A 55,647-nucleotide genomic window follows, 5' to 3' on the forward strand; every position below is an offset into this window, starting at 1 on the left:
TGGCGGCCGGCGATCTGGTGCATCTCGTTGAAGCTGGTGCCCAGTTCCTGCACGGCCTCGGCGATCAGCCCGCGCTGGCGGCCGATCTCCGCCTCCAGCTGGTCCAGCTCGAAGCGCATCGCCTGGTCCAGCGCGTCTGACAGCTCGCCGCCGCCGGTGGGCTGGTTCGTCGTCGCGGTCTCGCCGGATGCGGCCGGAGGGGTCGGCCCGCGCAGGTGCGTGCCCGCGGCGAGCAGGGCAGCCACACCGGCCAGGGCTGCGGCCCCCAGGGCGACCCAGCCGGCCCCATCCAATGTGGCCAGGACTGCCCCGACCAAGAGCAGGGCGGTAAGGACGAGCGCCAGCGCCTTCTGGGTGGTGTCACGGGTCAGCCATTGCATACGGTGGTCCATTCCGGTGCTCCTATTCGCTGGCTGCGGCGGGGTTGCGGTGGTCCTGGATCAGCGCGGAAGCGATGCCTGCCAGCGGCAGGACTTGCACGGCCGCTCCCCTCTTGACAGCTGCACCGGGCATGCCCCAGACAAGGCTGGTTTTCTCGTCCTGGGCGATGGTGTGCGCCCCGGCATCGCGCAGGGCCCGCAGGCCGCGGGCGCCGTCGTCGCCCATGCCGGTCAGCAGGGCGGCCACGACATTCGCGCCCGCCTGTTCCGCGGCGGAGTTGAACAGTACGTCGACGCTCGGACGGTGGCGGTTCACCGGGGCGTTCTGGTCGAGACGGCAGACGTAGCGCGCACCGTCACGCGCCAGGCGCAGGTGGTAGTCGGTGCCCGGGGCGATGTAGGCATGCCCGGGCACCACGATATCGCCGTCCTCGGCCTCTTTTACGGTGAGCGCGGTGCTGCGGTCCATGCGTTCGGCAAAGGCCCGGCTGAAGCCGGCGGGGATGTGTTGCGTGATCAGGATTCCCGGAGCATCCGGCGGCAGCGCGACAAGCACCTCGCGAAGGGCTTCGGTGCCGCCGGTCGAGGCTCCGAGGGTGATCACGCGATCAGTTGTCTTCAGACGTTTGCTGACTGGTGCCAGGCGCTGCGGATCGACCGTGGCACGGGCGCTGCGTGTCTGAAGGCGTACACCGGCGGCGGTTCGCACCTTGCGGGCAAGCTCGTCGGCGTAGCCTTGGAAGGCATGCGAGACATCGACCTTCGGCTTGGTGACGAAATCCACTGCGCCGACCTCCAGTGCCTCCAGGGTGACCTCGGCTCCGGCCTCGGTCAGGGACGAGACCATCACCACCGGCATCGGACGCAGGCGCATCAGGTTGCGCAGGAAGGTGATGCCGTCCATCTTCGGCATCTCGACATCAAGGGTCAGCACATCAGGCGCGAGCTGCTTGATCTTCTCGCGCGCGTCGTAGGGGTCTGTGGCCGTCCCGACTACCTCGATGCCGGGCGCCTGCGACAGGATCTCGCCTAGCAGCTTGCGGATCAGGGCCGAGTCGTCGACCACCAGCACGCGGACGGTACGGTCTTCGGGCATTCAGAAAAGCTCCACGTCGCCGCCGACCGGCTCGTTCTCCAGGCGGCGCCGGTAGTCCTGCTCGCGGTCGAGCAGGGTGTTGTTGTGCAGGGCCACGAGCTTCTTTACCCGGGCGCGACCGCTTGAGGGGAAAAACACGACCTTGCGCGGCCATGTCCCGCCGACATCTTCGGCCACCAGCCGCAGCCCCTCGTCGCGCATGAACTGGCGCAGGAACTGGATGTTGCGCATTCCCACATCGCTCATGCCCGCCATCACACGACCACCTCCGAACATCTTGACGTGCAGATCCTCGCGGCGTGCCCCCAGTTTCAGCAGTTCATTGACCAGAAACTCCATCGCGTAGGTCCCATAGCGGGTGGCACTCGAGGCAGCCGGCCCCCAGCCGCGGTCGCGATCTCCGTCCGGCAGCATAAAATGGTTCATGCCACCGACACCCGCTTGGGATGACCATACGCAGGCCGATACACAGGACCCGAGTACCGTGGTGATCAACTCGGACTCCGAGACCGAGACGTAGCATTCCCCCGGCAGCAGTTTCGCGGCGGGGCAGGCGTGCATCCGGTCCCAATAGCGGTTGATGTGCGCGAAGGCGTTGTCGTGCAAGTTCGGTAATCCTGCCATCAGGTGGCCTTCCGGTATAGCGTCTGGTTCAGCAGGCGGAAGTTCTCGGTTACCCGGAATAATGACTCCGAGTGCCCGATGAACAGGTACCCTTCAGGGCGTAGCAGCTGGGCGAAGCGGTCCACGAGCTTCTTCTGGGTTGGCTTGTCAAAATAAATCAACGTATTGCGGCAAAAAATCGCGTCCAATGGCCCCTGAATCGGCCAGGTGTCGAACAGGTTCATCTGCCGGAAGCGCACCATTGACCGCAATTCGTCGCGAATCTTCACCTTGCCCTCGTTGGCTCCGCGGCCGCGCAATAGCCAGCGCTTCTGGCGCCCCCCGGGGATTCCGGTAACCCGGGCGGCGTCATATACCCCCGCATCGGCATGCGCGACCACCCGTGAGTCGATATCCGTGGCCAGGATGCGAGCGCCTTCTGTCGATCCCAGGGCCTCGGCCAGGGTCATCGCGATGGAATAGGGCTCCTCGCCGGTTGAACAACCGGCCGACCAGACCTTCAGCGGTCCGGACGGATTGCGCTTGCGCATCTCTTCGAGCACGGGGCCGCCCAGCATCTCGAAGTGGTGTGCCTCGCGGAAGAACGCAGTCAGGTTGGTGGTCAGGGCGTTGACGAATTCCTCCAGCTCCTGGTCGTCGCCACCTTCGACCCGGTCCAGATAGGTATCGAAGGCATCGAGCCCGAGTACGCGCAACCGTCGTGAGAGCCTACTGAATACGAGCTCCTTCTTGCTCTCGTTGAGCATGATCCCGGTGCGTTCCTGCGTCAGGCGGGCAACACGCCGGAAGTCGCGCTCGCTCAGGCGATCGGAGGCGGCCATCTAACATCCATCCTCCGTGCTCAAAACTCTTCCCATTCTTCGGAGGCGTTCTGGCGCGAGGGTCCCGCCGCCGGGCGGCTGGGGGCGGCCCCGGCAGTCCCGCCCGCCGAGGTCGGTCGCTTCAGCCCGGTCGCACCCCCGGCTGTCTTGCTGGTGGCTGTGACTGGCCGGGTAGCGGGCTGCTGCATTGCCTGGCCGGCCGCCGATGCCTGGACGCCCTTGAAGAAGCTCATCATTTCGAGGAGTTCGCGTGACTGGTCATCCAGCGACTCGCTAGCGGCGGCGGCCTCTTCGACCAGCGCGGCGTTTTGCTGAGTTACTTCGTCAAGCTGGGTGATGGCCTTGTTGATCTCCTCGAGTCCGGTGGACTGCTCCTCGCTGGCCGCGGCGATCTCGGCGATGATGTCGGAGACCTTCTTCACCGAGTCGACAATGTCCTCCAGCGACTTCCCGGAGTTGTCGACCAGCTTGCTGCCCTCGCCGATGCGCTCGACCGAGTCGTTGATCAGGGTCTTGATCTCCTTGGCGGCCTGGGCGCTGCGCTGCGCCAGGTTGCGGACCTCGGTCGCGACCACCGCGAACCCACGACCCTGCTCCCCGGCGCGGGCCGCTTCCACGGCCGCGTTCAGTGCCAGCAGGTTGGTCTGGAACGCGATCTCGTCGATCACGCCGATGATGTCGGCGATCTTCTTGGACGACTGGTTGATCTCGCCCATTGCGGCGACCGTTTTCTCGACAACCTCGCCGCCTTCCTGTGCCTTTTCGCGCGCAGCGGCGGCCAGTTGATTCGCCTGCCGGGCGTTGTCGGCGTTGGACTTGACGGTGGAGGTCATTTCCTCCATCGACGAGGCGGTCTCCTCCAGCGAGGAGGCCTGTTCCTCGGTGCGCTGGGACAGGTCGGTATTGCCCTGGGCAATCTCGGCAGAGGCCGATCGCACGTTGCCGGCCCCTTCGAGGATCTGTCCGACCAGGTTGTCGAGGTTTTCCAGCGAGGTGTGGATCGCATCGCGGAACTCGGCGAACTCGCCCTGGAACTCGCCCTCCAGACGTCCGGTCAGGTCGCCCTCTGCCATTGCCTGCATCACCCGCGAGCCTTCGCGCAGCGGCATGACGACCGCATCCAGCAACTCGTTGACGCCCTCGGCGATGTTGCGTGCGAAGCCCTGATAGTCCTCTGGGCTCAGCCGTTCGCCGAGGTTGCCGGCCGCCGCATCCTTGATCAGGGCGTCGATCGCGTCCTCGGCGCGGCGCATCTCGGTGGTGTCACGCCACTCGACCATGTTCCCGGCGTAGTTGCCATCGGCATCGATGATCGCGGTGGCGTTCAGGTTGAAGTAAAGGTCGGCGACCTGGATGTTGGCTTCAAAGGGCAGTCGGGCGGGGTTCTGGAGGATCGCCCGCTGATGCGTCGGATCCTTGTGGAACTGGTCGATGGACTGCCCGATCAGGTTGTCCGGGTCGAAGTTGGGGAACTCCCGGCGCAGCACGTCGCTGCGGCTGCGCAGCAGACTCACCACGGACGGGTTGGCATAGACAATGTTCATGTCCGGGTCGCACATCATCAATGCGGTCTGCGAACCCTCGACCGCCGCCCGCATGCGTGCGCGCTCCTGCTCTACGCGCTCCTGCTCGGTGCTGTCCTGCCACTCGACCATGTTGCCCAGGTAGTTGCCGGCATCATCCAGTACCGCCGTCGCATTCAGGCGGAACTTGAGATCGGCAACCGTGATCCGGGCCTCGTAGGGCAGATTGGCGGGGTTCTGCAGGATCGCGCGCTGGTGTGTCGGGTCCTTGTGGAACTGGTCGATGGACTGCCCCACCAGGTTGTCCGGATCGAAGTTCGGAAACTCCCGTCGCAGGACATCGCGCCGATTGCGCAGAAGCTCGATAACGGCCGGGTTGGCGTAGACGATGTTCATGTCGCTGTCGCACATCATCAGGGCAGTCTGGGCTCCCTGAACGGCGGCCCGCATGAACAGGGCGTTGTGGTCACTGCCGGTATCGGTTTTTGGATTGGCGGCCATGGTGGTGTCCTCACTTCGGTTGTTCGTCTGTCGCGGAGCCGGTTTCCGGCGCCGCGGGGATTGGTTTGGCGTTTCTGCCGGGGGCTTTTCGGGCGCGGAGGGGCGCTCGGTCACAGTCTTGTCATCAGTCGGGTCGGTGGCCTCATCGGGTGAGCCGATCCAGCCCAGCGGATCATTGCCCAGCTTGTTGCGTTTGCGTGTCGTCATGGCCCGTTCTCCCTGGCTCTTGGCTCAGGCATGCGCCGCCGACGGGCGGGTTGTCGCTTGTGCCCCGGCCGCGACCAGGTCGGCGGCCAGCTGTTGAAAATCCGTGGCCGCGCGATGGCGCGGCTGGTACTCGAAGATCGTCTGCCCGAAGCTCGGGCTCTCGGCCAGCACCACCGACTCGCGGATGGTGGTGGGCAGCAGGGCATCGGCGAAGTGTTCGCGGATGCGCTCGCGCACCTCGCGGGCGTGGCGGCGCTGTTCGACAAAGCGCGACAGCACGATCCACTTGCGACGGCTCGTACCCAGGCGCGCCTCGATGCCCTGCAGGATGCGCATCAATCGCGACAGCCCGTTCAGGGCCAGGAAGTCTCCGGCGACCGGGATCAGCATCTCGTCGGCGGCGATAATGGCGTTCATGCCCAGCAGGCCGGCCGACGGCGGGCAGTCGATCAGCACGAAATCGAAGGGCTGTTCCAGTCTGTCCAGCGCCTTCTGCAAGCGCCAGCCACGCGCGGCTCCACCCTCGTTCAGGTTCTCGACCTCCTGCAGCTGTTCTCCGGCGGCGACGATCTGCAGCCCGTTTCCGGCTTCGCTGAAGGCGTCCTCCAGGCGCGCGCCACCCTGCAGGACCTGATCCAGGCCGGCCGGGTCCTCCAGCCCGAAGGCCATGGAGAGATGCCCCTGCGGGTCGGCGTCGATCGCCAGCACCCGATGCCCGGCCAGGGCCAGGGCATGCGCCAGGTTCAGGGTCACGGTCGTCTTGCCGACGCCGCCCTTCTGGTTGATCACCGCGATGGTCCGCATGGTTCCCCGGCAGCCCCCGGCTACGCCGTGGCCTCCGCTTCGATGGCGTCGGTGCTGGCAATCAGGCCCGGGCCGAGCAGGGTGTCGATGTCCAGCATCAGGATCATCTTGTCGTCGACCGTCGCCAGGCCGCGTACGAAGTCGATCCCGATGCGGGTGTTGAAGTCGGGGGCCGGCTGCATGTCGTCCGCGCCCACGCTGTAGACCTCGGACACGGCATCGACGACGATCCCCATCACGCGCTCGCGGTCCTCGTTGATCACGCGCAGCATGATCACCACGGTGGTCGGGCCGTATTCCATCGGTTCCATGCCGAAGCGCAGGCGCATGTCGATGATCGGCACGATCATCCCGCGCACGTTGATCACCCCGCGGATGTAGTCCGGGGCATTGGGCAGCGGGGTGGGCCGCTCCCAGCCCTTGATCTCCTGCACCCGCAGGATGTCCACGCCGTATTCCTCCTCCGCGAGGATGAAGGTGAGGTACTGGTCCTCGCCGGCGGTGGCGGGGTCGTGGATGGACTGGGTTGCGTCGTTCGCCATTGCGTTGGGCTCCTTGATTTTTACGCCGCGCGGGTGTCGCGCCCGGAGGCCATCCGCGCGATCCCCGCGACATCCAGGATCAGGGCCACCTGGCCGTCTCCGAGGATGGTTGCGCCGGCGGTGCCGGGGACCTTGCGGAAATTGGTTTCCAGCGTCTTGATCACGACCTGCTGCTGACCCAGGAGGTCGTCCACGCGCAGGGCGACGCGCTGGTCGTCGGCCTCGGCCACCACCAGCAGGGCGCGCTCCGGCAGCGGGCTGGGCTCGGCCCGGCCGAACAGCGCGGCCAGATCGACGATGGGGATGTATTCGTCCCGCAGCCGGTACAGTGGCAGCTTGCCGAAGGCCTGCTTGACGCTCTCCGGCAGGGTCTGCAGCGATTCGACGATCGCGATCAGCGGGATCACGAAGGTCTCGTCGCCGATCTTCAGCAGTTGACCGTCCATGATCGACAGCGTCAGCGGCAGGCGGATGGTCAGGCGCGAACCCTTGCCGGGCTCGGATTCCAGTTCGACGTTGCCGCCCAGGCCACGGATATTCTTCTTCACCACGTCCATGCCGACGCCGCGGCCGGACAGATCGCTGACCTGGTCCGCGGTGGACAGCCCCGGCTCGAAGATCAGCTGCAGGATCTCGTGGCGGTCCAGTTGCTGGTTCGGCCCGACGATCCCGGCGTCGCGGGCCTTGGCCAGGATGCGGTCGGCATCCATGCCCTTGCCATCGTCGCGGATCTCGATGACCACGTTGCCGCCGCGGTGGTAGGCCTCCAGGCTGACCTGGCCGGTCTTGGGTTTGCCCGCCGCCGCGCGCGCATCGGGCATCTCGATGCCGTGATCCACCGCATTGCGCACCAGGTGCACCAGCGGGTCGCCCAGGTGCTCCATGACCGTCTTGTCGATCTCGGTGTATTCGCCCTTCAGGGTCAGCTCGATCTGCTTGCCGAGCTGCCCGGAGATGTCGTGTACCAGGCGCGGGAAACGGTTGAAGACCTGGGCGATCGGCACCATGCGGATGCCCATCACGCTTTCCTGCAGCTCGCGGGTATTTCGCTCCAGCTCCGCCAGGCCGGTGCGCAAGCGCTCGATCTGCGCCTCAATCTGCGAGGGGTCCTCCTCCAGCTGTTCGCTGATATCGGTCAGCATCGACTGGGTGATGACCAGCTCGCCGACCATGTCGATCAGCGCATCGATCTTGCCGGTGTTCACCCTCATGGAGCTGGATTCCGCGCTGCGTTTATTGCCGGCGCGCGCAGCGGGCGGCTCGGCGGGGGTCTCCGTGGCAGGGGAATCCGGGGGCGTAACCGGTTGCTCTGCCACTGTGTCCGGGGCCGTCTCGGGGACGGCAAGGGGTTCGATCTCCAGGTCGCATTCGTCCTCAACCCATTCGAAGACCTCTTCGATCTGGTCGCGGGTCGCGTCCCCTTCCAGTTCCAGGGTCCAGGCGAGATAGCAGTCTTCCGGGTCGAAGGCCTCCGCGCTGTCCGGCAGGCGGTCGGTCTCGCAGTGCACGGTCAGTCGGCCCAGCTCCTCCAGCACCTCGAACATTCGCAAAGGGTCGTTGCCGGTGCGCATCAGGTCTGCAAAGGGCCGGAACCGGATGCGCCAGCCTTGCGGGCTGTCGCCGCCGGTGGGACCGGCCGCTTCGCCCGCCCCTTCAGACGTTGGGGCGGCCGGCGCGGGTTCGCCCAGATGGGCCTCGATCAGGGTGCGTACCTCGGCCACCTCGGCGGCATCGGCCTCGCCGCCGTCGCGGGCGGCATGCAGCTGGGCGCGCAGGATGTCCACCGCGCGCAGCAGCAGGTTCACCGTCTCCGGCGACGCCTCCTGTTCACCCTTGCGCATCCGGTCCAGCAGGGTCTCGACGCCGTGGGTGAACTCGGAGATCGCGCCGAATCCGAAGGTCCCGGCCCCACCCTTGATCGAATGGGCGCAGCGGAAGATGGTATTCAGGGTCTCCGGATCGCCGCCGTCCAGCGCCAGGAGTTCGGTCTCCATGCGCTCCAGCCCCTCGAAGCTCTCCTCGAGAAAGGCATCGACGAACTGGGCCATGTCGATCGACATGACTAGCGCAGCACCCGGTTCACGGTGTTCATCAGCTGGTCCGGGTCGAACGGCTTGACCAGCCAGCCGGTCGCACCCGCCGCCTTGCCTTCCTGTTTCTTCTCCGGGCCGGCCTCGGTGGTCAGCACCAGGATCGGGGTGAACTTGTAATCGCCCAGCTTGCGCAGTTCGCGGGTCAGTTGCAGCCCGTCCATGCCCGGCATGTTCACGTCGGTGATCACCAGGTCCGCCTTCGTCCCCTGGGCCTTGCCCAGGCCGTCGTTGCCGTCGCGCCCCTCGGTGACCTCGTGTCCGGCCTGCTTGAGGGTGAATGCGACCATCTGGCGCATCGAGGCAGAATCGTCCACCACCAGAACCTTAGCCATTGTGTTCTCCTGAATCGGTATCGTGTTCCTGCCCCGCACGCGCGGCGGCCGCGTCCGCACCGAGCGCCTGGAAGGCCTGCGTTAAGACGGCGCTTGCTCCGTCGATCGAAAAGCCCTGCGCATGGCGTGCCGCGCTGTGGCGTGCCATCAGCAGGACCTGAACCCCGGCGGCGTCGATATCGGCCACGGTCGTCGCGTCCACCTGAAGGTCCTCGCCGGCATCCAGCGCCACGCGCAGCTCTTGCCAGCAGGCGGTCGCGGTGTCGATGCGCAGGCGTTCGGGCAGCGCTATGGTGGTCATCGCCGTTACCTTTCCGTGAATTCGTTCACACTGTACAGGATCTGTAAAGATATTTCCCAGCTCTTTGTAAAAAACTTGTACGGCTGCGGGTGGGAAAACTTGAGGACGGATTCACATGGAAACGTCGGCAGCGCGCTGGACTTTCGTCGCGCCAGTGTGACCAGATGCCGTGTGCGCCCGCGCAAGCCCGCTTTTTCCATGCAACCTTCGACCCCGGTGAGATGCTGAGATGGAAGCCCGTTCGCTCTACCGACTACCGGCCGACCCGGCGGCCCGGCAGGCCGCCGCGGCCTGGCTGCGGACCGCCGCAGCCCGGGGGCCGGTGCTCTGGGTGGGGCGGCATGTGCCCGACGGCCTGCCGCACGTGGCGCCGGCACAGGCCGGGCACTGGCTGGGCCACGAAGTGCAGGCCCTGGTGTTCGAGGCGGGGGATCCGCTCGCCGTGGATGCGCTGGTCACCGCGGCCGGGCTGCTGCGCGGCGGGGGCACCCTGGTGGTCCTCGACGGCGTCACCGGTGAAGGCGCGTTTACCCGCCGCTGGCGGGCCGCGCTGGCCGAGGCGTGGGTGCAGACGCCCGCATCGGCGGAGGAATGGCCCGAGGTGCCGGCACGTCCGGCGCCCGCCTTTGCGTGGACGCCGGATCAGGCCGCGGCGCTGGATCGTCTCGCGCATCTTGGCGCCGACGAATGCCTGGCGCTGATCGCCCCGCGCGGTCGCGGCAAGTCGACCCTCCTGGGCGAGTTCCTCGGCGGGACACTCCGACACGGCGGGCCCGCGATCACGCTGACGGCACCGAGTCCACGGGCCGTGGGTGCCCTGCTGGCGCGCGCCCGTCGGTGGGTCGACACGCCGGAGCGTCTCTATCGGGCACCGGATGTCCTGCTGGAAGCGCCCGAGCCCGTGGATACCCTGATCATCGACGAGGCAGCGAACCTGCCGGTGGAGCGCCTGCTGCGCCTCGCCCGCCGTGCCCGGCGCCTGGTGTTGTCCACCACGACCGGCGGCTTCGAGGGGAGTGGCCAGGGCTTCCGGCTGCGCGCGCTGCCGACCCTGGAGGCGGCGGGGTTCCGGGTGCGCGTGCAGCCCATGGCGACGCCGGTGCGCTGGGCGCCGGGGGATCCGCTGGAAGACTGGCTCAACCGGTTGTTCCTGCTGGAGGCGGAAAGCCGGACCCCGGCTACCCAGGCCGTCCGTCTGCGTTGGACGACCGGGGCGGCCCTGGCGGAGTTGCCGCAGACCCTGGAGGCCGTGACGGGCCTGCTGGCGGATGCGCACTACCGGACCCGTCCGTCCGATCTGCTGCGTTGGCTGGAGGACCCCGGCGTGCGCGTGCTGTGCATGGAGGGCGTGACGGACGGGGCGCTGTTCGGCGTCGCACTGATCCAGGAGGAACCCGGCCTGGATCGGGCCCTGGCCGAGGCGGTGTGGGCGGGCGAGCGCCGTCCCCAGGGGCAGTTCCTGCCCTGCACGCTGGCCGCTCTGGGGGGCTTCGAGCTGGCGGCGGAGCGTACCTGGCGCATCCAGCGCATCGCGGTGCACCCGCGCTGGCAGGGGCGGGGCCTGGGCGGCCGCCTGCTGCGGGCGGTCGCGGATCGGGCCGTTGCCGAACGGGTGGCGCTGCTGGGGGCGAGTTTCGGGCTGCAGCCCGCATTGCTGCGGCTCTGGCAGCGGGAGGGCTACGTTCTGGTGCGCGTGGGGACCCAGCCGGACGCGGCCAGTGGTCAGGTCAGTGGTGTGGTCCTGCGCGCCCTCCGGCCCCGCACGGCCTCCGGTCTGCAGCCAATCCAGCGCGCCTTCTGGCGCGACTGGCCAGTCTGGCACCCACGCTTCCTGCCCGCATCCGCCGCCATGGTGAGTGCGGCCCTGGAGGAAACGGCCCGGCCGCTGTCGGAGGCTGACCCGGCCACCGATCTCGCGGAGGTTCGGGCCTTTGCGTACCGCGCGCGGCCGCTGGAATGGGTGTTGCCGGCCCTGTTGCGGCAGCTGGAGGCGGCCCCGCCGGCCGATCCGGAAGGCCGCCTGCTGGCGGCGACCCTGGCCGCGCCCGTCGATTGGACGCGTCTGGCCCGCGAGCTCGGGGTATCCGGGCGGCGCGGCGTCACCCGCAGGCTGCGCCGCGCCGCCCGGGCCTGGCTGGAGGCCCGTAGCCCGTAGTCCGGGTCAGAGCCGGAACTGCGCCAGGGCCTGCTGGATCTCCTTTTCCACCTGCTTGAGTTCGTCGGAGGCGGCGCTGACCCGGTCGGCGGTGTTGGCCGACTGATCCGCCTCGTCGGAGATCTGCACGATGTTGCGGTTGATATCCTCGACCACCGTGCTCTGCTGGCGCGAAGCGACCGCGATCTGCTCGGTCATCTCCACGATGGTGGTGACCGACTGCCGGATCTGCTGCAGGGCGCCGTTGACCTCGGCGGTATGCTCCATGGTCGACTCGGCCTCTTCCTGACCCTGTTCCATGGCCTTGACGGCACTGGTGGTGGCGGTTTGCAGGCGCGAGATCATGGACTCGATCTCGTCGGTGGATTCCTGCGTGCGGGTCGCCAGCTTGCGGACCTCGTCGGCGACCACCGCGAAGCCGCGGCCATGTTCGCCGGCGCGGGCGGCCTCGATGGCCGCGTTCAGGGCCAGCAGGTTGGTCTGCTCGGCGACCCCGCGGATCACCTCGAGGATGGTTCCGATCTGCTTGGAGTCCTCGCCCAGCTTGGAGACGGTCCCGGCGGCCTGCTCGACGGTGCCGAGCAGCGAGGCCATGGACTCAATGTTCTTCTCCATGACCTCGGAGCCGTTGTTCACTGCATCCCCGGCCTCCTGGCCGGCCTGGGAGGTCGCGTCGGTGTTGCGCGCGATCTCCTCGGCGCTGCTTTGCAGCTCGTTGATCGCGGTGGCGACACGCTCGGTCTCGTCGCGCTGGCGCGAGACCGCCTCGCGGGCCTCGTAGGCCTCCTGGTTCAGGTTCTCGGTGGCGCGGTTGAGTGTCTCGGTGCTGCCGCGTGCGTGGCCGATGGCCTGGGCGATCTTGTCGGTGAAGCGGTTGAAGGCGCGGCCCAGTTGCGCGGTCTCGATCAGCCCGTTCTCGTCCAGACGGCGGCTCAGATCGCCATCGCCGTCGGCGATCTCCTCGAGCGCCGCGGTGGAGTGGGCCAGCGCGCGCCGCACGACCAGGATGATGAACACCGCGCCGGCCAGCCCGAGGATCACGCCGATCAGGGCCAGGATGCCCTGGGTCGTCTGGGTGGCGCGCATGTCGGCAGTCAGGGCGGCGGCGCTGCGTTCGGCGCGGGCAGTGATGCGCTCGCTGAGTCCTTGCAGATGATCGCGGGCCTCGACCAGCAGCGGGCCGATCTCGGTCCGAATCAGGTAGGCATCCTGCAGGGCCTGTTCGCTGCCGTGGATCTCGATCAGGTCGTCCAGCGCGGTGTTCTGGGTATCCAGGGCCCCCTGGAAGTCTTCCAGCGCGATCTGCTGTTCGAAGTCGAGATCGTCGAACTGGTCCATCAGCTGCGCGGTGATGTCGTTGGTGCGGGTGGAGAACAGACGCACGTTCTCGCGGAAGGCGTCATCGCGGAAGGCGATGAACCCGCGCAGATTGGAGGTGACCTGGACCACCGACATGCGCAGCTCATGCAGGGTGTCGAGACGGTCCCAGGAACGCTGGAAGCGCGGCAGGGCCATCTCGGCGTCGATCATCATGTTGGTCTGCTGGGTCATCTCGCGGCTGGCCGGGTTGGCCCGGGCGTTGGCGATGCCCAGGGCCGGCATGTTCTCCGCCGCGTTCTCCGCCACCTCGATCAGACGATCCTCGAAGCTGGTGAACTGATCCACCAGGCGGCGTACCTCGGTCGCGCTGGCGGCGAGTTCCTCGTCGGCCGCGATGACCGGATTCTCGTTCAGGGCCCGCGTGGCCGCATCGAGCTCGCGCATCGCGTTTTGCCATGCATCGCGATGCGACTGCTCCTCGCTCATCAGGTAGAAGCCGAGAAACGCCGCGCTCTCCTGCAGCAGCTGCTCGACATCGTTGACCCGGGCGACGGCCGGGTAGTCGGCCTGCGTGAGTTGCTCGACCCCCTGACTGCCCGTGCTCATCGCGCGCAGTGCCAGCAGGGAGTTGATGATCAGGATGGCGACGACCAGGCCGAACCCGGCAATCAGCAGCCCCCGGATGGAGAGTTTGTCCAGCATGCGATGACTCCTTCAGCGCGCCCTGTCCCGGGCGCTTCGCGAACCGGCCGCGGTCTCGGAGAGCGCGGACCCGAAAGGTGACTATTCAACCCCTGTTACGGCAGACCCCCGGCAGAGTTGAGGGGTGGCCGGAAACCCGAGTGTAGACGCGCCGACGCTCAACCGGATTCCAGCTGCTCCCAGCGCTCGAAGCAGTGGGCCAGCTCGGCCTCCACGGTCTCGAGCCGCGCCTGCAGGTCGCGCATGCGTTCACCGTCGCGCAGGGCCTCGGGATCGGTCATCGCCGTGGTCAGTTCCTGTTGCTCGGTCTCCAGGGCCTCGATCCGGGCCGGGAGGGCCTCCAGTTCGCGCGCATCCTTGTAGGACAGCTTGCGCGGGGTCGCCGTAGCGTTTTCCGATGTCTGCGGCGATGGTTCGGGAGCGGGCTCGGCCCGCGGCTCCGGGGCGCCGGGTCGGGCGGCGGCCGCGGTTTCGCCCTCCAGCAGCCGCCGCGTGACACGTTCGGGCAGGTCGGACCAGCCACCCACGAACTCTTCCACCGATCCGTCGCCCGGCAGGACCAGGGTCGAGGTCGCGACATTGTCCAGGAACGAGCGGTCGTGGCTGACCACGATCACCGTCCCGGTGTACTCGATCAGGAGCTGTTCCAGCAGCTCCAGGGTCTCCACATCGAGGTCGTTGGTGGGTTCGTCGAGCACCAGCAGATTTGCCGGGCGCAGGAACAGCTTGGCCAGAAGCAGGCGGTTGCGCTCGCCCCCGGACAGCGCCGACACCGGCTGGCGGGAACGTGATGGCGGGAACAGGAAGTCTTCCAGGTAGGACAAAATGTGCCGGCTCTCGCCATTGACCATCACCCGGTCGCGCCCCTCGCCGACCGCGTCCTGCACCGTGGTGTCCTCGTCGAGATGCGCGCGCGCCTGGTCGAAGTACGCGATCTCCAGCTGGGTGCCCAGCTTCACGTGACCGGCCAGCGGCTCCATCTGTCCGAGCAGGCCGCGCAGCAGGGTCGTCTTGCCCGCGCCGTTGGGTCCGACGATACCCAGGGCATCGCCGCGTTGCAGCAGCAGGTTCACGTCCCTGACGATGGGTTTGTCGTAGCCGAAATCGGCGTGTTCCGCCTCGATCACCAGCCGGCCCGAACGCTGTTCCGGGCTCAGCTTCATCTTGACCTGGCCGCTGCGTTCGCGACGCTCGGCGCGCTTCTTGCGCAGGGCCTGCAGTGCCCGCACGCGCCCCTCGTTGCGGGTACGCCGTGCCTTGATGCCCTGGCGCACCCAGGCCTCCTCCTGCGCCAGCTTGCGGTCGAACTCCGCGCGCTGGGTGGCCTCGGTCTCCAGGCGTTCGGCCTGGCGCTCGCGGAATTCCTCGATCGACGGCGGATGTTCATACAGCTGCCCGCGGTCCAGCTCCAGGATGCGGGTGGCTACACTCTCCATGAACTGGCGGTCATGGCTGATGAAGACCACGGTCAGGCCGCTCTCGAGCAGGAACTCTTCCAGCCAGCGGATCGCGGCCACGTCGAGATGGTTGGTCGGTTCGTCGAGCAGCAGCAGCTGCGGGCGCTGCACCAGCTCGCGTGCCAGCCAGACCCGGCGCTTGAGTCCGCCGGACAGCGCGGCGAACTCCGCCTCGGGGTCCAGGCTCAGGCGGGAGATGGTGGTCTCCACCCGGTTCTGCAGGCTCCAGCCATCGATGGCGTCGAGCTGCGACTGCACTGGCCCCATCTTCTCCAGTGCATCCATGTCGCCGCCGGCCGCGGCCTGGCTCAGGTGGTGGAAGCGCTCCAGCAGGCGCCCGGCCTCGCCCAGGCCCTCGGCCACGACATCGAACACCGTCCCTTCAATGCCCGGGGGCAACTCCTGGGTCAGGTAGGCGGTGGTGAGGCCGTCCTGGCGGGTGATCTCGCCCGAATCCGCCTGTGCCTCGCCGTTGAGCACTTTGAGCAGGGTGGACTTGCCCTCTCCGTTGCGCCCGGCGACGGCGACGCGCTCGCCGGGTTCCAGGCTCAGGTTGATGCCGTCGAGCAGGGCGGCCATGCCGTAGGCCAGGTGGATGTTGCGCAGGGTAAGCAGTGCCATTCGAGTTCCGGTCGCGAGCGAGTGTTGTGGCGGGCGCCAAGACTATCACCTTGGCGTGCGAGTGGCGGCGTCCAGCCGCCTGTCCTGTTGTTGCTTCGCACGTTCATTGCGTGATGTTTACTGTGGCTTCGGTCTGCCGCCTGCCTGTTGGTGGCTGGTCCCGGTTCGGCCTCTGGGGTTTACGGTGCCGCCGGCCGGTCGTCTGACGGGTTGAGGCTGGTCCTGGTTTTGCTTCCGGTGTTTACGTGCCTCCGGTCCACATACTGCCGAGCGCTGACTCGCCAGCGCGCCGCGCCCGTTTTTGATCAACAACTGGCTTTCTTGCTTGCCCAAGAAAGGACCCAAAGAAGGGCACCCGGATTTCGCCCGGGAACCTCGCTCCGGCCGCGCTGGGCCGGCGGCGCTGAACTCGCTACGCCTTCGGCTTCGCTCAGACATCCAGCGCCCCGAATTTATGGAAAACGGGCCGGCCCATCACGCCCTCCGCGAGGGGCTCCATACGGGGGAGGAAGGTCAGGACAGAAGGTATTCCGACCCCACGACACAACAACGGTCCTGCCGCCCGAAAGCCCCGGCGCCCGCACCGCGGGCGCGGCACGCAACGGCCAAAGGCCGAGCGTGCCCAAGATGTGCGAAGACCTAGCCATCTTCCACTGGCACGACCGTCGGGACGGCTGTTGTCTTGACCTTGAGCCCCCCGTTGTCGTCGCGCCGAGCGGAGAGGGTTTTCGCGGGATCAGAGGCGCTGGATGTCTGAGCGAAGCGCAGCGTAGCGAGTTCAGCGCCGCCCGCGAAAAGCCTCGGAGCGAGGGAAACCCCGGCCCGCACAGCGGGCCGGGGTCGCGGCAGTCGGGCGTGTTTCTTGGTTACTTCTTTGCACGAGCAAAGAAGTAACTCGGGGCGCGCTGGCGAGTCAGCGCCGGGCAGTACGTGGACCGAAGCCACCGTAAACACCGAAGGATGAACCGGGACCAGCCACCACGAGGCAGGCGGCCGGACGGAGGCACGTAAAACCGAGAGCGCAAAGCCTGTCTCGCTGGGGGCGAGGGCAAGAGAGGGCCGCGTGTCAGGCCTCGCCCATGAGCCAGGCGCTGGCGGCGCCGGCCAGACTCATCAGCGCGAGGACGAAGATCGCCACCTCGGTGCCCGCCAGCTGCGCCAGCAGCCCGAACAGCCCGCCGACCAGCAGCAGGGCACCAATGACCGTGTTGCTGACCGCGGTGAACGCGGCCCGGGTCTCCTGCGTGGCCATATCCACCAGATACGTCTTGCGCCCCAGGCGCACACCGGCATGACTGACCCCGAGCAGGAAGAACAACGCCGCATAGAGCCAGCCGCCGGGGACCAGTGCGTGGTCGGTATCCACCGGCGCGAACCAGACGCCCAGCGCGACCGCAATGCCAAGCCCGGCGGCCAGAAGGCCAGACAGTATCAGCACCCAGCGCGCCGAGCGGTCAGACAGGCGCCCCCAGACCGGGGCGCTGACCGCCGAGGCCAGGCCGCTGGCCAGGATCAGCAGCCCCAGGGTTCCGAGATCGCCGGCGGTGGCGTCCTCCGCGAGAAGGACGTAGAAGGGCAGGGCCAGCGCGGTGCTCATCAGCAGGGCGCGGGTCAGCACGAAGTGGCCAAAGGCGCGGTCGGTCCACAGCAGGCGCATGGAGCGGATGGCCTCGGTCACCGCGTTGCCGCCGCCCTCGGTGGAGCCCGGGTCCTCGCGCAGCCGGGTAAAGGTCGCGGCGGCCACCCACCAGGCCCCGGCCGAGGCGGCCAGCAGGGCGACGAAGACCCCGATGCCGGCCTCTTCGAGGTTCGCCAGCGTCAGGTAGATACCCAGGCCCAGGGTGAAGAAGCCGGCGAGGGAGGCGGCATAGCCCATCACGGTTCCGCGCTGGTGCTTGGCGATGGTCTTGCCGAGCACATCCTTGGAAGCCACCGAGTTGATCCCCCGCGACAGGGCAAAGACGATCAGGAGCCCGAGGATGGCCCAGCCGGCGGCGGCGCCCTCCAGGGTCAGGGCGACGACAGCCATGCCGGCGACGGCCAGGCCGGACAGGACACTGCCCAGCACCCAGAAGCCCTTGCGGATCGCCCGGCGGCGAATGGAGGCGGCAACGAACAGTTGAGGCAGCAGCGAGCCGGATTCGCGGATCGGCACCAGGAAGCCGGCGAAGGCGGCCGGGGCGCCCAGGGCGCCGAGCAGCCAGGCCAGCACCAGTCGGGCCGAGGCGAGCTCGTCGCCAATCTTGCTCAGGGTGTTGGCGACCAGGTGGACGAAGAAATTGACCGGCTGGGCGCGGCAGGCGTTTTCGGGGATGTCCTTGCAGACGCGCGCGTCCTCGTCGCCGGCAATGGTTTCGTACAGCCCGATAATCGGGCGTGGAAGCTTGTCCAGGTCGTTGGCGGTCATGAGGTCTTTCCGTTGCGTTGTCCCGTCATTGCGAGGAGCCGAAGGCGACGTGGCAACCTCCAGATGCTGGCAGGGCGGCGGGATCCGGTGGTGCCGGAAGGCAGATTGCCACGGTGCCTGCGGCACCTCGCAATGACAGGGGCGGGTGCGACGCGCTACCGGCGCCCGGCCAGCGGGTCGCTCGGGTCGACGCTGTCGCGGAACGGCTTGCGCCGGTCGAGGTTGGTCAGCTGATAGACGTTGCCCAGCCAGTTGTTGATCACCGCCAGCGCGGTGTCGTGCCAGGTGTTGTCCAGGCGGTCCAGCAGCAGCGCCTCGGGCAGGGCCGGGATCTCGGTGCAGTGTTCCAGGGCGGCCTCCACGTGCTCGCGGTGCTCGTCGAGGATGGCGGCGGCCTGCGGCATCAGGTAGTTCTCCGGCAGCGGCGGGTAGGCGTCGCGTTCGCCCTGGATGTAGCGCACCACCTCGCGTTTGTATTCCTTGAGCAGGCTGATCGAGTCGTATTCCGGGTGGCCCTGGAAGAAGACCATGCGAAAGCCGTCGGGCGAGGCCCCCAGGTGGATCCCGGACTGGTCACTCTCCACCAGCACGCGCAGGCCGTGGCGCTCGAACTGGTCGCGCGAGACATCGTTGTAGCGCGAGTGCGGCACGTCGAAACGGGTGTTCACGCCGGTGACCAGCGGATGCCCGCGGTCGACCACGCGATGCGGGAACACGCCCCACAGCTTCTCGCCCATATGCCGGCGGTGCTCGCCGTAGCGCGCCTGCAGCACGGCGTGGGTGGCCAGGCAGGAGCACAGGGTGGAGGTCACGTTCTCCCAGGCCCAGTCGACCACCTCGGCCAGTGGTTCCCAGAAGGGTTCCAGGGCCAGATCCGGCTGGGTCACGTTGGCGCCGGTGATGATCAGCGCGTCGAGGCCCTCCTTCTTCAGGTCCTCGAAGGATTCGTAGTACTGCTTGACGTGGTCGCGCCCCTTCGGCCCGCGCTTGAGCTGCGGCAGGGTGAACGGGTGGATATAGAACTGCGCGATCTGGTTGCTCTCGCCGATCAGGCGAAAGAACTGGCGCTCGGTGGCCGCGAGGGCCGCGTCCGGCATCATGTTCAGCAGCCCGATGTGCAGGGCGCGGATCTCCTGCTGCTGGGCGAAGTCGCTGGGCAGGACGGTCTCGCCCTCGCTTTTCAGGCGGGCAAAGGTGGGCAGGTCGGAGTAGGCGACAAGTGGCATTACAGACGCGCCTCCCGCTCCAGGGCCATGCAGACCAGGTCGTCGAAGTCGGCCGCGTTGCGCACCCGCGCCAGTTCCGTGGTGCTGATGGTGTAGCCGTGACTCTCGGCGATCGCCTCGTAACGTGGCAGGCGGGCACGGAACAGCCGCGAGAAGACCCAGCGCACAAACGCGTCGGGGTCGATCTGGGCGACGTAGTCCAGCCCCTCGTCGCGCATGTATTCGGCCAGCTGCTGGTCGAGGAAGGCCTCGCGGTAGTACAGCGGCTTGGGATCGCTCTCGGCGCGCTCGATCAGCTGGCGCTCGTCCTCGTCGGTCGCCTTGATGTAGAGGATCAGCGTGTGCTCCGCGAGGGTCTCCAGCACGCCGGGGCTGTCCAGCTCGCAGACCGAGCCGCCGGCATCGTTGACGAAGTGCGGATAGCCGAACAGCGTCTGGGACTTGCTGATGAAGTCGGGCACGTCGAGCATGGCCTGCACCTCGGCTTCGTGGTGCAGGGTCTGGCGGCGCTTGAACTCGGTCAGCGGCAGCCCGCCCAGCTCCGGGTTGCCGAGCTTGCCGAGGAAGCTCGCCACCGGGTGCAGGTTGTCCACCGTGATGTTGTTGATGATCTGGATCGAGTCCGAGCGCAGCAGGTCACGCAGGAACGGCACGGCCATCGCCTGGGCCTTGATGTTGTCCAGGATCGGTTCGCTCAGGTAGCGCGTGCCGATGCGGTAGTCGCCGGAGTAGTGGAACCAGTCCTCGCGCCGCAGCATGTTGGACAGGCGCGTCTTGCCGACACCGGACATCCCCAGCAGGGTGATGCGGCGGTGGTCCTGATTGCGGTACTCGTCGGGGGTCAGGCGCATGGCTCGGGTTCGGTTAGCGTCGCAGGATGAACAGGATACCGGCGATCACCGCCAGGCCGCTGATGACGTAGTGGTCGTACTGGAACTGCAGCCCCAGCAGACCGCGCAGGCCGAACAGGATCAGCCAGGCGCCGAGCAGAATATTTCCCAGAATGCGCATCCGTGCGTGTCTCCCGGTTCGTGATTAGCGGATCAACTGGCTCAGTTCGCGGAACTGCGGATCGGCCGCGTCGCGCAGCCACTCGAACAGCACCGATTCGTGATTGGTGATGATGGCGCCGGCGGCGCGCAGGCGCTCCAGCCCGTTGTGCTTGCGCCCGGTGTCGCGCGAGCAGACCCCGTCCTCGACCACGAACACGGTCACGCCCGCCTCCAGCAGTTCCAGTGCCGTCTGGGTCACGCAGATGTGGGTCTCCGCGCCGGTCAGGATGATCTGGTCGCCGCGGGTCAGGCGGGTGTGCAGGTCGGCTTCGGCGCAGCAGGAGAAGGCCGTCTTGTCGGTGACCGCGCCCTCGCCGTCCAGCGCCTGCTGCAGGGGGGCGGTGACCTCGCCGAGGCCTTTGGGATACTGGCGCGATACCTCTATCGGGATGCCGAGCTTGCGCGCCGCCTCGATCAGGCGCGCGGCATTGCGCTCGACCTCGGCACGGGCCGCCTCGGGCATCGCGGCCAGCAGGCGTTCCTGCAGGTCGATCAGGACCAGGCGCGAGCGCGCCCGCTCGCAGCGGGCCCGTGGGTTATGCGTGGCGGAGGCGGACATTACTCCAGCAGGTCGTCGATGGCCTCGAGGTCGGCCACGCTCAGGCGACCGGCGGCGCGCTGCAGGCGCAGCGATTCGCCGAGGAAGCCGTAGCGGGCCTCGGCGTAGTCGCGCTCGGCGCGGAAGACCTCGCGCAGGGCGAGCAGGACATCCACCTGGGTGCGGGTGCCGACCTCGAAGCCGGCCTCGGCCGCCTCGAACGCGGACTGGGTCGAAACCAGCGCCTGCTCCAGCGCGCGCACCCGCGAGTTGTTGGAGATCACCGACAGGTAGGCGCTGCGGGTGTCCTGAGTGGTGCGGCGCTCCACCAGCGACTGGCCTTCCTGCGCGGCCTGGAAGTCCTCGCGGGCCTGGCGGGTCAGGGCGCTGACGCGCCCGCCGGTGTAGAGCGGGATCTCCAGTTGCACGCCGACCTGGGCGTCGGTGCCCTCGAAGAAGGCGCCTCTGGCATCAGCTGGTACATCCAGGCCGTGGTAGCGGTTCTCGCGCACCGAGGCGTTCAGGTTGAGCCGCGGCAGGCCCTCGGCGCGCTGGCGCTGGATCTGTTCGCGGGCGGTCTCGGTGCTCAGGCGCTGGGCGGCCAGTTCCAGGTTGTTGGCGAGCGCGATATCGACCCAGGCCTGCGGATCGGCCGGTTCCGGCGGGGTCAGCTCGGCCTCGTCGCGCAGCATGTCCAGCTCGTCCCAGTAGGTGTTGGTGATCACCGCGAGCTGCTCGCGGGTCAGGTCCAGCTGGTTCGCGGCGGCGATGCGCTCGGCCTCGGCGATGTCGCGCTGGGCCTGGGCTTCGGTGACGTCGGTACGGGCGACCAGGCCGACATCGAAGCGGCGCTGGGTCTGTTCCAGCTGGCGCTCGATCGCCTCGACCTCGGCCTCGCGGAAGGCCAGGGTTTCCTGTGCGATGAGCACGTCGAAGTAGGCCTGGGCCACGCGCAGGATCAGGTCCTGGCGGGCGGCATCCAGTTCGGCCTCGGCGCGGGCGATCTCGAGATCCACCTGCGCCAGCTCGATGTAGTTGCGGCGGTCGTAGAGGCTTTGGGCCAGATTGACGCCGAAGCTGGTCTCGCGCCCATCAATGCTCGGTTCATTGCGGCCGTCGCGGTAGAACGCGCCGGCCTCGGCCTGCCCGGAGATCTGCGGCAGCAGGGCAGAGCGCGCGAGCGGCCGGTTCTCCAGCACGCTGCGGTACTCCGCCTCGGCGGTGCGCAGTTCGGCGTCTTCCGCGGCCGCGCGCTCGTAGACCTCCATCAGGCTGGAGGCGGTGGCGGGGGCCGAGATCACCAGGGCCAGCCCGGCGGCGGCGAGAAGCGACGGCAGACGGTTCATGGACGCGACTCCGGAGGATATTAGGAAACGCCTATCCTATCAGAGCATGTTCCGGAATGGGGCCTCCGGCGCGCGCCCCGTGCCGGGGCGCAGGCGACCGGCTCAGAATTCGAACGCGGGCTTCGGCTCGAAGCCAACCAGCGGCTTCACGCGGGTCTCGAACAGGCCCTCGTGGCGGCAGTCGTCTTCGGTGGTCCGGGTGATCAGCTGGGCCTCCATGATCGGGCCATCGCCAGTGACCACGAATAGCCGGCCGCCGAGCGTCAGGTAGGGCTCGAGGAAGTCGTCGTATTCGGTCATGCCGCCAGTGAGGATGATCGCGTCGTAACGCGGGCGCGGCGGGGTCCAGTCACGGGTCACCGTGGCGGTGCGCAGGTGGGCGTTATCGAGACCCAGATCCGTCAGGCGGTTACGCGCCGCGAGACGCAGATCGTCGATCCGCTCGATGCTGTCGACCCGGGCCGCGAGGTGGGCCAGGCAGGCGGTCACGTAACCGGAACCGGTGCCGATCTCCAGTACCGTCTCGGTGGGCTGCGGCGATACGGCCTGCAGCAGCCGACCGACCACCACCGGCGGCAGGGTGTTTTCGCCGTGCCCCAGCGGGATCTCGGAATCGGCATAGGCCAGGGCCTGGTAGGGCTCGGGCATGAAGCGTTCACGCGGCAGGGTTTCCATCACGTCCAGCACGCGCGTATCGAGCACGTCCCAGGGGCGAACCTGCTGCTCGACCATGTTGATCCGGGCCTTGGCGAAATCCATCGCGGTTTCCTCTGTACGCTAAACAGCCGCGAAAGAGTACGTTCACGCGCCGAAACAGGCAAGTAGGAGGCCAGCCCTCTGGCCGATGGGGTGTTGACCAGACCCCATCGGCCAGAGGGCTGGCCTCCTGCGGGGGGGTGCCGCTATTGCCCGTAGGAGCGCAGCCCCCTGCGCGATGGGGTTCTGGTGATGCCCCATCGGCCAGAGGGCTGGCCTCCTACGCGTCAGGGTGCTCGTCGAGGACCTCCGCAATCGCGCGGATGCGTTCGCGCTGCAATGCCTCGCCCAGGGCCTTGCCCTTGTAGCCCTCGGCCATCAGGGCCTGCGGTTGCACGGCCTGCGCGGCGGCCACCGCGCGGCGTACGGCATCGGCCTGCGGGTAGGGCTTGTCCTCCCAGCCGGTGCGCCCGCGGAAATCCGCCTCCACCGCGAGCAGGAAGGGCTCGACGTTCTCCGGGCGGCGCAGGGCGTCCAGTCCGTCCACCAGCTTCATTACGGTCTTCGGGCGCAGTTCGAACACGCGGTGCACCAGGCCGTGGTAGCGCGCCACGCGCACCGCGAGGTCGCGGTAGCGATTGGGGATGCGCAGGCGTTCGGCCAGGGCGCGGATCAGGTCCACCCCGCGTTCCTCGTGCCCGTGGTGACTGGGCAGGATGTCGGGGTCGGTCGTGCCCTTCCCGAGGTCGTGCACCAGTGCGGCGAAGCGCACCTCCGGGGCGTCGGACAGGCGGGTCGCCTGGTCCAGGACCATCAGCGTATGCACGCCGGTGTCGATCTCCGGATGGTAGCGCTCGGGCTGGGGTACGCCGAACAGCCGCTCGATCTCCGGGAACAGGATGGCGAGTGCCCCGGCCTCGCGCAGTACCTCGAGGAAGCGCCGCGGTGCGGGGCTCTTCAGGGCCTTCTCGCATTCTGCCCAGACGCGCTCGGGGACCAAAGCGTCGACCTCGCCGGAGGTGACGAGCTCGCGCATCAGGGTCAGCGTGTCGGGGGCCACCTGGAAGCCCCAGGGCGCGAGCTGGGCGGCGAACCGGGCCACCCGCAGCAGACGTACCGGATCTTCGGCAAAGGCCGGGGAAACGTGGCGCAGCCATCGGGCTTCCAGATCTTCCCGTCCGCCATAGGGGTCGATCAGGCGGCCGTCGGTGTCCTCGGCCATCGCGTTGATGGTGAGATCGCGGCGTTCGAGGTCGTCCTCCAGGGTCACCTCGGGCGAGGCATTGAACTGGAAGCCGTGGTAGCCGCGCGCGGTCTTGCGCTCGGTGCGCGCCAGCGCGTATTCCTCGTGGGTCTCGGGGTGCAGGAAGACCGGGAAGTCGCGTCCGACCGCGCGAAAGCCCGCGGCCTCCATCGCCTCCGGCGTGGCACCGACGACGACGTAGTCGCGTTCCGTGAACGGGCGTCCCAGCAGGCGGTCGCGAACCGCACCGCCGACGAGATAGGTCTGCATGGCGGCCCCGGGTTCGCGATCCGGGTCAGCCGCGGCCCGATCCGCGGTTGAGAGTACGCAGTTGCTGCATGCGGGCCTCACGCCCGGCGCCGCCGCCACCCAGATAGCTGGGGGCAATGGATTCGAGCCGGGTCGGGCAGGGCAGTTGCTGCTCGCCGTCGCAGACCGAGTCGATGGTCAGCGAGGCGAAGTTGTCGCGCGACAACGGTTTGCCGGGCACGAATTCGAGCACGCTGGCCTGCAGCTTGCCGGCCCAGTCGGGCAGGCCGATCACCGGGCGCCGGTGACCGGAGACGCGTCCGACGTAGCGCACCAGCTCGGCCAGGGTATAGGTCTTCGGGCCGCACAGTTCAAAGCCCTGCCCGAAGGTATCCGGGTCGTCGAGGGCCTCGACGAAGTGCTCGGCCACATCGCCGACATACACCGGGGCGAAACGCGCCCGGGCGCGGGCCAGGGGCATCATCGGCGAGAACTTCAGCAAAGTCGCGAAGCGGTTCAGGAAGGAATCCTCGGGGCCGAAGATCACCGACGGGCGAAAAACCGTGACCGCCAGGGATTCGCTGGCGAATACCGCCTGTTCCGCCGCGCCTTTGCTGCGCAGGTAGTGGCTGGGGGCGTCGTCCATGTCCGCCTTGAGCGCGCTCATCTGCAGGAAGCGGCGCACGCCCTGGGCCTCGGCGGCCGCCAGGGCCTTCTCGGTCAGCTCGGTATGGGCGGTGCGGAAACCGGCGCCGCTGTGCCCGCGCTCGTTGAGGATGCCGACCAGGTTGATCACCGCGTCCTGCCCCGCGAACACGCGCTCCAGGGTGGCGGGGTCATGGGCGCTGCCTTCGACCAGATCCACCTCGGGGTTGACCAGGAGATCGCGGTGGCGATGCGGACGGCGGGACAGCACGCGGACCTTCAGGCCGCGATCAATCAGTCGGCGAATGATGTGGTGGCCGACGAAGCCCGTGCCGCCCAGCAGGCAGACATTGCGAATCGAATCGATCGACATGGTGGCAAGGTCCTTCCGAAAGCGAATGCGGGACGTCTTATACTCGGGTGACCTGCATTGTTCAAACAAGCCCGTATTTCGGGCCCTGACGCCGAGGCACCGATATGCCCGAACTGACTGCGATCAATCCTGCCACCGGCGAGACCCTCGCGCGCTACCCGCGCATGAACGAGGAAGCGCTGGAGGCCGCATTGTCTCGTGCCGCGAGCGCGGCGCCGGACTGGGCGGCGCGCCCCGTGACGGAGCGCGCCGCGCGCCTGCGCGATCTGGCCGGCGTGCTGCGCGAGGAACGCGAGACCCTGGCGACCACTGCCACACAGGAGATGGGCAAGCGCCTGGCCGAGGCGCGGGCCGAGGTCGACAAGTGTGCCGCCGCCTGCGAGTACTACGCTGAACACGGCCCGGATTACCTGCAGGACACCATGATCGCCTCGGACGCGAGCCGCTCGTTCATTGCCTGGCAGCCGCTGGGGACCGTGCTGCTGGTGATGCCCTGGAATTTTCCCTACTGGCAGGCCTTTCGCCAGGCGATCCCGGCCACGCTGGCCGGCAACACCGTACTGCTCAAACATGCCTCTAACGTTCCTGGCTGCGCCGAACACCTGGAGCGGGTGTTCCTGGCGGCCGGGTTCCCCGAGGGCGTGTTCCGCAATCTGCCGGTGGGCTCCGACGCGGTGGAAGGCATCATCACCGACACCCGCGTGCAGGGCGTCAGCCTGACCGGATCCGAGGGGGCCGGCCGCGCGGTTGGGGCGGCTGCAGGCAAGGCGCTGAAATCCTCGGTGCTGGAGCTGGGCGGGTCGGATGCCTTTGTGGTGCTGGCCGACGCGGACCTTGACCATACAGTCGAGCAGGCGGTGCGCGGGCGCTTCCAGAACAACGGCGAGACCTGCATCGCGGCCAAGCGCTTCATCGTGGAGGAGGCCATCGCGGAGGCCTTCGTCGAGCGCTTCCGGGCCGCCATCGAGGCCCTGGTCATCGGCGACCCGATGGACGAAGGCACGAACATCGGCCCGCTGGCGCGCGATGACCTGCGCAGCGAGTTGCACGACCAGGTGACCCGCAGCGTGGCGGCCGGCGCTCGCCTGGTGGCGGGCGGCGAGCCGAGAGAGGGCGCCGGGTATTTCTACCCACCCACGCTGCTGGATGGGGTGGAGCCCGGCATGCCGGCCTTCGACGAGGAGACCTTCGGCCCGGTCGCAGCGGTCACCCGGGCGCGCGGCGCGGACCATGCCATCGAGCTCGCCAACCGCTCGCGCTTCGGCCTGGGCGGGAGCGTCTGGACCGCCGACCCGACCCGCGGCGAGGCGCTGGCCCGACGGCTGGAATGCGGTTGCGCCTTCGTCAACGGCATCGTCAAGAGCGACCCGCGCCTGCCGTTCGGCGGCGTGAAGGACTCCGGCTACGGCCGCGAACTCTCCGAACTCGGCATCCGCGAGTTCCAGAACGCCAAGACCATCTGGGTCGCTTGATTTGCCCCGCCCGGGGGAGGATCCGCGTCTCCCTAGTGGGCCGGCGCGGTCCTCGGCCGTGCGCGGTAGAGGCCCAGTTCGAGCCGGTTGTGGGGGTCGGCCTGATCACGCTTGGCGATGATGCGGGCGACCAGGGGCTCGTCGCGGTCGAGGAGGTCGGCGGCGAGCTGGTTCTGTTCGCGCGGCAGGTAGCCGAGCTGGTGGTCGATCCAGTCGATGGCAACGGCCTTGTCATCGTGCGGGTTCAGCCGCTCGCGGCGCAGGGTCAGGGCCTGGCCGCGCTTCAACGCATTCCACAGCTTCGGGGCGTCGTGGTGGCGGTAGCCGGCCAGCGGGATGGTCTGCAGCAGTTCCTCGGTGGTGGCGGTGGCGTTGTAGCGGCCGCGCTGGGCGTAGTAGCCGCGCAGTACGGGGGTGCGGCGAGCCTGGCGGTTGGGGGTGTTCGATTGCATGGTCGCGCTCCATCTGGGGGGTTGCGACCTTTGTAGCACCGGGGGTGGCTCACAGAATGAGCCACCCCGGCTAATCGTGTCTTGCGGGCCCCGGGGCGGCCTCCCAGTGCACGGGGTCGCCCCGCCGGATGGTGCCCGGCTCCAGTGGCCGCAGGCAGATGCCGCTGTCCTGGCGCAGGGCGCCGGCGAGGTTGTAGCCGACCACCTGGTTGAGCCAGCCGCAGGGCGGGCGCGGCCGTGTGATGGCAAAACGCACAACACCGATGCGCAAGGTTCCCGCGCGCGGGCTGCGCCGGAGGCCGCTGACCACGAGGTTGCGGCGGTGGTCGCCGGGCGTCGGGGTCGCGGGCTGGCGCAGGCGCCGCGCCCGCCGTGTGGCGCGGTCCAGCTCGGCGCTGCAGATCAGGGTGACGGGGCAGGACTCCACCGTGTGCCAGTGGCCCTGCCCGGTGGCGTAGCGGTCACCGGTCAGGCCCGCTTCGGTAACCTCCACGGCGGCGCAATCGTGCATGGGTGCGCCGGCCCGGTCGGCGATCCAGATCGCTTCCAGCCGGCCGGAGACGGTGGCGGCCTTGCGGCGGGCCAGCCAGCGGCGCAGCATCAGGATGAAGCCGCGTATTGCGCAGCGGCCTCGCGCAGCGTGGTGGCGACACGGGTGCGCAGGCTTTCGGGGGCCAGGACCTCGACCCCGGGACCGTGGCGCAGGATCTCCTGGATCAGCTCGGTGGGATCCCCGAAGGGCACCCGCAGGTGGTAGTGGTCGCCCTCGAAGTGGCCGGTCTGGTCCGGGTGCCAGGTCTCGTCCGCGACCCAGCGGGCGTGTTCCGGGGTGAAGCGCAGCACCGCCCATTCCTGTGCGGGGCCGGTGAAGATGCCGAAGGCCGCGCCGGTGTGGGCATCCAGGGTCGCTTCGTCGATGTCGTGGTAGGGGCCATCGGTCGCCCGGGTGGACCGGATGCGTTCCAGCGCGAAGGTGCGCAGGGCCCGGGCCTTTTCGCACCAGGCGATCAGGTACCAGTTGTCGCGGTAGTACAGCAGTCGCTGGGGATGCACGACGCGTTGGGTGGCGGAGTCGCGGGCACGGCCGTGGTACTCGATCGCGATCGGCTGTTCGTCCAGGGTCGCGGCGGCTACGGCCTGAAAGCCGTCGCTGCGGTTGCCGCGCTGGGCCAGGGGCTGGATGCGGATACGGCGGCGCACGGCGTCCGGCTGGTGCCCGCCGCTGGCGAGCAGCTCCCGGATACGCTCCTTCAATGGCCCCAGTGTGGGCGCCAGCAGACCCGGCTGCACGTCCTCCAGGAGCTGCTCCATGGTCAGGAGCGCGAGCAATTCGGATTCGTTGAACCACAGCCCCGGCAGCTCGAAGGCCGGGACATCCTGTGCGTAGCGGTAGCCGTTGGCCTCCGCGTCGTACTCGATCGGTGCCTGCATGAAGTCGCGCATGTACTCGAGGTCGCGCTTGATGGTCGCGCGCGAGACCTCGAGCGCCTCCATCAGGTGCGCCAGCGACGGCGGCTGGCGCGCCTGGAGCAGGCGGTGCAGATGGAAGATCCGCTCGGCGCGGTTCACGAAGTCAATGCAGGGATGGACATTTCCGGAACGCTACGTGGAGAACCTGCCCCTTGGCAATGTCACGGGTTTTTTTCGTCGGCTGCGCCGCTCCGGGGCCCTGGGCACAGGTCATTTGCCGAGAGCGGCTGCGAGCGGCGGCGGGCTCGCAAGACGCCCCTTTCGGATGGGGATTGCGGGTGGGATGGTCGTCGCCGTCCGCGGGTCGTGTCATGGATGCGGGCATGTCCGGCCGTGGCTCCGGTGGTCTGCGCTGGACGGTGATACCTTCGAGGCAGGCCTCCAGGATGAGGTCGCGGATCGTTTCGTGGGCCTGGTCGCGGGCCTGCGGTCCGCAGCAATCGGCGGGGGCGATGATCCCCGTATCCAGCAGATCGCGGAGTTCCTGGCCGCGCCATTCGGCAACGATTCGGCGCGACTGCTCGTCGATGATCCGGAGCGAGGGGTCGGGGTTTTCCAGCCATGCGTCGAGCGTGAACATTATGCCTCCTATTAAATGAGAACCATTCGCGTTGATGGTCGTCGAGGGAGAGGCGCGAGTCAAGCATTGAATGCGAGCGATCATGAAGATCGGTGGATTCTGTGGACCGGTCCGTTTTTTCCGGCCCTGCCCGGGCCCGAGGACCGCCAGTGTCTCCTCGGGGGAGCCTGGCGGACTGGCTCTGCCAGACGCGCAGCAGATCCGTCCCGGGTCCGACTGGCTTGCGGGTCAGGGCTGGTCGAGTCGTACGAGGAGGCGCTGTTGATCTCCCGCGACCGGCGGCGAGCGATGGACGGCTCCAAGCCCCCCGCACGTGGGTGAGCGTTCCCCTTTCATGAGGATCACGGATCCGGTCTCAAGCGCCAATGGCGGATGGCCTGCAAGAACGCCCTCGTTGTCGCCGCAACGCAGCCGGTCGCGGTTCAGGAAACGGTCGTCTGCATATTCGGTTCCGGGGCCGGTGTAGCTGCAGACCATCCGCAGCACGTTGTTGTCCACGTGAAACAGCGGGCACGGCTGATGGGCCAGCACTTCGAGCTGGAGGCGGACACTGATCGCATGCGCCACGACGGCAAAGTTGTGCGCCAGGCGCTCCAGATCGTATGCCAGACGATGAATCCTGAACGGTGCCTGGTCGATGGCGCCGTGTAACCGTTCGCGCACCTGGTCCGGTCGGCAGTGGATGTCCAGAATCATCCCGGGGCCGCGGGAGAGCAGCGCCCGGGCCTGGTCCCGGAGTTGCGGATCCAGGCTTCGGCGCCAGATCAGCGCGTTCACATCGTGGCGGTGAATGCCCTTGAGCTCGGCGGCGCGGTCGACGAAGCGGTGCCTTGACGGCGCGCGCTCGACCGGGTGCGACGTTCGCGCAGTGTTCATGCGGTTACGTCCGGGCGGGACTCTCGGGTTTCCGGGGCATCCACCTCGGGTTCGGCGGTCTCGGACCCCAGGCGCCAGACCGGGAAGGGATCCGCGTAGCTCAGCCAGCGTTCCGGGCCTTCCAGCATCTCGTCGTCGGTGAGCAGGCAGGCGTCGAGACGTTTGCGCATCGCATCCGCGTCCATGTGGATGCCGATCAGTACAATCTCCTGGCGTCGGTCCCCGAATCGGTCATCCCAGACCGGCGCGATCGCCGTCTCCCACCAGTCTTCGTGGGTGGGGCGCTGCTCCGGGGATACGGCAGCCCACCAGAACCCGGCAGCGTGGTGGGTCAGCGCCCCGCCGGCCTGAGACAATGTGCCGGCCCAGTCGGGGCGCGAGGCCAGCCAGAACCAGCCCTTGCTGCGGATGATGCCAGGCCATTCCTCGTGCAGCAGGGCAAAAAAGCGTTCCGGATGAAATGGCCGATTGACGCGGTATACGATGCTGGAGATGCCGTATTCCTCGGTCTCCGGGGTGTGGCCACCCATCATCTCCTGGGCCCAGCCGGCGGCCTGGGACGCGCGGTCGAAGTCGAAGCGTCCGGTGCCCAGCAGGGACTCCGGCGCGACCTGGCCGTGTGTGGTTTCGATGATTCTGGCGTCCCGGTTAAGGGCGCGCACGACGCTGCGGACGGTATCCAGTTGTTCCGGCGACGGGCGATCCACCTTGTTCAGGACAATGACGTCCGCGAACTCGATCTGATCCACCAGCAGGTCAACGACGGTACGGTCGTCTTCCTCCCCCAGGGATTCGCCGCGGTCGCCCAGAAAATCGCTGGACGCGTAGTCCTGCAGCAGGGCACCTGCATCCACCACCGTGACCATCGTGTCGAGGCGGGCGACATCGTCCAGGGACTGGCCGTCTTCGTCGCGGAAGGCGAAGGTGGCCGCGACCGGCATGGGCTCGGAAATGCCGGTGGATTCGATGACCAGGTAGTCGTACTGCCCGGATTCGGCGAGGCGGCGCACCTCCACCAGCAGGTCGTCCCGCAGCGTGCAGCAGATGCAGCCGTTGGTCATCTCGACCATGCGGGCATCGGTACGTGTGACGGCATCCTGGCCGCCGCGCACCAGGGCGCTGTCGATGTTGACCTCGCTCATGTCGTTGACGATGACCGCGACGCGCAGCCCCGACTGGTTGTGCAGGATGTTGTTCAGCAGTGTGGTCTTGCCGGCGCCGAGAAAGCCGGAGAGGACGGTGACGGGCAGGCGTTTCATGGTACCTCCAGGGAATCGGGATGCCCGGGCGTCGGAATGTGCCCGGATGGAAGGGTTGGGCAGGCTCAGCGCACGAACACGTGTTCGGCCTTTTCCTGGCGTTCCTTGACCTCGATGCAGAGGGTCGCCGTCGGGCGGGCCAGCAGGCGGGGCAGACCGATCGGTTCGCCGCTCACCTCGCAGTAGCCGTAATCGCCGGTTTCGATGCGATGCAGGGCCGCATCGATCTTTCGCAGCAGGCGACCTTCACGCTCCTGCACCCGCATCGACAGGAGGCGCGACTCCTCCATTGCTGCCCGGTCGAGCTCGTCCGGGGTGCGTTCGTTGTCGCGCAATCCGTCCCGGGCGCCCTCCATGTCGGCCAGGATCTCGTCGCGCATTTCGAGCAGGCGCTCGCGGAAGTACGCGAGCTGAGCCTCGTTCATGTAGGCCGCGGCAGGCATGGCCAGCAGTTCGTCGCGGGTCATGGGGTTCCGTCGGTTGCGATCAGGATGTTATACCATAACGTTTCGATTGCGCCCCGACAACACGGATCGGCCACCGTCCTGTGATGGGGTCGACCCGCCTGCAAAAAGGTGTCTTATGTCCTCTACCTGTGTGTCTCCGGCCTCGCCGGATACGGAAACCTCCGCGACCGATCCGCTACCGGATATTGCCGCGTCGGCTGCTACGCACGCCTCCGCGCTCGACTGGGTGGGTATGGAAGACATCACCCTTCCGCTGTATCTGACCGGCCAGCCAGTGATCGCCCGGGCAAGCGCGGGGGTGAGCCTCGACGACGCGGGCGCGCGCGGTATCCATATGTCACGGCTCTACGGGGCCCTGCGACAGCTGGAGTCTCGTGAGCTGGACCTTGCGCGGCTGTGGGGCGTGCTCGAAGCGTTTCTGGCTTCGCACGATGGCCTGTCCAGCGTGGCCGAGGTTCGTCTGGCCGGGGAGTTGCCGCTGGAAAGGCCGGCCCTGGTCAGTGCGGCTGCGGGCTGGAAGCGCTACCCGTTCCGGATCGCTGCACGCAGCGAGTCCGGGGCGGTGTCCCTGGAGCTGGAGGTTCAGGTGGGCTATTCCTCCACCTGTCCCTGCTCCGCCGCCCTGGCGCGGCAGGCGATTCAGGAACAGTTCGACCGCGACTTCACGCGCTCGGCCGTGGATGCGGCAACCGTGCGCGAGTGGCTGGGCCGGGCCGAAGGGATTGTCGCGACGCCCCATAGCCAGCGAAGCGAGGCAACCGTCACGGTCGGTCTGGACCCGCTGGTATCGACGCTGCCCCTGCCCGATCTGATTGATCGCGTGGAACAGGCGCTGGGCACCGCCCTGCAAACGGCGGTAAAGCGCGTCGACGAGAAGGCCTTCGCGCTCGCCAACGGCCGCAACCTGATGTTCTGCGAAGACGCCGTACGGCGCCTGGACAGCGCCCTGCGCCCGGAGTACTCCGCCCGCGGCTATCGCATCCAGGTTCGCCACCGCGAGAGCCTGCATGCACACGACGCCGTGGCGCGGGTCGTGCGTCTGCCGTCAGCGGAACGCTGAAGCAGCCAGTTGGAGCGTGGACCGCCACAAGGCGGTGGGGTTGGTCAGGCATCTGCCAGGTCGCTCTTCGGCAAGCGCGTGGACACGTAAAAAAGCCGCCGGATACGCAATCCGGCGGCAATGCTTACGGAGGTTGGAGAGACCAAAGGCAGCAAGTCACCTTTCGTCCTGGCGACACACAGCTGTCCGGGCTGCGCATCTAAATGAGAATCATACGCACTTGCGGTGCATTGTCAAGCGGACTGAGGCCTGCTCGGGCCCAGGGGTGGCGATGGCGTAGCCCGTGCTACGGCCCGGACGGCACTGACTGAGAGGTGCCTGCCGCGTCGGGCAGGCTGCGATGCCGGTCGGCCATCGGCTCGGCCGTGATCAGGTAATCCGCCCCGTGCCGTAGGCCCTCCTTGCTTCGGGCCAGCGGCAGGGCGGTTTCCCGCAGCGCCTCGATCTTCTGGTGCATGGCCTTTGCCAGGCCATCGTCATTGAAATGCGACAGTTGGCGCAGGGACAGGTCGAGTTGGCCGTTGACGAAGCGCTCGCGGTAGTGAATCGGGAAATAGCGGACATCCAGAACCCGGAAGCCGGCGATTCCGAGATGGCGCATGACCCAGGACGAAGGGTATTCGCGATAGGGGCGGTTCCCCGCGAGCAGCAGGCAGGCATCCCGCAGGCGACCGATTTCGCGCACGATGCGGTCAGACTCGGTCTTGGGTTCGGTCAGTACATAGGGTTCCACGCCGACGAGATACAGCCGCTCGCCCACATGAGGCCGCAGTCGATGCAGCGCGCGGTCCTGCCAGTAGGGCGAGAAGCCCTCGATTGCTCCGATGAAGTAGTCGAGCAGGACGGTGTCGAAGCGCTCGCCGAACAGCAGCTGGTCCGACATCCAGTTGCCGACGAGGATGCGATCTTCGCGTCGTCGGTCTTTTCCTGCCGCCTTCTTCACCGTGTTCGCCATCTCCTGCGAGGCCGTGACGGCGGTCCAGCGCTCGGTCTCCAGCGCACAGATCCACTCGATGGATGCGCGTCCGGTGCCGGCATCGAGCACACTTCCCCAGGGTCGGTCGCCCTGCAGCTTCTCGATCGCCCGGAAGATCGGCGAGTGGGTGCCCTGGCGCTTCGGCCCGCCGGATGGGGGTACGCCATGGGAGGTTGGCTTCGGGGGCATGATTCTGCTCCGCGGTGACTTCTTGATCGTTTCAGGGACGTGACATTGCGAGCAGTCGGGCCGCCAGGGCGAGGCCGACATTGACCAGGACGAGTACCGGCGCAAACGGCTGATCCAGCGGCAGGCTGACGCTCCAGGCGATCAGGAAGCCCGCGAGGGCCAGGGCCTGGGCCCACAGGAACAATCCGCGCAGATTGCGTGCGAGATAGGCGGCGCCCCAGGCGGGCAGGAGCAGCGTGGCGAGGGCGGCGGGCAGCCCCAGTACCATGCTGCCCAGCACCACCGCGGCCAACAGCCAGGCGATCTCCGTGAGGCGCAGCCAAGCGCGCGGGCTGCGTATGGCGGGGACGTCCGGGGCGAGCTGTGCGTGTCGCCAGACGTGGTACAGCCCGGGCGCGAGCACGAGGCTGGCCAACCCGAGCACGACCACTGCCCATAGTTCGCGCGGTCCGGCGAAGTACAGCTGGCCCTCGGCCCAGGCGGCCGCGGCGAGGCTGGCCTGCGCGAAATTGGCGGCCAGCAATGTCACCGCCGCCAGTCCGGCCAGAAAAACGGCCAGCGGCAGGCGCTCGCGGTCGGGGCTACGCTGTAGCAGGGCCATCACCCCTGCGCCAAGCGCCAGCGCCACGGGCAGTACCGGCCAGTGCAATACGGATGCCAGGACCCCGCCGGCCGCGGCCCATTGCCCAAGCGCCAGGGCCTGCCAGACCGACCCGCGCAGGAACAGGCCGGCCCCGGCCAGGGCCAGCACGCCCGTGATCAGCAGCCCGGAGACAAACGGTTCGAACAGCAGGTCACCGAGCATCGAGGTAGTCCGTCAGTGGATGGTTCTCGACCCCGACGGCCTGCAGGAACTCGTCGTCGTGGCTGGTCATCACCAGTGTCGTTTCGGCCGGGAGGGAGGCAATCAGGTCGACCGCATCGCCGCGTACCTCGGCGTCGAGGTGGTTGGCGGGCTCGTCCAGAAGGATCAGGCGTTCCCCCGGTGGCCGGTCGGTGCTGCTGTGCAGGGCCGCAGCCAGACGCAGCAACTGCCACTGGCCGCCACTCAGGCGATCGAGCCGGCGATCCAGCAAGGCCTGCACCCGGGGTTGATCGGGCGGGGTGGCGCCCATCGCCCGGAACCAGTCGTGACCGCACAAGGGCCAGGGGTCCCGCCGGGGGTGGTCCTGCGCCAGCAGGCTGACACGCGTCGCGGGGCCAAGCTGCAGGGTGCCTGCGTGGACCCGAGCCTGGCCGGTCACGGCCTTTAGCAGCAGCGACTTGCCGATGCCGTTCGGGCCGGTCAAGCCCCATCGGGCCCCGGTGGGTACCTCGAGGGACAGCGGGCCCAGCACCGGATGATCAAAGCCGAGGTGTGCGGCCTGTGCGTGCAGGGCGGTTTGAGGGGGCATGCGGACTCGAAATCGTTGGAGGAGCCTGAATGATATCGGGCCCGGAAAGCATTTTCCGGGCCCGATCGTGAGGAAGATGTTTCGCCCTGGGTTAGCGCTGGGGCAGCGTTTGCGCCCAGGTGGTCATCAGGTCGAGGTACCCATCCAGGCTGGAGTCGGCCGGCGGATCCAGAGGGACCGCATGGCTCGACCAGCCCAGGTTGCGTTCGAGGAACTCGGCGCCGCGCGGCGGCTGGAATTCGGCGTACAGGATGGTGCCCTCGGTACCTTCGAGATCACTGACCAGGCTGCGCAGGTGGCGCGCGGTGGGCGGGATGCCCGGGGCCGGCTCCAGATAACCGACGATTTCGACCGGCAGCCACTCTTCCAGATAGTCGAGGTCCTCGTGGTAGACCACGATGCGCTGGTCCGGCATGACCTGCTCGGCCAGCGTCTCGGCGTGCGTACGCAGGCGGTCGGCGGTGCGTTCCGCTCGCTCCATGAAGCGGTCGGCATGGTCCGGACGCAGTTCGCCCATGCGCTGGCCCAGCGCGAGGGCGAGTTCGGCCATGCGCCGCGGGTCGGCGTTGAAATGCGGGTTGCCCTCGGCATGTACATGCCCCATGTTCGGACCGTCCATGGTGATCGAGCGGCGCAGTTCGACCATGTCCGCCCCGCGGAAGTGGCCCGGTTGTCCAGAGTTGATGGCGCGGTTGCTGGCGCCGCGCTGCGCGGCCGGAAGCCAGCCCTCCTCGAGGCCAGCGCCCAGCTCCAGCAGCATGTCGGCACGGCGCAGGGCCGCCATGAAGCTGGGGCGGGCGTCGAGGTAGTGAGCATCGCGGTCCGGCGGTGCGAGTACACGGACCTCGGCCTCATCGCCGCCGATCTCGCGGGCGATGGCACCGAGGCTGGACGTGGTGGCGACGATATTGAGGCCGGCCACCGCCTGGCTGGGTACCAGCAATAGGGCTGCCAGGGCGATCGTTGCCATGCCCGTGAACAATCGGGTGGTGTGAGAGCGAATCATGCGAAGAAACATGCAGGACTCCTTGGAAAAGGGTTGCGTGTCTGGTGTGTCCTGAAGCCGGCGTATCCGCCGAAAATCGGGAGGTGCGTGGGTCCGAGCGGACCCACGCGAGCGAACATCAGAAGCGGTGTGCGCCGTGCGCGCCGAGGGCGACATTCAGCTGCAGCATGAACTCCAGCCCGCGGTCGCGGCGGTCGTGGTCATCGATGAAGTCGTTCTGCGATAGCTGGGCGCGCAGGAACACCGGCTCCACCGGGCGGAAGGTGACCTGGGCGCTGTGCCGATACGAGGTGCCAAAGGACTCGACCTCGAAGTAGTCGTGGCCGTGATGGTGGCTGCCTTCGACCGCGTCATTGGTCAGACCCAGTGCCTCGGTCCGCAGGCCGGCTTCCCAGCGTGGCGCAAATCCGTAAACGGCTTGCAGGTAGAGGCCGTCCTGCTTGGTGGTGAGGCTGCTGGTGCGTTCCCAGTGCATGTGGCTGTGGTGGCCATGGCCGTGCTCGTGGCCGTCATACTGATCCAGGCTCTGGCGCATGTAGAAGTATTCGCCCTGCAGCGTCCAGTCCCCGTGGCCGTAGGCGCGCCCGGAACTGTACTTGTATACGGCATCCAGTCCACCGAACCAGGCATCACCCTCCAGGCCATGGGCGTGATTGCCGTGATCCTCGGCAATACCGGTCTGGGCCACATAGCCCCCTGAAACCCCGAATTGCACGGCGTGATCGGCTCCAAGATCAGGGCCGAACTTGGCAAAAGCGGTGGCCACGCGCGGTCCGCTCTTCTCCGAGACCGGGAGGTCGCTATCAAAAGCAGCTATACCTTCGTCCTGGTCGCCCTGAAGCAGCTCGACACCCAACTGGGTATACATTTCCGTTGGTGCGACCCAGGTGGCCTGCACGCCGGTGTCTTGCAGGCCGTGGTCGCCAAACAGGTATTCGTTGACCAGCGGGCGATCGACGAAGTCCCAGTCGTGGCCGTGGCGGCTGTTGATGTACCCGATGTCGGACAGGAACTTACCGGCCTTGATCTGGAAGCCGCCAGGCAGGGCACGGGTGGTCAGATAGGCCTCTTCGACCTCTACATGATCCTCGTCGAAGCCGACCATCAGTACGCCGTCGAAGAGGTCGCCCAGGTTGGCCTCGAAGACCAATTCGCTGTGGCCGAGGTTAAAGCCGTCGTCGAAGCCGTGGTCATGACCATGATCGTGGCCATGGCTATGGCCATGATCGTGGCCGTCGTCGAAGCCCGCCGGGTCTTGGTTCCCTCGGGTCATTTCGTTGTAGTAGATGCCTTCCAGGATCAGCGAGACGTCCAGCCCCCAGGAGCGGTCTCCGGACTGGGCGCTCCATTGCGCGGCGGCGGCCCCGGGGGCGGCGAGGGTCAGGGCGGTGAGTCCGGCAAGGACGGGGCGGGCGTATGGGGCGCGGGACATGTCGATCTCCTTGTTGCACGGCAGACTGCAGCCAGGATCAGTGGGTCCGCCGATGGAGGTGAGTTGTTATAGCGTAACGTCAAGACGTGAACGTTATACAATAACAACCCTGGATTCAACCCCGTTCCAGCCAGTCAGCTTGTGGCGGATCGGTCTCGGGGGAGGCCCGCGCGGGCGAACGCCGCGCGCCAAGGCTCCAGCTTTTCGGTCAGGCTCAGGCGGGCATTGGCGGGGCTGGTGGAGGGCAGCCGCAGGGCCTCGACTCCCAAGGCGCGGGTCTCGTGGATGCGTCGCGCGCTCTCGGCGCCGTTGTGGATGATCACGCGCAGGCCCGGGGCCTCGCGGGTCAGGCGGGCCAGATCGTTGGGGACCGGTTCGCGGATGGCGCTGTCCAGGCTGCCCTCGCGCGAGCAGGCCCCGTAGACGTCCCAGAGGCCCACGCCGTGGTCGAGCAGGCGCTGGATGCGCTCCGGGTAGTCCAGTTCCGGGAAAGGTTCGCCGAGGATCTCCCCGACGATCGGCCAGAACTGGTTGCGCGGGTGAGCGTAGTAGGCCCGGGCCTCCAGCGACGCCACGCCGGGAAAGCTACCCAGCACGACCAGTCGGGTATCCGCTCGCAGGATCGGCGGGAACGCTTCAAGGGTGGCTGAGCCAGCGGTCACAGGAAGGTGGAAGCGAGCGGGCTGAGAGGGTGGGGCGGTGTCAGGCGCGGTCCTTCTGACTCCGCCGGCAGTCGCCGCACTGGCCGTGCAGTTCCACCATGCGCGACTCGATGGCGAAGTCCTGGGCCTCGGCCTCGTCTTCCAGCGCCCGGCTGGCCGGTTCCGGGGTGTAGAACTCGGTGATCTGGCCGCAGCCGTCGCAGATCATCAGCGCGGATTCGTGGCGCTCCCCGGGGTGCGAGCAGGCGACAAACCCGTTCAGGCTCTCGATGCGGTGGATCAGCCCCTGCTCCAGCAGGAAGGCCAGGGTGCGATAGACCGTTGGCGGCTTGATGCTGTGGTCGTCGGAGGACAGGGCGTGGATCAGGTCGTAGGCCTTGATCACGCCATCGGTGCGCAGGATCTGTTCGAGGATGCGCCGACGTTGCTCGGTCAGGCGTGCGCCATGGCGGGCACAGACACGCTCGGCGTCGGCGAGGGCCTGTTCGATGTCCGGCGTCTGGGTCTCGGCGGCGGCAGTCATGCGCCTAGCATAGCCCAAACGCTCACCGTGTCCGTAACCGCCCCGGGCATCAGGCGGGTTCGGCGTCGGCCCTGGGTTCGGAGTCGGGCTTTTCGGGGCGCGTTGCGTCGGGACGGGCGAAGATCTCGGCGGACCAGCGGGCCCGTTCGGTGGCCGGTTCGGTCTCGCGTGCCACCATGTGGGCGTCGACGGCGGTGATCCGGTGGTCGAGGCCCTCGCCGTTGGCGATCTGGATGGCGAGGCCTGGACGGGCATTGAGTTCCAGGATCAGTGGGCCGCGGTCGGCGTCAATGACCACGTCCACTCCCAAGTAGCCGAGCTGGCTCAGCTCGAAGCAGCCCGCGGCGAGCTCCATCAGCTGGCCCCAGTCAGGAATCTGCAGACCGACGATGCTCTGCTCGCTGTCAGGGTGTTCGCGGCAGGGCTTGTTGTAGCGCACCCCGCCGATGGTGCGGCCGGAACCGAGGTCGATGCCCGTGCCGACCGCGCCCTGGTGCAGGTTGGCCTTGCCGTCGGAGTCCTGCGTTGGCAGGCGCATCATCGCCATCACCGGGTAGCCGCGATAGACCACCGTGCGAATGTCCGGCACGCCGCGATGCGAGACCGCGTCGAAGACCGAGGAGAAGCGCACCCGCTGCTCGATCATGGCGACATCCGGGCGCCCGCCGAGGCTGTACATGCCGGACAGGACGTTGGAGATGTGATCGTCCAGCTCGCTCAGCTCCATGGCGCGGCCGCCCGCCCGGCGCGGACGATCGCCGCGCCAGCCCTCGATCACCAGGATGCCATCGCCGGCGGCGCCATGCGCCGGCTTGATCACGAAGCCGTCTTCGTAGTCCCGCAGCTGGCGGCGCACGTCGCGGATCTGGCGGTGGGTGCGCACGACCCCGTAGAGATCGGGTACCGACAAGCCGGCATCCAGCGCCAGTTGCTTGGTCTGCAGCTTGTCATCGACCCGAGGGTAGAAGCGCCGGGCATTCCAGGCCGCGATGTAGCGGGAGTTGCGGGCGTTCATGCCGACGATGCCCTGTTCCTTCAGGACGCGTGGACGGACGAAGCGCGGGAGCCAGGCGGGCATCAGTCGGGCCTCCGCATCGCGTCCTGGATGCGGCCGAAACGGAACAGCTCCGTCAGGCGGTAGCCGGTGTAGCGCCCGATCAGCAGGGTCACGGCCAGCAGTACCAGCAGCAGTTCCGGGAACACGAACAGCAGGTGCTCCAGCTGACGGTTGGCCATCAGGCCGTAGGCGGCGGCCGCCACGACCAGGCTGCCGATGCCCTGGGTAATGGCGTCGGCCGGCCCGTGCTCCTCCCATACGACCGACATGCGCTCGATGGTCATGGCGAGGATGACCATGGGGAACAGTGACAGCGCCAGGGCCCGTTCGAAGCCCAGTTGATGCGACAGCACGCTGATCCCGAGCATCAGCATGATGACCACGCTGACGACCGCGGCCAGACGGGGCACCAGGAGCAGCCGCAGGTGCTCCAGGTAGAAGCGCACGGCCAGGCCCAGTGCGACGATCAGGGTGAACAGGATGATCCCCGCCAGCAGCTGGGTTTCGCGGAAGGACAGCGCGATCAGCACCGGCATGAAGGTGCCGAAGGTCTGGATGCCGATCACGTTGCGCAGGAACACGATGATCATCGCACCCAGAGGCACCATCAGCAGCACGCGGTAGGTGTTCTGCGTGCCCAGCGGCAGGTTCAGGGTGGAGAAGTCGAGGATGCGGGTGTCCAGGGTGTCGCCGAAGCGCTGGATGGTCGCCAGGGCATCCTGCACCCCGCGCGCGACCGCGAACCGGACCTCGGCGGCCTCGCCATTGGATACCTCGAGCAGCGGGGCGCTGCCGTGCGACCAGACGACTACGTCCGCGGGATACTCGATCTCGCCGGTCTCCGGGTCGATGGGGACCCAGCGCCGGGTGTTGTGGACCTCCAGCCAGGTCTGCGGCTCGATGTCGCGGCGGCCATCGACCAGCCGGAGGGCCGTCACCTGGCGCGCGGGGATCCGCGCGGTGGCCAGCAGTTCGATCAGGGTCTCGGTGCGGCGCGTGCGGTTGTCGTCGCTCTCGATGAACACCGCCGCGTTGGATGCGGGGGCGGCGTTGGCGAGGTCATTGACCAGCACCGAGGCAAAGCTCTGGATATCCGAGGAACGGCCGCGTACGTCGTCGATCAGGGCATCGGCGGCGGAACGGAAGGGCTCGGTCCAGTCGGGTACGGCCACCGGCCCGGGGTACTCCGACTCGGAGCGGTCGTTGCCGTCGCGATAGAGCGTGGCGCGGTAGTAGAGGACCTGTTCACCGCGTGGCTGGCGCGTTGTCCACTGGGCCAGGCGATCCTCGGCCTGGGTAATGGAGTTCAGGCCGTAGCCGCGCGAGACGAAGCCTTCGTCCAGAATGGAGAAATTGGGCAGGCGATGCGGGATGCGTAGCTCCACCGTGGCCGCGCCGCCGGTGGGCTGATAGCGCACCCGTGCCTCCACCTGCCAGGTCTCGGCGGTGGCGTCCGGCTGCAGGGGCATGCCCAGCGCGCTGACCTTGTAGGCGAAGACCCCGAGCCCGACCGCGCTCAGCAGCACGATCAGGATCGGCAGGTGAAAGCGCTTCACTGGTCATCCGCCGCGCAGTCGGGCGCGCGCAGGTGTTTCTCGCCGGAATCGACCAGGATATGGCCGGCCATGTGGCTGCGACCGATCAGGGCCTGATAGGTCAGTGCCGTACGGTCGATCAGGCTGGTGTCGGCGGTCAGGAGCTGGTTGCCGATGCAGAACTCCATGCGCACGACCGGGCGCTCCTGCGACTCGCCGCTGTGGCGCCGGATACGGACGATCCGTTCGATCGGGCGCTCGAGGGTGATGCGGGCGTCCTCGTCTTCCGGATCGATGATCTCGAAGCGGATCCAGTCCTCGCCGTCCTTTTCGAAGCGCTCCTTGTTCAGTGCGTTCAGCGAGGAGGAGGTCGCACCCGTGTCCATGCGTGCCTCCAGTACGACGTCTTCCTCGACGATCTGTATGTCCTCCACCGTGCCCAGGATGGCCATGGACGGGCCCGATTCGTGGGCCGCGGCGGATTGCGCGAGGAACGCCAAGCCGAGCAGCATGGTCGGCAGGATGGAGTGGGTTAAGCTGGAACGACGGGCGGCTGGGGCAGTCACGCAGTCTCCTGAAGGTTACAAAACATCGAAGTCTAGCTGATCATAGTGGTTCACCCCTGTTAAGGGGTTCACAAACCCGCGGCCGTCTTCGTGCCGGCCGGTCACCGCAGTCCAGGAGTCGCCATGCACTGGGTAGTCGATCTCGCCGACCTGACCATGAACGATGTCGCGAAGGTGGGCGGCAAGAATGCGTCTCTGGGGGAGCTGCTCGGACAGCTGGGCGCGGCCGGGGTGCGCGTGCCGGGCGGGTTTGCCACCACCGCGGATGCCTATCGCGCCCTGCTGGCGAAGGACAGTCTGGATGAACGGATCAAGGCGCGCCTGGCGGATCTGGATATCGACGACATCGAGGCGCTGCGCGCCGCCGGGCGCGAGGTGCGCGGCTGGATCGAGCAGGCCGAACTGCCGGCCGAGCTGGAACAGGCGGTGCGCGAACACTACGCGCAACTGGGGGACGAGGTCCCGGTAGCGGTGCGCTCCTCGGCGACCGCCGAGGACCTGCCCGAGGCCTCGTTCGCCGGACAGCAGGAGACCTTTCTCAATGTGCGCGGCATCGACGCCCTGCTGCAGCGGCTGCGCGAGTGTTTCGCCAGCCTGTACAACGACCGCGCCATTGCCTATCGCGTGCACAACGGTTTCGCTCATGACGAAGTCGCGCTGTCGGCCGGTATCCAGCGCATGGTGCGCTCCGACGTCGGCGCCAGCGGCGTGATCTTCACGCTGGATACCGAGAGCGGCTTTCGTGATGCGGTGTTCATTACCGGGGCCTGGGGCCTCGGCGAGACGGTGGTGCAGGGCGCGGTGAATCCCGACGAGTATCAGGTCTACAAGCCGGCGCTGGCGGCCGGCAAGCGCGCCATCATCGGCCGCACCCTCGGCACCAAGGCGGTGCGCATGGTGCTGACCGGGGATGGCACGCGCACCGAGGACACCCCGGAGGACCTGCGCCAGCGCTTCTGCCTGTCGGATGCCGACGCCGAGCAGCTCGGGCGCTTTGCGGTGGCGATCGAGCAGCACTACGGCCGGCCGATGGACATCGAGTGGGCGCAGGACGGAGAGACCGGCGAGCTGTTTATCGTGCAGGCGCGCCCGGAGACCGTGGAGAGTCGCGTTGAGTTGGGCGCGGGCGAGCGCTACGAACTGGCGCCGCACGAGGCGGAGCCGCTGGTTACGGGCCGGGCGATCGGCGCGAAGATCGGGGCCGGCGTGGTGCGCGTGCTGGATTCCCCGGATGCCATGCACACCATGGAGGAGGGCGACATCCTGGTCGCGGACATGACCGATCCCGACTGGGAACCGATCATGAAGCGCTCCGCCGCGATCGTCACCAACCGCGGCGGGCGTACCTGCCACGCGGCGATCATCGCCCGCGAGATGGGCATCCCGGCGGTAGTGGGCTGCGGCAATGCGACCGAGGTGCTCTCCGACGGGATGCAGGCGACCGTCTCCTGCGCCGAGGGGGATGATGGTCACGTGTATCCGGGCACACTCGAGTACACGGTGAAGAAGACCGACATCGGCGAACTGCCGAAGCTGCCGGTCAAACTGATGCTGAACGTGGCCAACCCGGGTCGTGCCTATGCCTTCTCGCAGCTTCCGCATGCCGGGATCGGCCTGGCGCGGCTGGAGTTCATCATCAACGGCACCATCGGGGTGCACCCGCTGGCGCTGCTGGACTATGCCGAGGACCCGGGTCGGCTGGACCCCGAGATCCAGGAGCGGATCGCCGAGCGGCTGCATGGATTCGACGACGGCCCGCGCGAGTTCTTCGTGCGCAAGCTGTCCGAGGGCATCGCGACGCTGGCGGCGGCCTTCGCCCCGGAGCCGGTGATCGTGCGCCTGTCCGACTTCAAGTCCAACGAGTACGCCCACCTGATCGGGGGGCGCGGCTACGAGCCGCAGGAAGAAAACCCCATGCTCGGCTTTCGCGGGGCTTCGCGCTACCGCTCGGAGACCTTCCGTCCGGCCTTCGCGATGGAGTGCGAGGCCCTGCGGCGGGTGCGCGACGACATGGGCCTGGACAACGTGCAGATCATGGTCCCGTTCGTGCGCACCCTGACCGAGGCCGAGGACGTGATTCGGGTGCTGGGCGAGGAGGGGCTGCGGCGTGGCGAGAATGGTCTGAAGGTCGTGATGATGTGCGAGATCCCCTCCAACGCGCTGCTGGCGGCGCGTTTTCTCGAGCATTTCGACGGCTTCTCCATCGGCTCCAACGATCTGACCCAGCTGACCCTGGGCGTGGATCGGGACTCCGAGCTGGTGGCGGAGTCGTTCGACGAGCGCGACGATGCGGTGAAGGCGCTTCTGAGCATGGCGATCCGGGCCGCCCGCCGCGCCGACAAATACGTCGGTATCTGTGGCCAGGCCCCGTCCGACTATCCGGAGCTGGCGGCCTGGCTGATGAACGAGGGCATCGAGTCGCTGTCGCTGAACCCCGATTCGCTATTGTCCACCTGGGAACAGCTCGCACAGGGGCGGGAGCCCGGTAATGGCTGATGCCGCCGCCCAGTGCCCGCAGGTCTATCTGGTCTCGGACGGGACCGGGATCACTGCGGAGACGCTGGCGCGCTCGCTGTTCACCCAGTTTCCGGATGTCGACCCGGCCTGGCACCGGCTGCCCTTCGTGCAGACCCCCGGCCGCCTGGCCGGCGTGTTCGCCCGGGCCGAGGCCGGTCCGCAGCCGGCCCTGGTGGTCGCCACCCTGGCGAATGCCGACCTGCGGGCCGATCTGCGCCATTGCCCGGTCCCGGTGATCGACGTCTTCGGCGAGCAGGTGGAGCGGCTGGAGGGGCTGCTGGGGGTCGCGTCGCAGTCGGTATCCGGGCGGGCCCATGGCATGGGTGACGTCAGCCGCTATGATCGTCGTATCGAGGCGCTGAACTACACCCTGGCCCATGACGACGGCCTGGCCACCCAGGACCTGTCGGTCGCCGACGTCGTGCTGCTGGGGGCCTCGCGTTCCGGCAAGACACCCACCAGTCTCTATCTGGCGATGAACTACGCCCTTTTTGCCGCCAACTACCCGCTGGTCCCGGAGGACCTGCACCAGGGCGATATCCCGCACATGCCCGAAGGTCTGCGGGGGCTCGGCGGTCGACTGGTTGGCCTGACCATCACGCCACAGCGCCTGGCGCAGATTCGCGAGGGGCGCCGCCCCGACAGCCGCTACGCGAGTCTGGCGCAGTGCCGGGCGGAATGCGTGGCGATCCAGGAGTTCTTCGATACCTGGCGGATCCCGCACCTGGACGTGACCGAGCTGTCGATCGAGGAGATCGCCACCCGGGTGCGCGACTGCATGGATGCCCGCCGCGGCGGCTGAGCCGCGCCGGCAAGCCGCACCGGACGCGTCACAGCTTGGCATCCCGCCGGGCTTGCCGGAGAATGGGCGCGGTTAACTCGCTGCACCGCAAGGAGCCCGCATGCCCGCCGCCGGAACCGGACAAGAGATCGCCATCTTCCTCGTCAGCGTTGTCTTCGGGATCTACATCATCCTGCTGATCCTGCGGACGATCTTCGGCCTGGTGCGGGCCGACTACTACAACCCGATCTCGCAGACCATCGTGATGCTGACCGATCCGCCGCTGCGGGTGCTGCGGCCGGTGATTCCGTCCGTGGGGCGGGTCGATCTCGCCGCGATCGTGCTGATGATCGTGCTCAAGTTCATCGAGATCTGGTTGCGCGTGCTCATCGTTGGCGTGGACGTGGGGCTCGGGCTCATCCTGGCCGTGGCGATCCGCGAGCTGCTGACCACCGTGATCTGGGTCTTCATCATCGCGCTGATCGTCGAGGTGGTGATGAGCTGGATCCAGGCCGGGGGCGGCGGCGCCGCCAACAACCCCATCATGCGCCTGGCCGGCGCGGTGAACCGTCCCATCCTCGGCCCGCTGCGCCGGGCCCTGCCGAACACCGGTGCGATCGATTTTTCGCCGATGATTGCCCTGGTCGGGCTCTATATCCTGCTGATTATCGTCCGCTCTTTCTGAATCCGCCGAGCGGGCGTCGGCACGCGCGCCGCCACCCCCGGTTTCAATCGCAGCAAAAGCGGCTAGACTCGAAGACAGGGGTACCTGAGAGCCTGTTTCCGCAGGGCCCCGCTTTCCCCATCAGGCAAAGGAGTCAGCCATGGCAAGAGTGCATCGGGTCTTTACCGGCTTTCTCGTCGCTTTGGCGGCGGTCGCTCTCGGCAGCTCGATCGCATCCGCCAACGAGGCGGAGTTCGACAATTACGTCGTCCACTACAACGTGATCAACACCACCTTCCTGTCGCCGGAGGTCGCGCGGGCCTATGACGTGCGGCGCAGTTCCAACCGGGCGATGGTCAACGTCAGCGTGATGGAGCGGGGCGATAACGGTCTGCAGGCGGTCTCCGCCGAGGTCACCGGGTCGGCCACCAACATGAACGACCAGATGCGCAACCTGCGTTTCCGCGAGATCCAGGATGGTGATGCCATCTACTTCCTGTCGGAGGTGACGGTTCGCAGCGGCGAGACCCTCGACTTCGCGATCGATGTCGCCCCGGCGGGCAGCGAACGCGTGCTGCCGGTGCGCTTCTCGCGCGACTTTTTCGTGGACTGAGCCCCGCCCGGGGCCTTCCGAATGATCCCCCGCCCGCCCGGGCGGGGGATCACATCGCCACACTCAGCAGCATCCAGACCCCATACAGCGCGACCCCGCCGCCGGCGATCCGGCGGACCCAGGGGCGGCGCACGAAGGCCGCCAGGCGTGCGGCGAACACCCCCATCAGCAGCAGATTGGGCAGCGTGCCCAGGGCAAAGGCACCCATCAGCGCGGCGCCCTCCAGGGCCCCGCCGGCACCCAGTGACCAGGCCAGCACGCTGTACACCAGCCCGCAGGGCAGCCAGCCCCACAGCCCGCCGACCACCAGGGCCTGCCCGGCGTGGCGCACTGGCAGGAAGCGCCGCCCCAGCGGTTCGATGCGCCGCCACAGCACCCCGCCGGCCTGTTCGAGGCGCGCGAGGATCGGCCACCAGCCGGCGAGATAGAACCCGAGCAGGATCAGGAAGACCGCGGCGAAGCCCTGCAGGATCGCCTGACCGGCCGGCAGGCCGCCCAGCAGACTGGCCCCCAGCCACCCGGCCAGGGCCCCGGCAACGACATAGCTCGCCATGCGCCCGAGGTTGTAGGCCAGCAGCAGGTCCAGCCCCGGCCCGCGGCGACCGTGGCCCATGGAGATTGCGCCGACGATGCCGCCGCACATCCCCAGGCAGTGCACGCCGCCGAGGATGCCCACCGCCAGCGCGGCCAGCAGGGTACCCGGGTCACCCATCAGTGCGTGCCCCGGTCAGTCCGGATCGGCCGCATCGCCCAGGGAAACACTGCTTGATGTATACGCTCGCGCTCGAGTCGCTTTTGCGTGCGAACAAGGCGCGGTGACTGCCGTGCAGTCATTCTGCACAAGGGAACCGCAACGCTGTGCGCGCGCAAAAGCGGCCGAGCCCCTGCATTGAATGGTTTGTGGGGTTGGCACCCCAGGTTCCGCGATACGGCGTTGCGCCGCTTGCGGGTAGAACCACTACCCGCTGCACGACGCGCCTTGTCTCGAAGAACCTGGGGTGCCAACGCGAGCGTGTACATGAATCAGTGTTTCCCTAGGACCTCGTGCTTGGTCCGGATGAAGGTGGCGTGCGGCACGTAGAGCAGGTCCGCGAGGTGCCGGATGACCGCCTCCTGACGCTTGTGCAGGTCGCGGTTGGCCCAGGCGGCGCGCCACAGGGCGCGCAGGATGTCGGCCTTCTGCTCGGCATCGAAGGCCGCATTGACCTCGCGCACCATCGGGTGGATGGAGATCAGCGCGTCGCTCTCCTCCTGCGCGATCTCCAGCAGCGCATCGGCGGTATCGTTGTCCAGGCGGAACAACTCGATCAGGCTGCCACGTACCGATTCGAGCTCCTCCGCGCGCAGTTCGAAGTCGGCGCGGCAGACTTCCATGATCAGGGCCGCGGCGGCGCGCTGCAGGCGCTGTTCGGGATCGCCCTCGGCGCGATCGCTGCGTTCGGCGCCCAGCAGGCGCTGCCAGTGGCTGCGTAGTTGTTCAATCACCGCGTGGTCTCCGTCTACTCGCGCTGTGCGGTATGGTGCCCGAATGGAATCCGTTCGGCCCGAATCCCCCGATCTCCTCCTGCTCTCCGGCGGCATCGAGAGCAGCGCCCTGCTGGCGCAGTGCCATGCAGCCGGCAAGGTGCTGCGCGCCGTCTGGGTCGACTATGGCCAGCGCAATGCGGCCCGCGAATGGGCGGCGGTGGAGCATCTGGCCGGGGTCTACGGCGCGACGCCCGTCGCGCTGGACCTGCAGTCCCTGCGCGCGGCCTTCACCCGGCGCAACGACTGGGTCGGGCATGTGCCGTTGCCCCAGCGCAATCTGCTGGTGCTGGCGCTGGCGGTCAACCTGGCCGAACACCACGGTGCCGGGCGTATCCTTTTGGCCCTGAACCGCGAGGATCAGGGGCATGGGCCGGGTTCGCAGCCCGGGTTCGTGCAGCAGGTCTCGGCGCTGGCCGGGACCCTGGTCCCGCATCTGCAGGTCGAGGCGCCGCTGATCGAGCAGTCGAAGGCGGAAATCATCGCCACGACGGATCCGCTGGGGATCGACTGGCGCCGCACCTGGAGCTGCCTTCTGGCACAATCGCGCCACTGCGGGCGCTGCCCGCAGTGCCAGGCCCGGCGCGCCGCGTTCGCCGCGGCCGGCATCCCCGACCCGACCGACTACCGCGAAGCACCCCGATGACCGATGCCGCCATTCCCCGCCATGTCTCCGAGCGTCTGGAGATCGCCATCCTCACCGGCGAAACCCTGCAACTGAACTGGGCCGAGCCCGGTTCCAGTCAAGCCTGGTGGGGCAAGGTAACGCCCCGCGAAGTGCGCGAGGCGGAGGGTTTTCACTGGCTGGATGGCGAGTGCGAAGGCCGGTCGGTGCAGATCCGTCTGGACCTGATCCGCAACCTGCCGACCCCGGTCAAGTAGCTGCCGGATCGCCGGCCCGGTCTCTCGCGGCGGGCAGGCCGGACATCAGATCGGCCAGTGACTCCAGCAGCACGAAGTCTTCCGAGTGCATGGGGTCGCCGCGCTCGTCCGGGTAGCGCATGCCGCGCAGCTCCGCGATGCCCGCCCCGGCGGCGCTCGCCAGCGCCAGCAGGTTGTCGTCCACCAGCAGGGTGCGCTCCGGGTCATGGGGTGCGACCCGCTGCAGGCGCTCCCAGAACGCGGCCTCTTCCTTCGCGCAATCCAGATCGTGGGCGGAGACGATGGTGTCCAGGCGGTCGCCGATGCGGGTGAGCTGGTGCTTGAAGGCGTAGACCTGCGGATGGGCATTGGTCACCAGCACCCGCCGTCGGCCGGCACGTTGCAGGGCGGCCAGCAACGCATCGGCATGCGGTTTCAGGGCGATATGATGGGCCAGTTCGCGTTTCAGGCCCAGGATGTCCAGCCCGGTGAAGCGCGTCCAGTGATCCACGCAGTACCATTCCAGCTTGCCGCGCACCCGCTGCATCTCGTCCTCCAGGCGGCGGCGTGCGCATTCAGGGTCGTCCGGCTGGCAGCGGATGTACTCCCGCGGGATCAGCTCGCGCCAGAAGCGGTTGTCGAAGTGCAGGTCGAGCAGCGTGCCGTCCATGTCGAACAGCACGGTGTCGATGCGACTCCAGTCCACGGCGAGCGCGGGGGCGTGCGGATTTTTTTCGGGGTTTTGCGGGTCCACAGCAGACGGCCACATGATCGAGGGGATTGGTTATGGCTCTCATGGTACCCCAGGTTCGGTTTCTGCCCGCGCCCCTTCTTGTCGCGCTTCTGGCCCTGCCGGGCCCCACCCTGGCGATGGACCCGGATGATCCGGACTACGATCCGCTGGAGGATGATGCCCTGTGGGGCGAGACGGTCTCCCCGGACCAGACCCAGACGACCAGTCCGGAGCTGACGTTCCTGCTGGAGGAGCCGGACCGGACGCCGCATCACCACCAGAATCAGATCCGCATCACGGCCTCCTCCCTGGAGGACGGATGGGCCGATCTGCGCCAGTGCCACAACGATGTGGCGGCCATTCGGCGCATGGTCATTGTGTACAATGAGGCGACCATCGACGAACTCCAGGTCGAGTCCACCCGCAACATCGAATCCGCGCGCGCCGAGGGCGATCGTGTGGATCTGCGCGGGGTGGAGAAGGACGCCGAGGTCTGTGTGACCGCGCGCATGAAGATCGTCGAGCACGAGGGGGACGGCGTCTATCGCCTGGAGAACGGCCCGTTCGTTCGCCGCTTCCTCGACGGCTATTTCCCGATGCGCGTCACCATGGCCGTGAGCTGGGGTGATCTGGATCTGCGCCTGGCGGAGACCGAGCCGGCCGAGCAGGACGGGTTCGAGGTGGTGACCTCCGATCACGGGTTCATGTTCGACACCCTGTTCGAGGGCGAACTGCGGACCCTGGTGCGTCTGCGCAACAGCCACTGACCGCCCGGGAGGGCGCATGAGCCGAGACAAGCCGGATGTCCAGGGGCGACGCACGGTCGCCAGCAGTCGCCTGTTCGAGGTGGAAGAGCTGGACCTCGAGTTCAGCAATGGCGCGCGCACCTGCTTTGAGCGCCTGGTCAGCCGCGGCCATGGTGCGGTGATCATCGCCCCGGTGCAGGCCGACCGGACAATCCTCCTGATCCGCGAATACGCCGCGGGCACCCACCGCTACGAGCTGGGCCTGCCCAAGGGCCGCATCGAGGCGGGCGAGGACATCCTGGCTGCCGCCAACCGGGAGATCATGGAGGAGGTGGGGCATGCCGGACGCCGCCTGACCCACCTGGGCGCGCTGACCGTGGCGCCCGGCTACATGGCCCACCAGACGCATCTGGTGCTGGCCGAGGATCTCTACCCCGAGACCGCGGAGGGCGACGAGCCGGAGGCGATCGAGGTGGTGCCCTGGTCGCTGGACCGCCTGACGGAGCTGGTTGCACGCGAGGACCTGACCGAGGCGCGTTCCATTGCCGCCCTGTACATGGTGCGCGACTACCTCGACGGATAGAGGCCTCCTGGCGCGCGCCGGTGTTCCCCCGGGGCCGCAACCCTGCCAAGCTAGGGGGAATGTTCCGGGAAAACGGGAGTTCCCCATGCATGCTCCGCCGAAGGATGCGGCCCTGACTGCCCTGATGCACGAGGTTTCGAGCCTGGCCGACGCGGCCGGCCACGCCATTCTCGAGCTCTACGAGACCCGTTTCGCGGTCACCGAGAAGGCCGACCATTCGCCGCTGACCGAGGCCGATCTGGCCGCCCACCGTATCCTGGTCGGCGGGCTGTCGGATATCGACCCGGACTGGCCGGTGCTGTCCGAGGAGGGGCAGGACGTGCCCTTCGCGCGGCGTCGGCAGTGGCCGACCTACTGGTTGATCGATCCCCTCGACGGGACCCGCGAGTTCGTGAAGCGCAATGGCGAGTTCACCGTGAACGTGGCGTTGATTCACAACCACGAGCCGGTCCTCGGCGTGGTCTGGTGTCCGGTGCTCAAGCGGCTGTATGCCGGGCACCGCGACGGGGTGGCGATCCGGCGGGACGAAGACCAGGCCCCGCGCACGATTGCGGTCGCCAGCGAGCGCATCGGCACGGATCATCCCGTGGTGGCGGGCAGCCGTTCACACGGGGCGGAACGCCTGAAGCTCGCGCTGGACCGGCTGGGCCCGCACGAGCTGGTCAGCATGGGCAGCTCGATGAAGCTGTGCCTGGTGGCCGAGGGCGCCGCCGATATCTATCCGCGCCTGGGGCCCACCAGCGAATGGGATACCGCGGCGGCCCATGCGGTGGTGCGGGCGGCCGGCGGCCGGGTGACCGACCTCCAGGGCCAGGAGCTTCGCTACAACACGCGCGAGAGCCTGCTGAACCCCGAGTTTCTGGTGTGCGCCGGCAACCCCGACGGCTGGCTGCGCCGCCTGGGATTGCCGGAGGCCTGAGGGAAACTCTGAGCGCGCGCCGCCGCGTCAGGCGGCGCCGTTGGTGCGCGACGGGGCGACCGGCTCCGGCGTGATGTCCCAGATCTCGCGGGCGTAGTCGCGCACCGTGCGGTCGATCGAGAAATACCCCATGCGTGCGACATTCAGGATGGCGGCCTCGGCCCAGGCGGCGCGGTCGGCGTACAGGGTGTCCGCCCGCGCGCAGGCCTCGGCGTAGGCCGCATAGTCGGCGATCACGAAGAAGGGATCTTCCTGGCGCAGGTAGCGACCGAGGTCGGCGTGGGTGCCCGGGTCGTTGCAGGTGAAGAACCCGGACTCGATCATCTCGACTGCGGCGGCGAGGCCCGGCTGGCCGGCCAGTATGGCCTCCGGGGACGGGCCGTGGCGGCGGTGCTCGACGACCTCGTCGGCGGTCATGCCGAAGATGAAGATGGAGTCCTCGCCCACCGCGTCCCGGATCTCGATGTTGGCACCGTCCAGGGTGCCGATGGTCAGGGCGCCGTTGAGCGCCAGCTTCATGTTGCCGGTCCCGGAGGCCTCGAAGCCGGCGGTGGAGATCTGCTCGGAGACATCCGCCGCCGGGATGATGATGCTCGCCGAGCTGACCTCGTAGTTGGGGAAGAACACGCACTTCAGGCGGTCGCCGATGGCCGGGTCATGGTTGACGATGTCGGCGACCTCGTTGATCACCTGAATGATGCCCTTGGCCCGGGCATAACCCGGCGCGGCCTTGCCGCCGAACAGCACCACGCGCGGCGGGATGTCCTCGCCGGCGCGGATGCGGCGGTACAGGTCCACCACGTGCAGGAGTTTCAGCAGCTGGCGTTTGTACTCGTGGATGCGCTTGATCTGCACGTCGAACATGACGTCCGGGTTCAGCTCCACGCCGGTGCGCTCGCGCACCAGGTCCGCCAGGCGCTGCTTGTTCGCGAGCTTCACGTCCATGAAGGCCTTCTGCAGGTCGGCGTCGTGGGCGTAGGGTTCCAGCGCGCGCAGGCGATCCAGATCGTACTGCCAGTCGTCGCCGATGCGCTGGCCCAGCAGTTCGGTGAGCGCGGGGTTGGACTGGATCATCCACAGGCGCGGGGTCACCCCGTTGGTGACATTCACGAAGCGCTCCGGCCACAGGTTGCAGAAGTCCTCGAACAGGGTCTCCTGCAGCAACTGGGTGTGCAGCGCCGCCACGCCGTTGACGCGGTGCGAACCCACCACCGCGAGGTGGGCCATGCGGACCCGGCGGCCGTGTTCCTCGTCGATGATGGACAGCCGCGCCAGGCGGTCGTTGTCGCCCGGATAGCGGTGGCGTACCTCCTCCAGGAAGCCATGGTTGATCTGGTAGATGATCCCCATGTGGCGTGGCAATACGCGTTCCATCAGCTCTACCGGCCAGGTCTCCAGGGCCTCGGGCATCAGGGTGTGATTGGTGTAGGCGAAGGTGCGCCGGGTCAGTTCCCAGGCGCGTTCCCAGGGCAGCTCGTGCTCGTCCATCAGCAGGCGCATCAGCTCCGCGACGGCGATCGCCGGGTGGGTGTCGTTCAGCTGGATCGCGACCTTGTCGGGCAGGGCGTCGAGGCTGTAGTCCAGAGCCAGATGGCGCTCCATGATGTCCTGCAGCGAGGCCGAGACGAAGAAATACTCTTGCTTCAGGCGCAGTTCCTTGCCGATCGCGGTGGCGTCGTTGGGGTACAGGACCATCGAGATGGTCTCCGACTCCGCCTTGTCCGCGACCGCGCGGATGTAGTCGCCTTCATTGAAATAGCGCAGGTCGAAGTCGCGGGTGGCCTTGGCCGCCCAAAGGCGCAGGTTGTTCACGTTGCGCCGGCCATAGCCCGCGGTGGGGTAGTCGTAGGCCATGGCCAGGACTTCCTCGCCGTCCTCCCAGGTGTAGCGGGTGGAGCCATCGGGGTGATGGTGCTCGACCACGTAGCCGTAGAAGTGGATCGGATACTTGCGGTCCGAGCGCGGGAACTCCCAGGGGTTGCCGTAGCGCAGCCAGTTGTCCGGGTGTTCCACCTGATGGTAGGGCTCGAATTCCTGGCGGAACATGCCGAACTCGTAGCGGATGCCGTAGCCGTAGCCGGGGTAGCCCTGGGTCGCCAGGGACTCCAGGATGCAGGCGGCCAGGCGCCCCAGCCCGCCATTGCCGAGGGCCGCGTCGTCTTCGAGGTCCAGAATGGTGTCGAGGTCGACGCCGAGATCGGCCATGGCCTGGCGGGCCGGCTCGAGGATGCCCATGTTGCGCAGGTTGGCCTCGAGCATGCGCCCGATCAGGTATTCCAGCGACAGGTAGTAGACGCGCTTGACGTCCTCGTCGGCGAACTGCCGGCGGGTCAGCAGGCGGCGCTCCACCATGCGTTCGCGGATGGCGAAGGCCAGGGCCTCCATCCAGTCGCGTTCGGTGGCTTGGCGCGGGTCCTCGCCGACCACGCGGACCACGGCATCGCGGATCGACTGCCGCAGACCCTCCACATCGTTGGGAAGGTTGGGCAGGTGGGTCACTTCGGGGGCGGCCATCGGGCGGATCTCCAGAAAGGGGGTAGAAGCGCCGCTGCCTGGAATTATCCTTCCCGGGCGACGGCGCGATAGCCGATATCTGTTCGGCAGTATATATCGTCGAAATGAATCTGGTGTACGGCCGCGTAGGCCTTTTTCTGCGCGCTCTTCACGTCGGCTCCGAGGCCGACCACGCAGAGTACGCGACCGCCGGCGGTCACGATGCGACCCTCGGCATCGCGGGCGGTACCGGCATGAAACACGTGGGCGTCGGGATCGGCCTCCACGGCCTCCAGGCCGCTGATGACGTCGCCCTTGCGGTAGTCCCCCGGATAGCCCCCGGCGGCCAGGACCACGCCCAGCGCTACGCGCGCATCCCAGCGGGCCTCGACCGCGTCCAGACGCCCGTCCAGCGCCGCCTCGACCAGTTCGCTGAGGTCCGATTCCAGGCGGCTGAGGATCGGCTGGGTCTCGGGGTCGCCGAAGCGGCAGTTGAACTCCAAGACCTTCGGGTTGCCCGCAGCGTCGATCATCACGCCGGCATACAGAAAGCCGGTGTAGCGTTCGCCGTCGGCGGCCATGCCCTGCACGGTCGGTTCGATGACGTCGTGCAGGATGCGCGCATGCAGCGCATCGGTCACCACCGGGGCGGGTGAATAGGCCCCCATGCCGCCCGTGTTCGGGCCCTGGTCGCCGTTGTCGCGCGCCTTGTGGTCCTGCGAGGAGGCCAGCGGCAGCACGTGCTCGCCGTCCACCATGCAGATGAAGCTGGCCTCCTCGCCGGTCAGGAATTCCTCGATGACCACGCGGTTGCCGGCCTCCCCGAAGGCGTTGCCGGCCAGCATGTCGTGCACCGCCGCGCGGGCCTCGTCCTCGGTCTGCGCGAGGATCACGCCCTTGCCGGCGGCCAGGCCGTCGGCCTTGACCACAATGGGCGCGCCGTGGGTGGCGATGAACTCCAGCGCGGCCCGTTCGTCCTCGAA

The 55,647-nt window shown here is 67.8% G+C and carries 55 protein-coding genes (2 of these 55 running past the window's edge); 12 read left to right on the plus strand and 43 right to left on the minus strand.

Annotation, left to right across the window (positions count from 1 at the left end; genetic code table 11):
* The 10 genes in view from F627_RS0103985 to F627_RS0104030 are tightly spaced (at most 24 nt apart) and all read right to left on the minus strand, a layout consistent with a single transcriptional unit that may run on beyond the window.
* A protein-coding gene (locus tag F627_RS0103985) for a methyl-accepting chemotaxis protein (RefSeq protein ID WP_019583354.1) crosses the window boundary here: on the minus strand, positions 1–392 show its 5' portion. The gene continues 808 nt to the left of window position 1, outside the view; the window shows 392 of its 1,200 coding nt (coding positions 1–392); the start codon lies at positions 390–392; the stop codon falls past the left edge of the window.
* A 10-nt stretch (positions 393–402) separates the two neighbouring features.
* Positions 403–1,476, minus strand: coding sequence for a chemotaxis response regulator protein-glutamate methylesterase (locus F627_RS0103990; protein WP_019583355.1), 1,074 nt, complete (start codon positions 1,474–1,476; stop codon positions 403–405).
* A complete protein-coding gene (gene cheD, locus F627_RS0103995) occupies positions 1,477–2,100 on the minus strand; it encodes a chemoreceptor glutamine deamidase CheD (protein ID WP_026332020.1) in 624 nt (207 codons plus the stop codon).
* The gene (locus F627_RS0104000; RefSeq protein WP_019583357.1) at positions 2,100–2,921 is read right to left on the minus strand and encodes a protein-glutamate O-methyltransferase CheR; all 822 of its coding nucleotides are present in this window, start codon (positions 2,919–2,921) and stop codon (positions 2,100–2,102) included. Before F627_RS0104000 ends, cheD begins: the two co-directional genes overlap by 1 nt.
* Before the next feature lie 20 nt (positions 2,922–2,941).
* On the minus strand, positions 2,942–5,152 hold the full coding sequence (locus tag F627_RS0104005; RefSeq protein ID WP_019583358.1) for a methyl-accepting chemotaxis protein: 2,211 nt from the start codon (positions 5,150–5,152) through the stop codon (positions 2,942–2,944).
* 24 nt (positions 5,153–5,176) lie between these two features.
* Complete coding sequence (locus tag F627_RS0104010) at positions 5,177–5,956, minus strand: ParA family protein (RefSeq protein ID WP_019583359.1); 780 nt, start codon at positions 5,954–5,956, stop codon at positions 5,177–5,179.
* 20 nt (positions 5,957–5,976) lie between these two features.
* The gene (locus tag F627_RS0104015) at positions 5,977–6,498 is read right to left on the minus strand and encodes a chemotaxis protein CheW (protein WP_018866668.1); all 522 of its coding nucleotides are present in this window, start codon (positions 6,496–6,498) and stop codon (positions 5,977–5,979) included.
* Positions 6,499–6,518: 20 nt separating this feature from the next.
* Entirely contained in the window at positions 6,519–8,558 is a 2,040-nt protein-coding gene (locus F627_RS0104020; protein WP_019583360.1) for a chemotaxis protein CheA, read from the minus strand.
* Between the two features lie 2 nt (positions 8,559–8,560).
* Positions 8,561–8,923: a response regulator gene (locus F627_RS0104025; RefSeq protein ID WP_018866670.1), complete on the minus strand. Its 363-nt coding sequence runs from the start codon at positions 8,921–8,923 to the stop codon at positions 8,561–8,563.
* Positions 8,916–9,224 (minus strand): STAS domain-containing protein, encoded by a 309-nt coding sequence (locus F627_RS0104030; protein ID WP_018866671.1) that lies wholly within the window; start codon positions 9,222–9,224, stop codon positions 8,916–8,918. The genes F627_RS0104025 and F627_RS0104030 overlap by 8 nt, the downstream gene beginning before the upstream one ends.
* Before the next feature lie 229 nt (positions 9,225–9,453).
* Here F627_RS0104030 and F627_RS0104035 point away from each other — a divergent pair, with 229 nt between their 5' ends.
* Positions 9,454–11,379, plus strand: a complete 1,926-nt coding sequence (locus F627_RS0104035) for a GNAT family N-acetyltransferase (RefSeq protein WP_019583361.1) — start codon at positions 9,454–9,456, stop codon at positions 11,377–11,379.
* Between the two features lie 6 nt (positions 11,380–11,385).
* Here the strand turns inward: F627_RS0104035 and F627_RS0104040 are convergent, their stop codons facing one another.
* From F627_RS0104040 to F627_RS0104090, 11 genes are all read right to left on the minus strand, one after another.
* On the minus strand, positions 11,386–13,401 hold the full coding sequence (locus F627_RS0104040) for a methyl-accepting chemotaxis protein (protein WP_019583362.1): 2,016 nt from the start codon (positions 13,399–13,401) through the stop codon (positions 11,386–11,388).
* Between the two features lie 158 nt (positions 13,402–13,559).
* Positions 13,560–15,479 carry an ATP-binding cassette domain-containing protein gene (locus tag F627_RS0104045; protein ID WP_019583363.1) on the minus strand — a complete coding sequence of 640 codons (1,920 nt, stop codon included), beginning with the start codon at positions 15,477–15,479 and terminating at the stop codon, positions 13,560–13,562.
* Positions 15,480–16,545: 1,066 nt separating this feature from the next.
* Entirely contained in the window at positions 16,546–17,886 is a 1,341-nt protein-coding gene (locus F627_RS0104050) for an MFS transporter (protein ID WP_019583364.1), read from the minus strand.
* 155 nt (positions 17,887–18,041) lie between these two features.
* A complete protein-coding gene (locus tag F627_RS0104055) occupies positions 18,042–19,112 on the minus strand; it encodes a homoserine O-succinyltransferase (protein ID WP_018876863.1) in 1,071 nt (356 codons plus the stop codon).
* Complete coding sequence (locus tag F627_RS0104060) at positions 19,112–19,963, minus strand: hypothetical protein (protein ID WP_018866677.1); 852 nt, start codon at positions 19,961–19,963, stop codon at positions 19,112–19,114. The genes F627_RS0104055 and F627_RS0104060 overlap by 1 nt, the downstream gene beginning before the upstream one ends.
* A gap of 13 nt (positions 19,964–19,976) precedes the next feature.
* Positions 19,977–20,123, minus strand: coding sequence for a hypothetical protein (locus F627_RS17120; RefSeq protein WP_012983821.1), 147 nt, complete (start codon positions 20,121–20,123; stop codon positions 19,977–19,979).
* Between the two features lie 24 nt (positions 20,124–20,147).
* A complete protein-coding gene (locus F627_RS0104070; RefSeq protein WP_019583365.1) occupies positions 20,148–20,723 on the minus strand; it encodes an isochorismatase family protein in 576 nt (191 codons plus the stop codon).
* Positions 20,723–22,048, minus strand: a complete 1,326-nt coding sequence (locus tag F627_RS0104075) for a TolC family outer membrane protein (protein WP_018876865.1) — start codon at positions 22,046–22,048, stop codon at positions 20,723–20,725. The genes F627_RS0104070 and F627_RS0104075 overlap by 1 nt, the downstream gene beginning before the upstream one ends.
* Before the next feature lie 102 nt (positions 22,049–22,150).
* A complete protein-coding gene (locus tag F627_RS0104080) occupies positions 22,151–22,807 on the minus strand; it encodes a protein-L-isoaspartate O-methyltransferase (protein ID WP_018866680.1) in 657 nt (218 codons plus the stop codon).
* 217 nt (positions 22,808–23,024) lie between these two features.
* A complete protein-coding gene (locus F627_RS0104085) occupies positions 23,025–24,257 on the minus strand; it encodes a multifunctional CCA addition/repair protein (protein WP_018881862.1) in 1,233 nt (410 codons plus the stop codon).
* Between the two features lie 25 nt (positions 24,258–24,282).
* Entirely contained in the window at positions 24,283–25,254 is a 972-nt protein-coding gene (locus F627_RS0104090) for a complex I NDUFA9 subunit family protein (protein WP_018866682.1), read from the minus strand.
* A 104-nt stretch (positions 25,255–25,358) separates the two neighbouring features.
* Here F627_RS0104090 and F627_RS0104095 point away from each other — a divergent pair, with 104 nt between their 5' ends.
* Positions 25,359–26,726 carry an NAD-dependent succinate-semialdehyde dehydrogenase gene (locus F627_RS0104095; protein WP_018866683.1) on the plus strand — a complete coding sequence of 456 codons (1,368 nt, stop codon included), beginning with the start codon at positions 25,359–25,361 and terminating at the stop codon, positions 26,724–26,726.
* Positions 26,727–26,758: 32 nt separating this feature from the next.
* Here the strand turns inward: F627_RS0104095 and F627_RS0104100 are convergent, their stop codons facing one another.
* The 7 genes from F627_RS0104100 to dksA all read right to left on the minus strand — a co-directional run bounded on the left by F627_RS0104100 (position 26,759) and on the right by dksA (position 31,830).
* On the minus strand, positions 26,759–27,178 hold the full coding sequence (locus tag F627_RS0104100; RefSeq protein ID WP_018866684.1) for an HIRAN domain-containing protein: 420 nt from the start codon (positions 27,176–27,178) through the stop codon (positions 26,759–26,761).
* 70 nt (positions 27,179–27,248) lie between these two features.
* A complete protein-coding gene (locus F627_RS0104105; RefSeq protein ID WP_018881573.1) occupies positions 27,249–27,779 on the minus strand; it encodes an MOSC domain-containing protein in 531 nt (176 codons plus the stop codon).
* Complete coding sequence (locus tag F627_RS0104110; RefSeq protein ID WP_018876871.1) at positions 27,779–28,747, minus strand: YafY family protein; 969 nt, start codon at positions 28,745–28,747, stop codon at positions 27,779–27,781. Before F627_RS0104110 ends, F627_RS0104105 begins: the two co-directional genes overlap by 1 nt.
* A gap of 4 nt (positions 28,748–28,751) precedes the next feature.
* On the minus strand, positions 28,752–29,228 hold the full coding sequence (locus F627_RS16255) for a hypothetical protein (RefSeq protein WP_081630713.1): 477 nt from the start codon (positions 29,226–29,228) through the stop codon (positions 28,752–28,754).
* A 228-nt stretch (positions 29,229–29,456) separates the two neighbouring features.
* Positions 29,457–30,104 (minus strand): DUF1826 domain-containing protein, encoded by a 648-nt coding sequence (locus F627_RS0104120; RefSeq protein ID WP_019583367.1) that lies wholly within the window; start codon positions 30,102–30,104, stop codon positions 29,457–29,459.
* Positions 30,101–31,363 carry a zinc metallochaperone GTPase ZigA gene (gene zigA / locus F627_RS0104125; RefSeq protein WP_018866689.1) on the minus strand — a complete coding sequence of 421 codons (1,263 nt, stop codon included), beginning with the start codon at positions 31,361–31,363 and terminating at the stop codon, positions 30,101–30,103. The genes F627_RS0104120 and zigA overlap by 4 nt, the downstream gene beginning before the upstream one ends.
* Before the next feature lie 65 nt (positions 31,364–31,428).
* Positions 31,429–31,830 (minus strand): RNA polymerase-binding protein DksA, encoded by a 402-nt coding sequence (gene dksA / locus F627_RS0104130; RefSeq protein ID WP_017940914.1) that lies wholly within the window; start codon positions 31,828–31,830, stop codon positions 31,429–31,431.
* A gap of 115 nt (positions 31,831–31,945) precedes the next feature.
* Between dksA and folE2 the strand changes: the two genes are divergently transcribed.
* Complete coding sequence (gene folE2, locus F627_RS0104135) at positions 31,946–32,890, plus strand: GTP cyclohydrolase FolE2 (RefSeq protein ID WP_081630714.1); 945 nt, start codon at positions 31,946–31,948, stop codon at positions 32,888–32,890.
* A gap of 286 nt (positions 32,891–33,176) precedes the next feature.
* On the opposite strand, the gene F627_RS0104140 is transcribed toward folE2, so the two are convergent.
* The 10 genes from F627_RS0104140 to F627_RS15540 all read right to left on the minus strand — a co-directional run bounded on the left by F627_RS0104140 (position 33,177) and on the right by F627_RS15540 (position 42,230).
* Positions 33,177–34,055, minus strand: coding sequence for a class I SAM-dependent methyltransferase (locus F627_RS0104140; RefSeq protein ID WP_019583369.1), 879 nt, complete (start codon positions 34,053–34,055; stop codon positions 33,177–33,179).
* A gap of 31 nt (positions 34,056–34,086) precedes the next feature.
* Positions 34,087–34,860: a metal ABC transporter permease gene (locus tag F627_RS0104145; protein WP_019583370.1), complete on the minus strand. Its 774-nt coding sequence runs from the start codon at positions 34,858–34,860 to the stop codon at positions 34,087–34,089.
* Positions 34,850–35,449 (minus strand): ATP-binding cassette domain-containing protein, encoded by a 600-nt coding sequence (locus F627_RS0104150; protein WP_019583371.1) that lies wholly within the window; start codon positions 35,447–35,449, stop codon positions 34,850–34,852. Before F627_RS0104150 ends, F627_RS0104145 begins: the two co-directional genes overlap by 11 nt.
* 91 nt (positions 35,450–35,540) lie before the next feature.
* Positions 35,541–36,419: a metal ABC transporter substrate-binding protein gene (locus tag F627_RS0104155; protein WP_231370133.1), complete on the minus strand. Its 879-nt coding sequence runs from the start codon at positions 36,417–36,419 to the stop codon at positions 35,541–35,543.
* 154 nt (positions 36,420–36,573) lie between these two features.
* Positions 36,574–37,887, minus strand: a complete 1,314-nt coding sequence (locus tag F627_RS0104160; protein ID WP_019583373.1) for a hypothetical protein — start codon at positions 37,885–37,887, stop codon at positions 36,574–36,576.
* Between the two features lie 134 nt (positions 37,888–38,021).
* The gene (locus F627_RS0104165; protein ID WP_081630715.1) at positions 38,022–38,549 is read right to left on the minus strand and encodes a DNA-deoxyinosine glycosylase; all 528 of its coding nucleotides are present in this window, start codon (positions 38,547–38,549) and stop codon (positions 38,022–38,024) included.
* Positions 38,550–38,589: 40 nt separating this feature from the next.
* The gene (locus F627_RS0104170; RefSeq protein ID WP_019583375.1) at positions 38,590–39,072 is read right to left on the minus strand and encodes a Fur family transcriptional regulator; all 483 of its coding nucleotides are present in this window, start codon (positions 39,070–39,072) and stop codon (positions 38,590–38,592) included.
* A gap of 49 nt (positions 39,073–39,121) precedes the next feature.
* Entirely contained in the window at positions 39,122–40,150 is a 1,029-nt protein-coding gene (locus F627_RS0104175) for an alpha-L-glutamate ligase-like protein (protein WP_019583376.1), read from the minus strand.
* Positions 40,150–41,685, minus strand: coding sequence for an inactive transglutaminase family protein (locus tag F627_RS0104180; protein ID WP_019583377.1), 1,536 nt, complete (start codon positions 41,683–41,685; stop codon positions 40,150–40,152). The genes F627_RS0104175 and F627_RS0104180 overlap by 1 nt, the downstream gene beginning before the upstream one ends.
* A complete protein-coding gene (locus tag F627_RS15540; protein WP_019583378.1) occupies positions 41,682–42,230 on the minus strand; it encodes an ATP-dependent zinc protease in 549 nt (182 codons plus the stop codon). The genes F627_RS0104180 and F627_RS15540 overlap by 4 nt, the downstream gene beginning before the upstream one ends.
* A gap of 123 nt (positions 42,231–42,353) precedes the next feature.
* On the opposite strand from F627_RS15540, the gene ppsA reads away from it, so the two are divergent.
* The 4 genes from ppsA (at position 42,354) to F627_RS0104205 (ending at position 46,805) form a co-directional block, all read left to right on the plus strand.
* The gene (gene ppsA / locus F627_RS0104190) at positions 42,354–44,726 is read left to right on the plus strand and encodes a phosphoenolpyruvate synthase (protein ID WP_019583379.1); all 2,373 of its coding nucleotides are present in this window, start codon (positions 42,354–42,356) and stop codon (positions 44,724–44,726) included.
* On the plus strand, positions 44,719–45,549 hold the full coding sequence (locus F627_RS0104195) for a pyruvate, water dikinase regulatory protein (protein ID WP_018866702.1): 831 nt from the start codon (positions 44,719–44,721) through the stop codon (positions 45,547–45,549). The genes ppsA and F627_RS0104195 overlap by 8 nt, the downstream gene beginning before the upstream one ends.
* Before the next feature lie 100 nt (positions 45,550–45,649).
* A complete protein-coding gene (locus F627_RS0104200; protein ID WP_018866703.1) occupies positions 45,650–46,213 on the plus strand; it encodes a YggT family protein in 564 nt (187 codons plus the stop codon).
* A 139-nt stretch (positions 46,214–46,352) separates the two neighbouring features.
* On the plus strand, positions 46,353–46,805 hold the full coding sequence (locus tag F627_RS0104205; RefSeq protein ID WP_018866704.1) for a DUF4426 domain-containing protein: 453 nt from the start codon (positions 46,353–46,355) through the stop codon (positions 46,803–46,805).
* A gap of 49 nt (positions 46,806–46,854) precedes the next feature.
* On the opposite strand, the gene F627_RS0104210 is transcribed toward F627_RS0104205, so the two are convergent.
* The gene (locus tag F627_RS0104210; protein WP_018866705.1) at positions 46,855–47,517 is read right to left on the minus strand and encodes a sulfite exporter TauE/SafE family protein; all 663 of its coding nucleotides are present in this window, start codon (positions 47,515–47,517) and stop codon (positions 46,855–46,857) included.
* A 311-nt stretch (positions 47,518–47,828) separates the two neighbouring features.
* Entirely contained in the window at positions 47,829–48,290 is a 462-nt protein-coding gene (locus tag F627_RS0104215) for a TerB family tellurite resistance protein (RefSeq protein WP_018866706.1), read from the minus strand.
* A 43-nt stretch (positions 48,291–48,333) separates the two neighbouring features.
* Here F627_RS0104215 and F627_RS0104220 point away from each other — a divergent pair, with 43 nt between their 5' ends.
* The gene (locus F627_RS0104220; protein WP_019583380.1) at positions 48,334–48,975 is read left to right on the plus strand and encodes a 7-cyano-7-deazaguanine synthase; all 642 of its coding nucleotides are present in this window, start codon (positions 48,334–48,336) and stop codon (positions 48,973–48,975) included.
* Complete coding sequence (locus tag F627_RS0104225; RefSeq protein WP_018866708.1) at positions 48,972–49,211, plus strand: hypothetical protein; 240 nt, start codon at positions 48,972–48,974, stop codon at positions 49,209–49,211. Before F627_RS0104220 ends, F627_RS0104225 begins: the two co-directional genes overlap by 4 nt.
* Here the strand turns inward: F627_RS0104225 and F627_RS0104230 are convergent.
* Positions 49,204–49,944, minus strand: coding sequence for an HAD family hydrolase (locus F627_RS0104230; RefSeq protein WP_196801154.1), 741 nt, complete (start codon positions 49,942–49,944; stop codon positions 49,204–49,206). The two genes, F627_RS0104225 and F627_RS0104230, sit on opposite strands and share 8 nt — an antisense overlap.
* Before the next feature lie 32 nt (positions 49,945–49,976).
* Between F627_RS0104230 and F627_RS0104235 the strand changes: the two genes are divergently transcribed.
* The 3 genes from F627_RS0104235 to cysQ all read left to right on the plus strand — a co-directional run bounded on the left by F627_RS0104235 (position 49,977) and on the right by cysQ (position 52,171).
* The gene (locus tag F627_RS0104235; RefSeq protein ID WP_081619389.1) at positions 49,977–50,690 is read left to right on the plus strand and encodes an alpha/beta hydrolase; all 714 of its coding nucleotides are present in this window, start codon (positions 49,977–49,979) and stop codon (positions 50,688–50,690) included.
* Between the two features lie 16 nt (positions 50,691–50,706).
* Complete coding sequence (gene nudE, locus F627_RS0104240; protein ID WP_019583382.1) at positions 50,707–51,252, plus strand: ADP compounds hydrolase NudE; 546 nt, start codon at positions 50,707–50,709, stop codon at positions 51,250–51,252.
* An 85-nt stretch (positions 51,253–51,337) separates the two neighbouring features.
* Entirely contained in the window at positions 51,338–52,171 is an 834-nt protein-coding gene (gene cysQ / locus F627_RS0104245; protein ID WP_018878486.1) for a 3'(2'),5'-bisphosphate nucleotidase CysQ, read from the plus strand.
* Between the two features lie 27 nt (positions 52,172–52,198).
* Here cysQ and F627_RS0104250 read toward each other — a convergent pair whose 3' ends face one another.
* Together F627_RS0104250 and purD are read right to left on the minus strand one after the other, a co-directional pair.
* Positions 52,199–54,685, minus strand: a complete 2,487-nt coding sequence (locus F627_RS0104250; protein WP_019583383.1) for a glycogen/starch/alpha-glucan phosphorylase — start codon at positions 54,683–54,685, stop codon at positions 52,199–52,201.
* 44 nt (positions 54,686–54,729) lie between these two features.
* Positions 54,730–55,647: the 3' portion of a phosphoribosylamine--glycine ligase gene (purD, locus tag F627_RS0104255; RefSeq protein WP_019583384.1), read on the minus strand. The gene runs 372 nt beyond the window's last position; 918 of the gene's 1,290 nt are visible here — the last part of the coding sequence; its start codon lies beyond the right edge, outside the window; it ends in the stop codon at positions 54,730–54,732.

The sequence above is a fragment of the Thioalkalivibrio sp. ALE16 genome (genome assembly GCF_000381305.1).
Lineage (GTDB): Bacteria > Pseudomonadota > Gammaproteobacteria > Ectothiorhodospirales > Ectothiorhodospiraceae > Thioalkalivibrio.

Excerpts from the sequence above, each read along its gene's own strand:
- F627_RS0103990 (WP_019583355.1), bottom strand. The coding sequence starts at position 1,476 with ATGCCCGAAGACCGTACCGTCCGCGTGCTGGTGGTCGACGACTCGGCC.
- cheD (WP_026332020.1), bottom strand. The coding sequence starts at position 2,100 with ATGGCAGGATTACCGAACTTGCACGACAACGCCTTCGCGCACATCAAC.
- F627_RS0104000 (WP_019583357.1), bottom strand. The coding sequence starts at position 2,921 with ATGGCCGCCTCCGATCGCCTGAGCGAGCGCGACTTCCGGCGTGTTGCC.
- F627_RS0104005 (WP_019583358.1), bottom strand. The coding sequence starts at position 5,152 with ATGACGACACGCAAACGCAACAAGCTGGGCAATGATCCGCTGGGCTGG.
- F627_RS0104010 (WP_019583359.1), bottom strand. The coding sequence starts at position 5,956 with ATGCGGACCATCGCGGTGATCAACCAGAAGGGCGGCGTCGGCAAGACG.
- F627_RS0104015 (WP_018866668.1), bottom strand. The coding sequence starts at position 6,498 with ATGGCGAACGACGCAACCCAGTCCATCCACGACCCCGCCACCGCCGGC.
- F627_RS0104020 (WP_019583360.1), bottom strand. The coding sequence starts at position 8,558 with ATGTCGATCGACATGGCCCAGTTCGTCGATGCCTTTCTCGAGGAGAGC.
- F627_RS0104025 (WP_018866670.1), bottom strand. The coding sequence starts at position 8,923 with ATGGCTAAGGTTCTGGTGGTGGACGATTCTGCCTCGATGCGCCAGATG.
- F627_RS0104030 (WP_018866671.1), bottom strand. The coding sequence starts at position 9,224 with ATGACCACCATAGCGCTGCCCGAACGCCTGCGCATCGACACCGCGACC.
- F627_RS0104035 (WP_019583361.1), top strand. The coding sequence starts at position 9,454 with ATGGAAGCCCGTTCGCTCTACCGACTACCGGCCGACCCGGCGGCCCGG.
- F627_RS0104040 (WP_019583362.1), bottom strand. The coding sequence starts at position 13,401 with ATGCTGGACAAACTCTCCATCCGGGGGCTGCTGATTGCCGGGTTCGGC.
- F627_RS0104045 (WP_019583363.1), bottom strand. The coding sequence starts at position 15,479 with ATGGCACTGCTTACCCTGCGCAACATCCACCTGGCCTACGGCATGGCC.
- F627_RS0104050 (WP_019583364.1), bottom strand. The coding sequence starts at position 17,886 with ATGACCGCCAACGACCTGGACAAGCTTCCACGCCCGATTATCGGGCTG.
- F627_RS0104055 (WP_018876863.1), bottom strand. The coding sequence starts at position 19,112 with ATGCCACTTGTCGCCTACTCCGACCTGCCCACCTTTGCCCGCCTGAAA.
- F627_RS0104060 (WP_018866677.1), bottom strand. The coding sequence starts at position 19,963 with ATGCGCCTGACCCCCGACGAGTACCGCAATCAGGACCACCGCCGCATC.
- F627_RS17120 (WP_012983821.1), bottom strand. The coding sequence starts at position 20,123 with ATGCGCATTCTGGGAAATATTCTGCTCGGCGCCTGGCTGATCCTGTTC.
- F627_RS0104070 (WP_019583365.1), bottom strand. The coding sequence starts at position 20,723 with ATGTCCGCCTCCGCCACGCATAACCCACGGGCCCGCTGCGAGCGGGCG.
- F627_RS0104075 (WP_018876865.1), bottom strand. The coding sequence starts at position 22,048 with ATGAACCGTCTGCCGTCGCTTCTCGCCGCCGCCGGGCTGGCCCTGGTG.
- F627_RS0104080 (WP_018866680.1), bottom strand. The coding sequence starts at position 22,807 with ATGGATTTCGCCAAGGCCCGGATCAACATGGTCGAGCAGCAGGTTCGC.
- F627_RS0104085 (WP_018881862.1), bottom strand. The coding sequence starts at position 24,257 with ATGCAGACCTATCTCGTCGGCGGTGCGGTTCGCGACCGCCTGCTGGGA.
- F627_RS0104090 (WP_018866682.1), bottom strand. The coding sequence starts at position 25,254 with ATGTCGATCGATTCGATTCGCAATGTCTGCCTGCTGGGCGGCACGGGC.
- F627_RS0104095 (WP_018866683.1), top strand. The coding sequence starts at position 25,359 with ATGCCCGAACTGACTGCGATCAATCCTGCCACCGGCGAGACCCTCGCG.
- F627_RS0104100 (WP_018866684.1), bottom strand. The coding sequence starts at position 27,178 with ATGCAATCGAACACCCCCAACCGCCAGGCTCGCCGCACCCCCGTACTG.
- F627_RS0104105 (WP_018881573.1), bottom strand. The coding sequence starts at position 27,779 with ATGCTGCGCCGCTGGCTGGCCCGCCGCAAGGCCGCCACCGTCTCCGGC.
- F627_RS16255 (WP_081630713.1), bottom strand. The coding sequence starts at position 29,228 with ATGTTCACGCTCGACGCATGGCTGGAAAACCCCGACCCCTCGCTCCGG.
- F627_RS0104120 (WP_019583367.1), bottom strand. The coding sequence starts at position 30,104 with ATGAACACTGCGCGAACGTCGCACCCGGTCGAGCGCGCGCCGTCAAGG.
- zigA (WP_018866689.1), bottom strand. The coding sequence starts at position 31,363 with ATGAAACGCCTGCCCGTCACCGTCCTCTCCGGCTTTCTCGGCGCCGGC.
- dksA (WP_017940914.1), bottom strand. The coding sequence starts at position 31,830 with ATGACCCGCGACGAACTGCTGGCCATGCCTGCCGCGGCCTACATGAAC.
- folE2 (WP_081630714.1), top strand. The coding sequence starts at position 31,946 with ATGTCCTCTACCTGTGTGTCTCCGGCCTCGCCGGATACGGAAACCTCC.
- F627_RS0104140 (WP_019583369.1), bottom strand. The coding sequence starts at position 34,055 with ATGCCCCCGAAGCCAACCTCCCATGGCGTACCCCCATCCGGCGGGCCG.
- F627_RS0104145 (WP_019583370.1), bottom strand. The coding sequence starts at position 34,860 with ATGCTCGGTGACCTGCTGTTCGAACCGTTTGTCTCCGGGCTGCTGATC.
- F627_RS0104150 (WP_019583371.1), bottom strand. The coding sequence starts at position 35,449 with ATGCCCCCTCAAACCGCCCTGCACGCACAGGCCGCACACCTCGGCTTT.
- F627_RS0104155 (WP_231370133.1), bottom strand. The coding sequence starts at position 36,419 with ATGGCAACGATCGCCCTGGCAGCCCTATTGCTGGTACCCAGCCAGGCG.
- F627_RS0104160 (WP_019583373.1), bottom strand. The coding sequence starts at position 37,887 with ATGTCCCGCGCCCCATACGCCCGCCCCGTCCTTGCCGGACTCACCGCC.
- F627_RS0104170 (WP_019583375.1), bottom strand. The coding sequence starts at position 39,072 with ATGACTGCCGCCGCCGAGACCCAGACGCCGGACATCGAACAGGCCCTC.
- F627_RS0104175 (WP_019583376.1), bottom strand. The coding sequence starts at position 40,150 with ATGCCCGCCTGGCTCCCGCGCTTCGTCCGTCCACGCGTCCTGAAGGAA.
- ppsA (WP_019583379.1), top strand. The coding sequence starts at position 42,354 with ATGCACTGGGTAGTCGATCTCGCCGACCTGACCATGAACGATGTCGCG.
- F627_RS0104195 (WP_018866702.1), top strand. The coding sequence starts at position 44,719 with ATGGCTGATGCCGCCGCCCAGTGCCCGCAGGTCTATCTGGTCTCGGAC.
- F627_RS0104200 (WP_018866703.1), top strand. The coding sequence starts at position 45,650 with ATGCCCGCCGCCGGAACCGGACAAGAGATCGCCATCTTCCTCGTCAGC.
- F627_RS0104205 (WP_018866704.1), top strand. The coding sequence starts at position 46,353 with ATGGCAAGAGTGCATCGGGTCTTTACCGGCTTTCTCGTCGCTTTGGCG.
- F627_RS0104210 (WP_018866705.1), bottom strand. The coding sequence starts at position 47,517 with ATGGGTGACCCGGGTACCCTGCTGGCCGCGCTGGCGGTGGGCATCCTC.
- F627_RS0104220 (WP_019583380.1), top strand. The coding sequence starts at position 48,334 with ATGGAATCCGTTCGGCCCGAATCCCCCGATCTCCTCCTGCTCTCCGGC.
- F627_RS0104225 (WP_018866708.1), top strand. The coding sequence starts at position 48,972 with ATGACCGATGCCGCCATTCCCCGCCATGTCTCCGAGCGTCTGGAGATC.
- F627_RS0104235 (WP_081619389.1), top strand. The coding sequence starts at position 49,977 with ATGGCTCTCATGGTACCCCAGGTTCGGTTTCTGCCCGCGCCCCTTCTT.
- nudE (WP_019583382.1), top strand. The coding sequence starts at position 50,707 with ATGAGCCGAGACAAGCCGGATGTCCAGGGGCGACGCACGGTCGCCAGC.
- cysQ (WP_018878486.1), top strand. The coding sequence starts at position 51,338 with ATGCATGCTCCGCCGAAGGATGCGGCCCTGACTGCCCTGATGCACGAG.
- F627_RS0104250 (WP_019583383.1), bottom strand. The coding sequence starts at position 54,685 with ATGGCCGCCCCCGAAGTGACCCACCTGCCCAACCTTCCCAACGATGTG.